This window comes from Magnetococcales bacterium (genome assembly GCA_015232395.1).
GTDB lineage: Bacteria > Pseudomonadota > Magnetococcia > Magnetococcales > JADFZT01 > JADFZT01.
The window spans coordinates 1-48,111 of the sequence record JADFZT010000033.1; the positions used below are offsets into that span (position 1 = coordinate 1).

At 56.8% G+C, this 48,111-nt stretch carries 37 protein-coding genes, 1 tRNA gene and 1 other RNA gene; 33 read left to right on the forward strand and 6 right to left on the reverse strand.

Annotated elements, in window-relative coordinates:
* Nucleotides 1–1,276 precede the first annotated feature (1,276 nt).
* The 19 genes from HQL52_10600 to ftsZ all read left to right on the forward strand — a co-directional run bounded on the left by HQL52_10600 (nucleotide 1,277) and on the right by ftsZ (nucleotide 28,387).
* Nucleotides 1,277–4,822, forward strand: a complete 3,546-nt coding sequence (locus tag HQL52_10600) for a PAS domain S-box protein (GenBank protein ID MBF0369896.1) — start codon at nucleotides 1,277–1,279, stop codon at nucleotides 4,820–4,822.
* Nucleotides 4,819–7,668 carry a CHASE domain-containing protein gene (locus tag HQL52_10605; GenBank protein ID MBF0369897.1) on the forward strand — a complete coding sequence of 950 codons (2,850 nt, stop codon included), beginning with the start codon at nucleotides 4,819–4,821 and terminating at the stop codon, nucleotides 7,666–7,668. The genes HQL52_10600 and HQL52_10605 overlap by 4 nt, the downstream gene beginning before the upstream one ends.
* A gap of 98 nt (nucleotides 7,669–7,766) precedes the next feature.
* Nucleotides 7,767–8,330 (forward strand): N-acetyltransferase, encoded by a 564-nt coding sequence (locus HQL52_10610; protein ID MBF0369898.1) that lies wholly within the window; start codon nucleotides 7,767–7,769, stop codon nucleotides 8,328–8,330.
* 117 nt (nucleotides 8,331–8,447) lie between these two features.
* Nucleotides 8,448–8,876, forward strand: an RNA gene (rnpB, locus tag HQL52_10615) — RNase P RNA component class A.
* A gap of 1,012 nt (nucleotides 8,877–9,888) precedes the next feature.
* Complete coding sequence (gene rsmH / locus HQL52_10620; GenBank protein ID MBF0369899.1) at nucleotides 9,889–11,100, forward strand: 16S rRNA (cytosine(1402)-N(4))-methyltransferase RsmH; 1,212 nt, start codon at nucleotides 9,889–9,891, stop codon at nucleotides 11,098–11,100.
* Nucleotides 11,097–11,366 carry a cell division protein FtsL gene (locus tag HQL52_10625; GenBank protein ID MBF0369900.1) on the forward strand — a complete coding sequence of 90 codons (270 nt, stop codon included), beginning with the start codon at nucleotides 11,097–11,099 and terminating at the stop codon, nucleotides 11,364–11,366. Before rsmH ends, HQL52_10625 begins: the two co-directional genes overlap by 4 nt.
* Nucleotides 11,363–13,456: a penicillin-binding protein 2 gene (locus HQL52_10630; GenBank protein MBF0369901.1), complete on the forward strand. Its 2,094-nt coding sequence runs from the start codon at nucleotides 11,363–11,365 to the stop codon at nucleotides 13,454–13,456. The genes HQL52_10625 and HQL52_10630 overlap by 4 nt, the downstream gene beginning before the upstream one ends.
* On the forward strand, nucleotides 13,453–15,030 hold the full coding sequence (locus tag HQL52_10635) for a UDP-N-acetylmuramoyl-L-alanyl-D-glutamate--2,6-diaminopimelate ligase (protein MBF0369902.1): 1,578 nt from the start codon (nucleotides 13,453–13,455) through the stop codon (nucleotides 15,028–15,030). The genes HQL52_10630 and HQL52_10635 overlap by 4 nt, the downstream gene beginning before the upstream one ends.
* A complete protein-coding gene (locus tag HQL52_10640) occupies nucleotides 15,027–16,457 on the forward strand; it encodes a UDP-N-acetylmuramoyl-tripeptide--D-alanyl-D-alanine ligase (GenBank protein MBF0369903.1) in 1,431 nt (476 codons plus the stop codon). The genes HQL52_10635 and HQL52_10640 overlap by 4 nt, the downstream gene beginning before the upstream one ends.
* Before the next feature lie 136 nt (nucleotides 16,458–16,593).
* Nucleotides 16,594–17,676 (forward strand): phospho-N-acetylmuramoyl-pentapeptide-transferase, encoded by a 1,083-nt coding sequence (locus HQL52_10645; protein MBF0369904.1) that lies wholly within the window; start codon nucleotides 16,594–16,596, stop codon nucleotides 17,674–17,676.
* A 40-nt stretch (nucleotides 17,677–17,716) separates the two neighbouring features.
* A complete protein-coding gene (gene murD / locus HQL52_10650) occupies nucleotides 17,717–19,093 on the forward strand; it encodes a UDP-N-acetylmuramoyl-L-alanine--D-glutamate ligase (GenBank protein MBF0369905.1) in 1,377 nt (458 codons plus the stop codon).
* Nucleotides 19,083–20,225 carry a putative lipid II flippase FtsW gene (gene ftsW / locus HQL52_10655; GenBank protein ID MBF0369906.1) on the forward strand — a complete coding sequence of 381 codons (1,143 nt, stop codon included), beginning with the start codon at nucleotides 19,083–19,085 and terminating at the stop codon, nucleotides 20,223–20,225. Before murD ends, ftsW begins: the two co-directional genes overlap by 11 nt.
* Before the next feature lie 22 nt (nucleotides 20,226–20,247).
* Nucleotides 20,248–21,402 (forward strand): undecaprenyldiphospho-muramoylpentapeptide beta-N-acetylglucosaminyltransferase, encoded by a 1,155-nt coding sequence (gene murG / locus HQL52_10660; GenBank protein MBF0369907.1) that lies wholly within the window; start codon nucleotides 20,248–20,250, stop codon nucleotides 21,400–21,402.
* A 222-nt stretch (nucleotides 21,403–21,624) separates the two neighbouring features.
* A complete protein-coding gene (locus HQL52_10665) occupies nucleotides 21,625–23,034 on the forward strand; it encodes a UDP-N-acetylmuramate--L-alanine ligase (GenBank protein MBF0369908.1) in 1,410 nt (469 codons plus the stop codon).
* A 70-nt stretch (nucleotides 23,035–23,104) separates the two neighbouring features.
* Nucleotides 23,105–24,055 carry a UDP-N-acetylmuramate dehydrogenase gene (murB, locus tag HQL52_10670; protein ID MBF0369909.1) on the forward strand — a complete coding sequence of 317 codons (951 nt, stop codon included), beginning with the start codon at nucleotides 23,105–23,107 and terminating at the stop codon, nucleotides 24,053–24,055.
* A 92-nt stretch (nucleotides 24,056–24,147) separates the two neighbouring features.
* Nucleotides 24,148–25,125, forward strand: a complete 978-nt coding sequence (locus HQL52_10675; protein ID MBF0369910.1) for a D-alanine--D-alanine ligase — start codon at nucleotides 24,148–24,150, stop codon at nucleotides 25,123–25,125.
* Complete coding sequence (locus tag HQL52_10680; protein ID MBF0369911.1) at nucleotides 25,107–25,799, forward strand: FtsQ-type POTRA domain-containing protein; 693 nt, start codon at nucleotides 25,107–25,109, stop codon at nucleotides 25,797–25,799. Before HQL52_10675 ends, HQL52_10680 begins: the two co-directional genes overlap by 19 nt.
* Before the next feature lie 67 nt (nucleotides 25,800–25,866).
* Nucleotides 25,867–27,105, forward strand: a complete 1,239-nt coding sequence (gene ftsA / locus HQL52_10685) for a cell division protein FtsA (protein MBF0369912.1) — start codon at nucleotides 25,867–25,869, stop codon at nucleotides 27,103–27,105.
* A 64-nt stretch (nucleotides 27,106–27,169) separates the two neighbouring features.
* Nucleotides 27,170–28,387: a cell division protein FtsZ gene (ftsZ, locus tag HQL52_10690; GenBank protein ID MBF0369913.1), complete on the forward strand. Its 1,218-nt coding sequence runs from the start codon at nucleotides 27,170–27,172 to the stop codon at nucleotides 28,385–28,387.
* Nucleotides 28,388–28,403: 16 nt separating this feature from the next.
* On the opposite strand, the gene HQL52_10695 is transcribed toward ftsZ, so the two are convergent.
* The gene (locus tag HQL52_10695; GenBank protein ID MBF0369914.1) at nucleotides 28,404–28,832 is read right to left on the reverse strand and encodes a hypothetical protein; all 429 of its coding nucleotides are present in this window, start codon (nucleotides 28,830–28,832) and stop codon (nucleotides 28,404–28,406) included.
* Here HQL52_10695 and HQL52_10700 point away from each other — a divergent pair, their 5' ends adjacent.
* The 4 genes from HQL52_10700 to HQL52_10715 all read left to right on the forward strand — a co-directional run bounded on the left by HQL52_10700 (nucleotide 28,833) and on the right by HQL52_10715 (nucleotide 34,164).
* Nucleotides 28,833–29,762 (forward strand): UDP-3-O-acyl-N-acetylglucosamine deacetylase, encoded by a 930-nt coding sequence (locus HQL52_10700; protein ID MBF0369915.1) that lies wholly within the window; start codon nucleotides 28,833–28,835, stop codon nucleotides 29,760–29,762.
* Between the two features lie 199 nt (nucleotides 29,763–29,961).
* A complete protein-coding gene (locus tag HQL52_10705) occupies nucleotides 29,962–30,405 on the forward strand; it encodes a DUF4390 domain-containing protein (GenBank protein MBF0369916.1) in 444 nt (147 codons plus the stop codon).
* Nucleotides 30,406–30,556: 151 nt separating this feature from the next.
* Entirely contained in the window at nucleotides 30,557–32,794 is a 2,238-nt protein-coding gene (locus HQL52_10710) for a HAMP domain-containing protein (GenBank protein ID MBF0369917.1), read from the forward strand.
* Nucleotides 32,791–34,164: a sigma-54-dependent Fis family transcriptional regulator gene (locus tag HQL52_10715; GenBank protein MBF0369918.1), complete on the forward strand. Its 1,374-nt coding sequence runs from the start codon at nucleotides 32,791–32,793 to the stop codon at nucleotides 34,162–34,164. The genes HQL52_10710 and HQL52_10715 overlap by 4 nt, the downstream gene beginning before the upstream one ends.
* Here the strand turns inward: HQL52_10715 and HQL52_10720 are convergent.
* On the reverse strand, nucleotides 34,161–34,349 hold the full coding sequence (locus HQL52_10720) for a DUF2892 domain-containing protein (GenBank protein ID MBF0369919.1): 189 nt from the start codon (nucleotides 34,347–34,349) through the stop codon (nucleotides 34,161–34,163). The genes HQL52_10715 and HQL52_10720 overlap by 4 nt on opposite strands.
* A 1,007-nt stretch (nucleotides 34,350–35,356) precedes the next feature.
* Here HQL52_10720 and HQL52_10725 point away from each other — a divergent pair.
* Entirely contained in the window at nucleotides 35,357–36,811 is a 1,455-nt protein-coding gene (locus tag HQL52_10725) for a sigma 54-interacting transcriptional regulator (protein ID MBF0369920.1), read from the forward strand.
* 66 nt (nucleotides 36,812–36,877) lie between these two features.
* On the opposite strand, the gene HQL52_10730 is transcribed toward HQL52_10725, so the two are convergent.
* Nucleotides 36,878–37,198 (reverse strand): hypothetical protein, encoded by a 321-nt coding sequence (locus tag HQL52_10730; protein MBF0369921.1) that lies wholly within the window; start codon nucleotides 37,196–37,198, stop codon nucleotides 36,878–36,880.
* Nucleotides 37,199–37,322: 124 nt separating this feature from the next.
* On the reverse strand, nucleotides 37,323–37,832 hold the full coding sequence (locus HQL52_10735; protein ID MBF0369922.1) for a hypothetical protein: 510 nt from the start codon (nucleotides 37,830–37,832) through the stop codon (nucleotides 37,323–37,325).
* On the opposite strand from HQL52_10735, the gene HQL52_10740 reads away from it, so the two are divergent.
* Nucleotides 37,746–38,408: a response regulator gene (locus HQL52_10740; GenBank protein MBF0369923.1), complete on the forward strand. Its 663-nt coding sequence runs from the start codon at nucleotides 37,746–37,748 to the stop codon at nucleotides 38,406–38,408. The two genes, HQL52_10735 and HQL52_10740, sit on opposite strands and share 87 nt — an antisense overlap.
* Before the next feature lie 468 nt (nucleotides 38,409–38,876).
* Here the strand turns inward: HQL52_10740 and HQL52_10745 are convergent, their stop codons facing one another.
* Entirely contained in the window at nucleotides 38,877–39,419 is a 543-nt protein-coding gene (locus HQL52_10745; GenBank protein ID MBF0369924.1) for an HPP family protein, read from the reverse strand.
* Between the two features lie 390 nt (nucleotides 39,420–39,809).
* Between HQL52_10745 and HQL52_10750 the strand changes: the two genes are divergently transcribed.
* The 7 genes from HQL52_10750 to HQL52_10780 all read left to right on the forward strand — a co-directional run bounded on the left by HQL52_10750 (nucleotide 39,810) and on the right by HQL52_10780 (nucleotide 47,310).
* A complete protein-coding gene (locus HQL52_10750) occupies nucleotides 39,810–40,457 on the forward strand; it encodes a YggS family pyridoxal phosphate-dependent enzyme (protein ID MBF0369925.1) in 648 nt (215 codons plus the stop codon).
* A 115-nt stretch (nucleotides 40,458–40,572) separates the two neighbouring features.
* Nucleotides 40,573–42,261 (forward strand): tetratricopeptide repeat protein, encoded by a 1,689-nt coding sequence (locus HQL52_10755; protein MBF0369926.1) that lies wholly within the window; start codon nucleotides 40,573–40,575, stop codon nucleotides 42,259–42,261.
* Nucleotides 42,262–42,266: 5 nt separating this feature from the next.
* Nucleotides 42,267–43,535 carry a chromate efflux transporter gene (gene chrA, locus HQL52_10760; protein MBF0369927.1) on the forward strand — a complete coding sequence of 423 codons (1,269 nt, stop codon included), beginning with the start codon at nucleotides 42,267–42,269 and terminating at the stop codon, nucleotides 43,533–43,535.
* A 210-nt stretch (nucleotides 43,536–43,745) separates the two neighbouring features.
* A complete protein-coding gene (locus HQL52_10765) occupies nucleotides 43,746–45,443 on the forward strand; it encodes a hypothetical protein (GenBank protein MBF0369928.1) in 1,698 nt (565 codons plus the stop codon).
* A gap of 103 nt (nucleotides 45,444–45,546) precedes the next feature.
* The gene (locus HQL52_10770) at nucleotides 45,547–46,383 is read left to right on the forward strand and encodes a pyrroline-5-carboxylate reductase (GenBank protein MBF0369929.1); all 837 of its coding nucleotides are present in this window, start codon (nucleotides 45,547–45,549) and stop codon (nucleotides 46,381–46,383) included.
* A complete protein-coding gene (locus HQL52_10775) occupies nucleotides 46,380–46,988 on the forward strand; it encodes a YggT family protein (GenBank protein MBF0369930.1) in 609 nt (202 codons plus the stop codon). The genes HQL52_10770 and HQL52_10775 overlap by 4 nt, the downstream gene beginning before the upstream one ends.
* A 4-nt stretch (nucleotides 46,989–46,992) precedes the next feature.
* Nucleotides 46,993–47,310 carry a YggU family protein gene (locus HQL52_10780; GenBank protein MBF0369931.1) on the forward strand — a complete coding sequence of 106 codons (318 nt, stop codon included), beginning with the start codon at nucleotides 46,993–46,995 and terminating at the stop codon, nucleotides 47,308–47,310.
* Nucleotides 47,311–47,440: 130 nt separating this feature from the next.
* Here the strand turns inward: HQL52_10780 and trxA are convergent, their stop codons facing one another.
* Nucleotides 47,441–47,770 carry a thioredoxin TrxA gene (gene trxA / locus HQL52_10785; GenBank protein ID MBF0369932.1) on the reverse strand — a complete coding sequence of 110 codons (330 nt, stop codon included), beginning with the start codon at nucleotides 47,768–47,770 and terminating at the stop codon, nucleotides 47,441–47,443.
* 232 nt (nucleotides 47,771–48,002) lie between these two features.
* On the opposite strand from trxA, the gene HQL52_10790 reads away from it, so the two are divergent.
* Nucleotides 48,003–48,079, forward strand: a tRNA-Arg gene (locus tag HQL52_10790).
* Nucleotides 48,080–48,111: the final 32 nt, after the last annotated feature.

Sequence of the window (48,111 nt, forward strand, 5' to 3'; positions counted from 1 at the left end):
CGGTTTTTTTTTAAAAAGGGGGGGGGGGGGCGGGGGGGTTTTTAGGGGGGGGGGGGGGGGGGGGGGGGGGGGGGGGGGGCGGGGGGGGGGGGGGGGGGGGAGAATGGATAGGCTCATCCAAAATGAGTTCCGCAGGATTTATGCCGCTTTGGAAGATGGTTTTCCGGGAGGGGTGAGTCAAGGAGGGGGGTTGAGGGAAAATACAATAGTTTACTGATCGTTACGAAGCGTCATAAAAAAGAGGTCGCAGCATTTAACAGGGTGGGGTGGGAGCAGTGCTTGACTGAGTAGTGGATAAAAAGTGTGTCATATCACACAATGTTTTTTAAAAAGTGAGCTGAATGACTCATTGCAGCTTGGACGAGAGGAAAAGTAACCCCGATTTGGCTGGGAGTGGGGTCTGTTGTTCCAGGAGGGTGTGGGGATTTTCACCTGTTTGGGTGAGGTGTGGAGTGTTTTTTGTGGACAGTAAACTGGACAGTAAACAAAGCATAAAACACAACACAAAACAAGCTCATCTGGCAGGCGTATGATCCGATTTAATGGTTCAATGATCAAAAAATCAATGAGTTAACAATTATGGCCCGACCATTGCAGTGTGTTTTGGCAAGCAGCAAACAGAATGGACGAACCATTCAATAGCCAATCACAATCATGGAGACAGATCATGACCGAGTCCTACACTTTCAGCTCCCCCATCCTCACTTCCCTGTTGGCCATTCTTTCAGCAGCCGCTGTTTTTTCCACCCCGAGCCTTATCTGGAGCACCCTGAATTTGGCTGGATTGATTTGAAGTGGTTGACCGGCAGGCAAGCTCAATCCTGGATGGGCGTTTGGAATCAGGAATCCGTTGGACCATCCGAAAAAAAACCGGGCGCAACGATCTCGTCCCCTCTCCAACCAGAAACCTTCGGGTGACCGGTTTGGGAGCGGGATGGGGCAGCTTGGGTGGCGGGATGTGTTTATTCCAAGTCGGTTGAGGGAATGGATTTTTTTGGATCTTCAGTCTGTTTGTTCCAGTTGCCCAGCCAGTGAAGGGGGCGTTTTTTTCAAGCCGGTTTTTTTCTCTGGCAGCAGGGTATGGCAGCGTCTTATGATTTAAAAATATAATAGACCATTCCGGGGGTTCAATGGGATTTTGCTGGGGATCCCGGGGAATCATTCAAAAACCCTGTTTTATCCTGTCGATTGTTTAAAATATTGAGGTATCATCAACGCCGATGCTGTTTTGCAAGCCTGGGGGCAGTCAAACCGTGATCCACTGGGAGAGGCGTTGTTGAAGCTTAAGGTGAAATCCCCACTGCTCCTTCTGCTCTCTCTTTTGACGCTTCTGGCTGCCTACCCCCTGGAAGCCTCACCCCCTCCCGCCAAGCGTCATATCCTTCTGCTCAACTCCTACCACGCCACCATGCCCTGGGTACGCAATGTGGTCCAGGCGGTGGAGGATGCCATCGAGCCCCGGCAAGGTCAGCTCAACCTCCATACCGAATATATGGATACCAAGCAGGTTCCCTATGATGAAACATATCAGGGCCTGCTCTATGCGCTTCTGGAACAAAAATATCGACAGACACCCGTTGAATTGGTGATGGTTTCGGACAATAACGCCTTTGAATTCATGCGGGCGTATGGAGAGCGGCTTTTTCCGGGTGTTCCGGTGGTTTTTTGTGGGGTGAACAATTTTCAGGCTGCCTGGATCGAGGAATTTCCCCATTTTACCGGTATTGCCGAGGTGTTTGACGCCAAAGCGACCCTTGCAGCCGCTTTGGAAATGCATCCCCACACCCAGCGGGTTTTTATCATCAACGACCACCTGCCCACCGGTCAGGCCTGGGCGGCCTCCATTCGTCAGCAGTTGGCCGGGTTTGAAAAACGGGTGGAGCTGATTTTTTCCCGGGAGTGGCCCTTCACTGTTTTGGAAGAGCGGGTGGCGGGGCTGGACGCGGATACGCTGGTGCTCTTCGGGGTCTATTTTCGGGATGCCACAGGGCAATATTACGACTTCTGGGAGAGTATGGGGCGGCTTTCCCGGGTGAGCCCGGTGCCTATTTATGGGCTGCTTGATCTCTATCTGGGGTATGGTCTCGCAGGGGGTAACCTCATCAGTGGTTATCATCAAGGGGAGGAAGCGGCCCGTTTTGCCTTGGCCATTCTGGATGGCCAGAGTCCCAATCAGTTGCCCGTCTCCTGGAGCGGAACCAACCGGTTTATGTTTGATTATAAGCAGATGCAACGCTTCGGCATCTCAGCCGCACAACTCCCCCCAGCCAGCACCATTGTCAATCAGCCCCCTTCCCTGTTGCGGGAGTATGCCCTCTTTTTCTGGTCAGCGGTGGGGGTGATCCTCCTGCTGACCGTGCTGGTCTTGCTGTTGGCCGCCAACGTCATTCGCCGAAAAAAGGCCGAAAGCGCCCTTCAGGAGTCCAAGGACCATCTGGAAGTTCGGGTGGAAGAGAGAACCCGGGCGCTTTTCGAGAGTGAACAGCGATTTCGGGGTTTGGTGGAAACCCTCAACGACTGGATTTGGGAGATCGACCGGGAGGGGTGCTACACCTATGTGAGCCCCAAAGTGGAGGCGTTGCTGGGTTATCCCCCTGAAGAGTTGATCGGCACCCGGCCCCAGGCTTTATGGGAGCCTTCCAGTATTCCTGGGATTGAGGCGTTGTTGCGGAGGCACTACCAGGAGCAGACCCCTTTTGCCGACCTGGAGGTGCCCACTCTGAAGAGAGACGGTACCCTGATTTTTGTTGAGGTGAATGGTCAGCCGATCATTGATTCGGAGGGGGAATTTTTCGGCTTTCGCGGCGTGGTGCGGGATATCACCTCTCGGCGGGCGGCGGAAGAGGCGTTGCGGGATAGCGAGGAGCGATTTCATCAATTCATGTTACATACCCCTCTGGTTGCCTTTATCAAGGATGACCGGGGGCGGATGGTTTATGCCAATGCCGCCTGGGAAAAATTGACCGGCAGACAAAGGTCTGGCTGGGAAGGTCGGACCAGCTACGACTTTTATCCCGGGGAGATCGCCGATTCTTTGGCTGCGGATGATCGGGAAGTTCTCTTGAGTGGCCAGCATCGGGTGTTTCAGGAAAGCGTGCCCCGTGGGGATAAAATCAGCCATTGGCTTTCCCACAAGTTTGGTTTTCGAAATTCCCGGGGAGAACATTTTTTGGGGGGGGTGGCCTTTGATATTACCGAGCGCACCCGTATGGAAGCGGAGTTGCGGGAAAATGAGGCCACCTTCCGGGCGATTTTCGATCAGGGGGGGATGGGCATCGCCATGGGGGATCTCAACGGACGGCTCCTCCAGGTCAATGCCGCTTTTGCCCGAATATTGGGCTATACACCACAAGAGTTGGATGGTTATTGCTGGCAGCATATTTCCCACCCCGACGGCCTGAAGGATAATATCCGATTTTATCAGGAAGTGTTGGCGGGAGAGCGCGCTTCCTTCGAACTGGAAAAACGTTATTTCCGCAAGGGAGGTGGGACCGTTTGGGCGCACCTGACCGTCACGCCGGTGCTCTCCACCAACGGCCAGGTCGCCTTTGTCATCGGTATGATACAGGATATCACCCAGCGCAAACGCATGGAGACGGATCTGGAGCAGGCCAAATCCCGGGCGGAGTCGGCCAATCGGGCCAAGAGTGAATTTTTGGCCGCCATGAGCCACGACCTGCGCACCCCTCTCAACGCCATCATCGGTCTGGGGGATGTGCTCAGGGAGTCCCATCTGGACAAAGTACAGCGCAGCTATTTGGATATCGTCATCAATGCCGGGGATACCTTGCTGGTCTTGATCAACGATATTTTGGATCTATCCAAAATTGAAGCGGGTCAGATGCAGCTCGAAGAGCAGCCCTTTGATCTGGGAGCGTTGCTTGAAGAGGTGGTGTCGGTGCTTCGAGTGAATGCTGATTCCAAGGAGATTGCCCTTCACTGTCAGTCGGAAGGAGAGAAGCCCATTTGGGTGAAAGGGGATTCCCAGCGGCTTCGGCAGATTCTATACAATCTGTTGGGTAACGCGATCAAGTTTACCCAAAAGGGGAGTGTGGAGCTGAAGGCCGTGCCTCTGGATAGCCAAAAAATGCATTTTGAGGTGAGGGATACCGGAATCGGTATTGCACCAGAGCGCCTGGAAAAGGTTTTCGAGCCTTTTCAACAAGCGGAGGGGAGCCGAACCACCTCCCGTTTTGGGGGGACGGGGCTGGGGCTTTCCATCTGTCGCAAGCTGGTCACTCTGATGGGGGGGGAGATCGGGGTGCAAAGTGTGGTGGATGAGGGGAGTGTTTTTTCTTTTACAGTTGAGCTGCCATCGGTGTTGATGGAGGCCGGGGATGGGTTTGATCCAGGGAGAGAGAGGGGTTCGAGTCAGGCTCAGGGGGTGGCCCTGGACAGGGGGCTTGAGATTCTCGCAGTGGATGATGCGATGGATAATTTGCTGCTTCTCAAGGCCTATCTGAAGAAAACCCCCCATACCTTGACCCTGGCTAATAACGGTCAGGAAGCGGTGGAGCGTTTTCAAGCCGGTCGGTTTGATGTGGTGCTGATGGATATTCAGATGCCGGTCATGGATGGTTATGCCGCTACCCGGGCGATACGGGCGTGGGAGCGGGAAACAGGCTGCCTGCCCACTCGGATTATTGCGCTGACCGCCCACGTCATGAAAGAGGTCGCCCAAAAGGTGGCAGCGGCGGGGTGTGATGGCCACCTGGCCAAACCGATTCGCAAGGAGACTCTTCTCAAAGCTTTGGCCCAACCCCTGAGCGGGGTCCGTGAGGGTCATCTGGTGGGGCATGAAAGCCAGGGGAGCGGTGGATGATTGCCCGTCGGGTGCGCTCGGAAAGTGATGCCCACAACCTCAATATTTTTAAGATGGTGCTGGCCTGCTTTTTGGCAGGTTTTCCCAGTCTGCTCTTTTCCCTGCCCCCCACCCACAGTACGGTCATCCATCCAGCCTCCGGGGTGGCTTTGGCGGGGCTTCTGCTCTGGGGGTGGCGGTTGTGGCCAGGGGTGTTTTTAGGGATCTTTTTTCTGGGATTGTGGGCCTTTCTGGAAGAAGGGGGGCCGTTTACCATTCACGGTTATGCCTTGGCCGTGGGCATGGCTGTGGCGGGCACTCTCCAGGCGGTGCTGGGCTATCTTCTGGCAAGACGCCTTTTTCGAATCTCCCTGCGTCTCGACGATGCCATGGGTGTGGCCCGCCTGTTTCTTATTGTGGGGCCGGGCGCCTGTCTGCTGGGCGCTTCGGTGGTGGTGTGGGTGCTCTGGACTTTGGAGTTTGTCCAGACCGTCGATCTGCGTTTTACCTGGTGGACCTGGTGGGTGGGGGAGAGCCTCGGCATTTTTTTTGTTTTGCCATTGATGCTGATCGCTTTTGGAACGCCCCGCTCTCTCTGGCGGGGAAGGGGCGTTGCCGTTGGGTGGCCATTGGTGATCGCAGCAGTTGTGCTGACTCAAATGTTTGCCTATTCGAGCCGCTATGAAGCGGATCGTTTGAGAAATGCCTTTCGAGAGGAGGCGCGGGTGTTGGCCCACACCCTGGAGAGTCAGTTTGATCGCTACCTGGAAGTGATCTGGTCTCTGGAAGGTTATTTTGCCGGCTCTCAACATGTCTCCCGGGAGGAGTTCAAGGCCTTTGTTCGGGGCGTGTTGCCCCGCCATCCAGGGATTCAGGCCATCTCCTGGAATCCACGCATTTTGAACCAGGAGCGTGCGGAGTTCGAAGCCCGGGTACGGTGGGATTTTTTGGAGAATTTTGAGATTACTGAAAAATCCCCTGAGGGGCTGTTGGTTCCGGCGGGTGTCCGGGATGAATATATCGTTGTCAACTATATCGAACCTCTGGAAACCAATCGCAGTGCCGTTGGTTTTGACGTGGCCTCCACGCCGGAGCGCAAGGTGGCTCTCGATATGGCCCGGGACAGTGGCCAACCTGTTGCCACGGCCCCCATCAATCTGGTTCAAAATATCCGCAAGTCTTTGGGAGTGCTTGTTTTTTTGCCAATTTATCGGTGGCCCCTGGAGGTTGAATCCGTAGCAGATCGGCGCAATAATCTGCTTGGGTTTGGGGTGGGGGTGTTTCGCCTGGGAGATGTGATTCGCCACGCTTTTGGCAAGGATTATCTGAAACATCTGGAGCATGTGGTCGGGCGGGTCTACGATGTCACACCGGGTTTGGCTGAGGAAAAGCAGCTCATAACCATCTTTTTGCGCAAGGATGGTGCGGTCTTCGAGTTTCCCGATGAGATCATCCCTCTGGTGGATCCCAAGGGGTTCCGTTGGAACCAAACCTATGACATGCGGGGGCGGGTGTGGCGTTTCACCTTCGACACCACTTATCGCTACCGGTCGGAATTCAGGGATTGGGGGGAGTGGATGCTGCCTTTGGGGGGGCTGCTTTTTTCCGGGCTTCTGGCGGCGTCGCTTTTGGTGATCACCGGGCGCACCCATCGCAACCACGAATTGGCCCGCCAGCTGGAAGGGCGCAAGGCGGCGTTGGAGCGATCCAATATCGAGTTGGAACAGGAGATCCATCAGAGGCAGGAGGCGGAAGACAGGCTCAGGCAGAGTGAGGAGCGCTTTCGAGGGGCCTTCGAGGGGGCAGCCCACGGCATGGCTCTGGTCTCTCCCAGTGGTCACTTGCTGCTGGTCAATCAGGCCCTCTGCCGCATGACCGGTTATGGTGAAGCGGAACTGCTGAAAATGGATTTTCAAAGCTTCACCCACCCGGAGGATTTGCCGGAGGATCTGGACTCCCAGGCGCGTATCCAGCAAGGGGAGATCGACAAGTATGAGCGGGATAAACGCTGTTTTAACAAGGAGGGACAAGCCTTTTTGGCGCACCTGGCCGTATCGGTGATTCGGGGGAGTGATGGGGCACCTCTCTACAGCGTTTTTCAGATGCGGGATATCACCCAGGAGCGGGAGTTGGAGGCCCGGATCCAATCCGCTGAGCGGCTGGCTTCGGTAGGGCGACTGGCGGCGGGGCTTGCCCATGAGGTGAACAATCCCCTGGCGAGTGCCTCCATCAACCTCCAGGGACTGAAAATGGAACTGGAAGAGGTCTTGGCTTCCAGCAGTGATGCGCGTCACCAGATGGCAATCATTGAACGCAGTTTGGATCGCTCCTCCCAGATTGCCAAGGAGGTGCTGGCCTTTTCCAGCCAAGGTGACCAAGGGTTTTCCCCGCTGGATCTCAACGATGTTTTGGAATCCGCCCTACAGTTGGTGGAGCATCGGCTGGAAGGGATCGTCTTGCACCGGGATTTGGCGGATCTGCCGGATGTGGCAGGGCTTTACGGTAAATTGGAGCAGGTGTGCATCAATCTATTGAACAATGCTCTGGATGCCTGTCCCGAGGAGGGTGGGGTGCTCCATCTGACCTCTTTTTTGGAAGAGGGGTGTGGGGTGCTCACCATTCGGGATAATGGCTGTGGTATTCCGGAAAAAATCATGGGCCGGGTGATGGTGCCTTTTTTTACCACCAAGCGGGTGGGGGATGGCACGGGCTTGGGGTTGGCAGTCTGCTATGGGATTGTGACCCAACACCGGGGAGAGCTGGAACTGGTCAATCATCCGGAAGGGGGGGTGACCGCTACCGTGCGGATCCCTCTGCCGGAAAAAGGGGGTGGCAAAAGGGTCTATCCGATCCTGCCCCTTGGTTGAGTGGTTTGGGCTGGTCGGGGGGGATGGAACTGAGGTGGGGATTGGATGCAATGGGGGGGTGACTGTCTGGGGGTGGGAAGAGATAAGGGGAGGGGGCTTTGGCTGACGCTGTTTTTATCCACGAAACCGCTGTGGTTGATTCCGGGGTGGAGATTGGGGAGGGGAGCCGAGTCTGGCATTTTTCCCATCTTTTGTCAGGAACCCGGATTGGGGCGGGGTGCACCATCGGTCAAAATGTCGCAATCGGTCCCAACGTGCGCCTGGGTGACGGCTGTAAGATTCAAAACAATGTGTCGATCTATGAGGGGGTGGAGCTGGAGGCGGAGGTGTTTTGTGGTCCGAGTATGGTTTTTACCAATGTTGTCACCCCCCGGGCCTTTATCTCCAGAAAACACGCGTTTCGTCCGACACACGTAGGGCGGGGGTGTACCATCGGTGCCAACGCCACCATTCTTTGCGGGGTGCGATTGGGGCGCTACAGCTTTGTGGGGGCGGGGAGTGTGGTGACCCGGGATCTGCCCGATCATGCCTTGATGGTGGGCAATCCCGGGCGGCAGGCGGGTTGGGTGTGTCGATGTGGCCTGGTGCTGGATTCTGATTTGGCCTGTTCGGAGTGTGGCAAGGGATATCAGGTAGGGGATAGGGGTTTGATCGAAGCTTGAATTGCGGTTTGACCAGAGTGTGTTTCCGTTATTTCACTCCTTCCCTGTACCGGTTGAATCGTGCAATCGGGCGGGTTCTGCTATATAAGGTTTTCAGTTTAAGAGGTTTTACCAACCGGAGCGGGTCGGGCGGCCGCTGGCTGGGGGTTGAAAAGGGTGGTGGAGGTTTCGGTCTCTATCCCGTTTTTGATCCCTGGCTGGAGGAAAGTCCGGGCTCCAGAGGGCAGGATGCCGGATAACTTCCGGCGGGGGCGACCCCAGGGACAGTGCCACAGAGAGCAGACCGCCGAACGGGGTTTTTATAACCCGACGGTAAGGGTGAAAGGGTGCGGTAAGAGCGCACCGCGTTTTCCGGTAACGGAAGCGGCATGGTAAACCCCATCCGGAGCAAGACCAAATAGGGGGACGTTAAAGGCTGCCCGTCCAGTCCCCGGGTAGGTTGCATGAGGTGATCGGTAACGGTCATCCCAGATGAATGGTCGCCTCCTTGCCGCTGTTGGGGAAAGCGGTGGGAGACAGAACCCGGCTTACAGGCCCGCTCCGGCCCCACTTTCTCCCCTCTTCCCCACTTTCTCCCCTCTTCCCCACTTTCTCCCCTCTTCCCCACTTTCTCCCCTCTTCCCCACTTTCTCCCCCATTTTTGGTATTCCCCACTTTTCCCTCTCTTCCCCACTTTCTCCCCCATTTTTGGCTGTCGACAGTTGGCAGTAGCGCAGATATTCATGGAATATATTGTGTATGTGTTTGTATTTTAAGTTTTTTATGAAGGTTGTGTCGTGCAATGTTTTCCATTGATCCTGCCACTTCAAAGCGCTGTTTGCTCTTTCAGCCACTTTTGGTGATGGGGGGGTGGGGAGGTGATGAGTGGAAGTGGGCTAAAAATCTCCCCACATCATCCCACTTGACGGATATGGTTGCTTTGGAAACCGATTTCACCCAGTAAATTCAAGGTAATATCAGCTGTCAGCCGCTCTAGGTTTTTCTCTTTTCAGACCCTTCAAAGCTAAATGGAAGGGTGAAATCAGGGGCTTGGCTATGGGGTGTGTGGCGTGTTTGTTCTTGTATATAAGTTATTGTTTTTGTATAATTTTTCACAGAATCCCATTTTTTTTGGCAATCCTGTTTTTAAATCTTGCAGGCCCTATGAGTGGCACCTATACTCAGTTGTGGGATGAAGTGGGGAGTTGTGGGGAGTAAGGGTGCAGTGAGGGAAGCTTCCAACCTGGGGCGCGGCGAAGAAAAGTGTTTCTCGGACAGCACAGCCATAACCTGGACGACAAGTACCGGATCAGTCTGCCGGTGCCGTTTCGTAAGGTGGTGCGCGATCTGGGCGGTGACCGGGTAATTCTCACCAGGGGGATCGAAACCTGTCTCCTGGGGTTTACAGTATCGGCTTGGCAGGATGTCATCGATAAAATCAGCCGGGAGCCCATGATGGATCGGGAAGTAGAGGCCTTTGAACGGATTTTTGCCGGTCACGCCTGTGAACTCACCATCGATAGACAGGGTCGGATTCTCATACCCCCGGTTTTGCGGGCTTATGCGGGGATCGAAAAGGATGCCGTTTTTGCCGGCCGCATTAAAAAATTTGAAGTCTGGAAGCCGGACAGTTGGCAACAGGCAGTGCACAACAGCACCGAAACCCTGGTTGCTGGCAAAAGGCTCAGTTCCATCATCTGAGCCGGTGGGGACTCCTATCCATACGGAATTGGGGAGTGCCCATCAAAGTGTTCTTTCACATGAAGCAGTAACGGGGCTGGCCCCCGGTCCGGAGGGTATCTATCTGGATGCCACTTTCGGTGCCGGGGGGCACAGCCAACGGATTCTCGAAGCCACTTCACCAGGGGGGCGGGTGGTGGCATTGGATCGGGATCCGGAAGCCATCCGAGGCGGAGCCCGGGTGGTGGCGCACCATCCGGATCGATTCACATTGATCCAGAGCCCTTTCAGTCGCCTCTCCCGGGTGCTTGGGGAGCTCCAAATAGAGGAGATCAACGGCGTTCTGTTTGATCTGGGGGTCTCCTCCATGCAGCTGGATTCCCCTGAACGGGGGTTCTCCTTTCAGAGCGACGGACCCCTTGATATGCGGATGAGCGCGGACCCACAGATGGAGCAGGTGTCCGAGGTGATGGAAAATTCATCCGGAGAAGGTCGCAAAGGTCAGGGAAAGTCGCAGTCAGTCGGCAAGGGGCAGCCCTCAGCTGCTGATCTGGTCAATACCCTCAAGGCCGATGAATTGGCCGACATTATTTTTCGTTTTGGCGATGAGCGTCACTCCCGACGCATTGCCCGGGCCATCGTCACCGACCGCCAGGAAAAGCCCTTCACCCGGACCCGGGAGCTGGCGGGGCTGCTGGAGCGGATTTTGCCCCGAAGCAAGGATCGCATTCATCCGGCCACCCGCACCTTTCAGGCCTTGCGTATTGCGGTCAATCAGGAGCTGGCGGAGCTGGAAACAGGGCTGGCAGCCGCCATGGAGGCCGTGGCCGTGGGGGGGCGGATCGTGGTGATCAGCTTTCACTCCCTGGAGGATCGGCTGGTCAAACAGACCTTTCGCAAAGCCTCTTCCCCCATTGAGCCTTTGATTCCGGGGCAGCATCGGGCCGGGCGCTGGATTCCGGCCAAAGCCATCCCACCAAAATTTCGCCTGCTGACCCGCAAGCCGGTGATGCCAACCTCTGAAGAGATCGCCCAAAACCCCCGCTCCCGGAGCGCTCGGATGCGCATTCTTGAGCGTCTGCCCAAAGAGACGGCAGGGGAGAGCCCATGAAGCCCGATTGGCTTTTGCCCGCCTTGTTGGCACTTTTGTTGGTCATCACCTCAGCGGTCACCGTGACTTCACGGATGTGGATGTTGGAGGTACATCGGGATCTGCGTAGAGAAGAGAAAAAATTTGCCCATTTGCAGGACAAGGAGCAGGAGTTGCGGGTAGAGCTGGTCTCCCGAACGGATATGAACACCATCGAGCGGCGGGCACGCAAGGAGCTGGGCATGCGCCCACCCCGGCCCGATCAGTGGTTGGTGGTGAAGCCATGACCTCTCAGCGTCGCACTCCGGGCGGAAAAAAAAGTACCGCCAGCAGTCGTAAGCCTGCCCGTTCGACCAAGCAGCAGCCCAAGGCCCGAGGCCAATCCCAGCGCTCCACCTATCAGGGGGGGCGATCCTCCGCCAAAGGATCGACACGCAAGCCCACCACTTCCCGCAAATTGGGCACGGTGGCCAAGCCTGGCAAGGGGTATGAACTGCCCCGGGGGCGTCTTGAATTTATCACCGGCCTGTTCGTGCTGGCCTTTGTGATTTTGGCTGTTCGGGCGGTGGATCTTACGGTGCTTCAGGGCTCCATGCTGCACGACAAGGCTTCGACCCAGCACCGCAAGAAGGTGATTCTGCCCGCTTTTCGGGGGCAATTTTTGGATCGTAACGGTCGCACCCTCGCGGTCAGCCTGCCGGTCAAAACCCTCTCGGTTGATCGAGACATGGTGGAAGACCCCTACGACCTGGCCGATCAATTGGCGCCCCTGATCGGCGTCTCCAAAAAACGACTCGGCAAGCGCCTGGCCAGAGCGCGACCCGGCACTTTTCCCCTGTTAAAGCGCAAGGTGAGTCCCGAAACCGCCCGGCGTATCCAGGAGCTGGACCATCCAGCGCTGTTTTTCATCCCCGCAGCCCAGCGTTTTTACACCATGGGTGAGATTACTTCCCATGTGTTGGGGTTCGTCAATATCGACGGCAAGGGGGTGGAGGGGTTGGAACGGGTTTTTGACGGTGATCTCCAGGGTACCCAGGGGTTGCAGGTGATTACCCGGGACCGTTTGGGGCGTCCCATGCCCGGTGGCCGCACCATTACGCCGGCCAAGCCCGGAACCGATATTGTTCTCTCCATCGACACCACCATTCAGTATATCGCCTATCGTGCGCTGCTGAAGGCAGTACGCAAAAGCCAGGCCAAGGGTGGGATGGTGGTGATTCTCGATCCCACCGACGGCAACATCCTGGCTCTGGTCAATCAACCCGGGTTCAATCCCAACAATCTTTCCGCCTCTACCGCCAAGGATCGACGCAACCGGGCCGTGACCGACGCCTTTGAACCGGGCTCCACTTTTAAAATTTTTACCGTGGCCGCCGCCCTCGACATGGGCAAGGTCACCCCCGACAAGATCATCGATGTGGAAAATGGGCGGTTTCGGGTTGGAGATCGCATCATTCGTGATTTTCACCGGGAAAAACGCTGGCTGACGGTGGGGCAGGTGCTGCAAAAAAGCTCCAATGTGGGCGCTGCCAAAATCGGCCTCATGGTGGGCAACCAGGAGCTGGAAGACTATATCTTTAAATTTGGCTTTGGTCGGGAAACCGGTGTGGAGCTGGGTGCCGAGGCCAGGGGGCGTATTCCGGACATCCGCCACTATTGGCAGGTGGGGCTGGCCAACCGTTCCTACGGTTATGGCATTACCGCCACCCCCTTGCAGTTGGTGCGGGCGGCCACCGCAGCGGTTAACGGTGGGCTGTTGCACGCCCCGCGACTGGTGGTGGGCAAGGTGGATGGCGAAGAGATCATCCCCACCCCCTTTGCCCCTTCGGAGCGGGTGATCAGCGCCAAAACCTCCCGACAGCTGCGTAAAATTCTCACCACAGTGGTGGGGACGGAAGGAACGGCCCCCCAAGCTGCGGTAGAGGGATATTCGGTCGCAGGCAAAACCGGTACCGCCCGCAAAGCCTCTTCCAAGGGCGGGTATGCCGAGGGGCTCTATTTTTCGTCATTTTTGGGATTCGTCCCCAACGAAAAGCCCCGTATCGTCATCTTTATCGGCATCGATGAGCCGGAAGGTAAGTATTATGGTGGCCAGGTCGCCGCACCGGTCTTCAGGGAGATCGCCCAAGAGGTGATGCCGCTGCTGGCGGTGATGCCGGAAAAAACCAAAAAACCCATGCTTCCCCCGGAGTTTCCCAAGGGAGGCCGTCAAAAAGAGACCGGTAGTGAGGAGGCCGGGCCCCTCTATCAAGCCACCCTCGGAGAGGCTTTGGAAAAGCTTTACGCCCAGGGAGAGGTGCCTCTGGTCAAAGGGTCCGGATTGGTCGTTCGCCAGGAGCGGACCGAAGATAACCAACTCCGATTGGTGCTGAAATGATGCATGGCACCCACCAGGCCACACTGATTCCTTTGGATCCGGAGGATCTGCCCACAGATATCAGCACCCTGGCAGCGCACTGCCCTGGAATGACCTTGCTGGGCCCCAACCGGGAAATTCAGGGTCTGACGGCTGACTCCAGAAAAGTACGTGAGGGCTATCTTTTCGCCGCTTTGCCTGGCTGTCAGGTGGATGGCAATCGATTTATTCCCCAGGCGTTGGCCCAGGGAGCGGTGGCTGTTCTCCACGATGGTCGGGGTCGGCTTCCCTTGGGGACGCGTTGCCAAACCGTCGCCCAGCTGGTTCACCCGGAGCCGCGTCAGGCGCTGGCTCTCCTGGCAGCAGATTATTACGGCCATCCAGCCAAACATCTGAAATTGATGGCGGTAACCGGCACCAACGGTAAAACTTCGGTGGCCGCCATGATCGAAGCGATTCTCACCGAGGCCGGGGAGCGGGTGGGGGTGATGGGGACCACCGGTGTGCGTTATCCCGGATATGTGGGGCGTTCACCGCTGACAACCCCCGAGCCGGTTTTTCTCCAGGCCCGATTGCAGGAGATGGCGGAAAATCAATGCACCACAGCGGTCCTGGAGGTCTCCTCCCACGCTTTGACCCAGCATCGCATTGCCGGCATGCCGATCCATACCGCGATCTATACCAACCTTTCCCGGGATCATCTGGACTACCATCGGGATGAAGGGGACTATTTTCAGGCCAAGGCCCGGCTCTTTACCGATTTTGCGCCGGAAGTGGCCATCATCAATCTGGATGACGCCAGAGGTGTGGCGTTGGTGGAAAAATGTCTCCCCGGCACCCGGGTGGTGGGATACAGCGCTGAAGGTCGAAGGGCAGGCAACAGCACACCGGTTTTTGCCGCCCGTGGGATGAAGCTCTCCTGGCAAGGGGTGCGGTTTGATCTGGATACCCCGGGGGGGGGTGTTCCGGTCACGATGGGGACGGTGGGGCGGTTTAATGTCGCCAATGCCTTGGCAGCGGCTGCGGCCTGCTGGGAAAGGGGTGTTTCGGCGGAGGTGATCGCCCGGGGCTTGGCCCGATTTCAACCCGTGCGGGGGCGGATGGAAACCATCGCCCAAGGCCAGCCTTTTGGTGTGGTGGTGGATTATGCCCACACCCCCGAAGCGTTGGAGCGGCTGCTGGCAACGACCCGAGAGGTGATTGGTGAGGGTCGGATCTATCCGGTGTTTGGCTGCGGCGGTGAGCGGGATGTGGGTAAGAGAGCCTTGATGGGTGGGATTGCGGCGCGTTTTGGGGAGGTTGCCTTTATCACCGACGACAACCCCCGCTCCGAGGATCCAGCCGCCATTCGTGAGGCGATCCTTATTGGATGTGCCAAGGCAGGAGGTAACGCCCGGGAAGTGGCGGATCGCGAGAGCGCCATTGGGATGGCGTTGTCCCAGGCCAGTGCAGGGGATGCGGTGGTGATAGCCGGGAAGGGGCACGAAACAGTTCAGATCACGGCCTCCGGAGCGCACCCCTTTGATGATGTTGCTGTGGCCTGCGAGCATCTGCAAAAGCTGGGTTTTACCCTGAAACCGGAGGGGCAGAGATGATCCCCTCCAACGATGTGATCAGCAAAGTTTCATCAACGGGAATGACGCTGAATTTTATCAGTTCGACCCTGGGAGCAGCCTGGCAGCTTCCCGAGGGCGTGGACTCCCAACAAACCATTGCGGGTGTCTCCATCGACAGCCGCACTCTGGAACCCGGTGCGCTATTTGCCGCGATCACCGGTCCCCGATTCGATGGCCATGACTATATCGACAAGGCCTTGGAAAAGGGGTGTGCCGCCTTGCTGGTCAACCGTGAGATCAACCCCGCCCCGCCGGTTCCGGTGTTGTCGGTTCCGGATACACTCACGGCTCTGACCCGGTTGGCGGCAGCATGGCGAAAGCGGGTCAACCCCAAAGTGATCGCCATCACGGGATCCTCTGGCAAGACCACGGTCAAGGAGATGACCACCGGCTGCCTGAAAAATCAATTCCGGGTTCACGCCACCCGGGGCAACTTTAACAACCATATCGGCCTGCCCCTGACGATTCTGGCCATGCCGGAAAAATGTCAGGTGCTGGTGGTGGAGATGGGGATGAGTGCCGGGGGTGAAATTGCCCACCTGGCAGCCATCGCCAAGCCGGATATCGGTGTGATCACCAATATTCAAGCCGCTCACCTGGCGCAATTCAATCATCTGGGTGAGATTGCCGCCGCCAAAGGCGAACTAATGGAAGCCCTCCCCCCCGTCGGGGTGGGCATCTTGCCCAGGGATGGGCTATTTACCCCACTGCTCAGGAAATTGGCTTCCCCGGCAGAGGTGATCACTTTTGGGGGAAGCCGCGCCCAGGGGGCGAGGGATCTGGAGTATGGGTCATTCCGATATACTCCCAACGGAATCCATTTCCGGATCCCCGACTCCGGGGATGAGAGGAATGTTGAAATCAAGCACACCGGTGAGCACACCGCGTTGAATGCCCTGGCAGCCCTGGCAGCCGCTCGGGAAGTTGGGGCTGAGGTGGGAGATATCGTCGCTGGATTGGCGGATTTTCAACCACCGGCAGGCCGAGGCAATCTGCAAACCACCTCTCAAGGCGTCACCTTGATTGATGACACCTACAACGCCAATCCCGGATCGGTTGCGGCGGCTCTTGAGAGCCTGGGGAAAATGGACGGGGCTGGGCGTCGGGTGGCGATATTGGGGGATATGCTGGAGTTGGGCTCTGAAGAGCGTGCGCTTCACGCCGGGCTGATTGAGGCGGTGATTGGCGGGCGGGTGGATCTGCTGTTGAGCGCAGGCCCTTTGATGAAAGCCCTGCATGAGGCTGTGGCTGGGGAGATGCGCCTGGAAAGTCAACATCGGGATAAAGCCGAAGGGTGGCTGGGGGAGGTGGCTCCCTTGTTGAAGCCTGGTGATGTGGTGTTGGTCAAAGGCTCCCGGGGGATGGCTATGGAACGGATTGTTCAGGATTTATTGGGACAGGATTGAAAGAAGGGCCGGGGCAGGTTTGAGGAAAGACCGGAGCAGGTTTAATCATCGGGTGGGGCAGGTTAAACGGAACCGGTGGTTCAAAGGGGACGGGTAATGGGACAGGTCACAGGGATTCAACCAATCGGAAGTACTTATGCTATATAATATTCTGTATCCCCTTTCTGATCATTGGTCGGCGCTTAACCTGTTTAAATATATCACTTTCCGTACGATTGGTGCGATTTTGACCGCCCTGATTCTCTCCTTTGTGGTGGGGCCGTTGGTGATCCGCACCCTGCAAAAGATGCAAAAAAAAGGGCAGCCCATCCGGGATGACGGCCCGGAACGCCATCTTCTGGAAAAGGCCGGTACCCCCACCATGGGGGGCACCCTGATTATCCTGGCCATTGCGGTGCCTACCCTGCTGTGGGCCGACCTGACCAATCGTTTCATCTGGGTGGTTTTGTTGACCACCCTGGGATTTGGAGCCATCGGTTTTTGGGACGACTCCCTGAAGCTTTTGAAAAACAATCCCAAGGGGGTGCCCGGGCGGGTGCGGATATTCCTCCAAAGCGCCATCGCTTTAGGGGCCGCAGGGGTGTTGATGGGGATGGATGGTGGGTTTGGCCAACTGTCGTTTCCGTTTGTGAAGGATTATTTTTACGATTTAGGCTGGCTCTTTTTTCCTTTCGCCATTTTGGTCATTGCGGGCAGTGCCAACGCCATCAATCTGACCGACGGTCTGGATGGCTTGGCCATTGGTCCTACGCTGCTGACCGCCATGAGTTTTTTGCTGATCGCCTATGTCACCGGTCACGTTCACTTTGCCGGATATCTGGGTATTCCCTATGTCTCCGGGGCAGGGGAGTTGTCGGTTTTTTGCGGGGCGATGGTGGGGGCGGCTTTGGGGTTTTTATGGTTCAACACCTATCCGGCCCAGGTGTTTATGGGGGATGTAGGTTCGTTGGCCCTGGGAGCGGCTCTGGGCAGTGTCGCCATGGTGACCCGTCATGAGATCGTTCTTTCCATTATCGGCGGGGTGTTTGTGATGGAAACCCTGTCGGTGATTGTCCAGGTGGCCTCGTTCAAGCTGATCGGCAAGCGGGTGTTTCGCATGGCTCCGATCCACCATCACTTTGAGCTGAAGGGGTGGGCGGAGCCGAAAATCATCGTCCGGTTTTGGATCATTTCGGTGATCCTTTCCCTGGTCGGGCTCGCCACCTTGAAGATTCGTTGATCATGACTGTTTGCACTCACACACGTCAGAGGTGTCACCCATGAGCCGACTCCACCATGGATCAGGCTCCGGTCCGGTGGCCGTGGCTGGCTTGGGTCTGACGGGAGCTGCTTCGGTGCGGTTTTTGGCAGCCCTGGGGGTGCGGGTGCTGGCCTGTGATGAACATCCCCATCCTGCAGCCGCCAAGGGTTTGGGTCAGCTGCCGGGAGTGACTCTGAACTTGGGTCAGCTGCCAGCCGCTGCCATGGCCGATTGTGAAAGCGTGCTGTTGAGCCCGGGGATTCCCCGTCGTCATCCCGCCCTGGCGGAGGCCCTCTCCCGGGGGGTGCCGGTGATTAACGACATCGAATGGCTCTACACCTGGGTTAACGAACAGGTAGGGGAACGTCCCTTTATCGGCATTACCGGAACCAACGGTAAATCCACCGTGACCACCCTGGTGGGACAGATGTTGAACGAGGCCGGGAAAAATTTTCAGGTAGGGGGCAACCTGGGAGAGGCGGCCCTCTCCCTGTGGGATCTCAAGGCCAAGGGGTATGTGCTGGAGCTTTCTTCGTTTCAGCTGGAGTCCATCGACCAGTTTCGAGCCCAGGTGGGGGTGTTGCTCAATCTGACGCCGGACCATATGGATCGTTATGACAATCTGGCTGCCTATCTGGAGGCTAAAAAACGGATTTTTGAAAACCGGCAGGCTGGGGATTGGGGGGTTGTGAGTGGCGATGATCCGGTGCTGCTGGGGCCACTGCTCAGGGAGTTGGAAAATGGTCCTGGAAGGTTGATGCCCTTTTCGATTCAACGGCCCATGCCGGGGGGAATCTCTGCCTTGGGGGAGCATCTCATCGATTTTCGCAACGGCAGGCCGGCCCCGCTCATGGATCTGACCCGCCTGCGTATGGTGGGGCGGCACAACAAGGCCAATGCGGCGGCAGCGACAGCGGTGGCTTTGACCCAAGGTGTCGCGCCCGAGGTGATCTCCCAGGTGTTGGAAACCTTTCCCGGGCTTCCCCACCGTATGGAATGGATCCGGACCCTGGACGGGGTGCCCTGGTACAACGACTCCAAGGGGACCAACGCCGGAGCCGTGGCCCAATCCCTGAGTTCTCTGACGGGGCGGGTGATTCTCATCGCCGGGGGGCGGGACAAAAAAGGCGATTTTGCCATGCTGGCCCCCCTGGTGCGCCAACATGCCGAGGCGGTCATCCTGATGGGTGAGGCTGCTGGAGCCATGGAAAAGGCCTTTGCGGGGCTGGCTCGAATCGAAAAAGTCGGGGGGATGGCCGAGGCGGTGGAGATGGCCCGGGATCTGGCTGAGCCGGGGTGTGCGGTGTTGCTCTCTCCGGCTTGTGCCTCGTTTGACCAGTTTGACAGTTTTGAGCATCGGGGGGATGTTTTTCGGGAGGCGGTCCATGCACTCTAAAAAGGGGCGGGGGAAAAAAGACGAGAGCCAGGCGCCGGGCATCGACATGTGGTTGGCGGGGACCGCTTTTGCCCTTTTGATCATCGGCTTGGTGATGGTCTATTCCGCCTCTTCACCGGTGGCCCAGAAAAATTTTGGCAATCCGACCCACTATGCTCTGCGCAATGGGGTGTTTGCCCTCTTGGGAATGGTCGTGCTGGCGGTGGCGAGTCGCCTGCCGATGCACCTCATTCGCACTTTGGGCCGTTACGGATTCGCGATTACCCTGTTTCTTTTGCTTCTGGTGTTGGTGCCGGGGCTGGGGATGGAAGGTGGTGGGGCCAGGCGGTGGCTGAATCTGGGATTTTTTACCATGCAGCCTTCAGAGCCCTTCAAGGTGATGCTGGTGCTCTACATGGCCCATCAGTTGAGTGATGATCTGGGGCGGGTTCACCGAATTCGCCAGGGGTTGTTTCCCATTATGCTGGTCTATGGCCTGTCGGTGACGCTGCTTCTGGCGGAGCCGGACTTTGGCAGCGTGTTGATCAGCGGCATGGTGCTCTTTGGTATGATCTTCATCGCCGGGATACCCTTTGCCTGGATTACCGGGCTGATTTTGGTCGCCATTCCTCTGGCCGCCGCCGGGATCATGATGGCCCCTTATCGGTTTCGTCGGGTGACGTCGTTTTTGGATCCATGGGACGATCCTTCCAACAGCGACTTTCAGCTGGTCCAGTCCCTGCTCTCCTTTGGTAACGGTGGACTGCACGGCACCGGCCTGGGGCAGGGACAGCAGAAGCAGTTTTATCTGCCGGAGTCCCATACCGACTTTATCTTTGCGGTGATTGGTGAAGAGTTGGGGCTTTTTTGGGTATTGACGATCATTCTGCTGTTTGCGGTGCTTATCTGGCGCGCCTTCAATATTGCCCGCAAGGCCACCGACCCCTTCGTGCGGTTGGGAGCGGGGGGGCTCACCATGCTGATCGGCTCCCAGGCCTTGGCCAATATGGGGGTGGTGATGGGGCTGCTGCCACCCAAGGGATTGACTTTACCCTTGGTGAGCTATGGGGGTAGCTCCCTGATTATCACCATGGGTGCGGTTGGGCTCCTGCTGGCCTTTTCCCGGACAGTGGCGGAGGAAGAAAAATGGTAAAGCTGATCAGGGAGTCAGACGCGTGACCACGGAATCCGGGGAGTTGGCCTTGAAAGGGAAGGGGCCGCGGCTGTTGATTGCCGGGGGTGGCACTGGCGGCCATCTTTTTCCTGCACTGGCCGTGGCCGAGGCGTGGGAGGCGGATGGCGGCGAGGTGCTTTTTGTGGGCACCCGGGAGGGGCTTGAATATCGCCTTTTGCCGCGATTGAACAAACATCTGGAAACCCTCAAAGTGGGGCGAATCAAGGGGGCGGGGCTTAAGGGGCGTCTGCTGACTTTGCTGGGGTTGCCGTTGGCCTTGTGGAGCGCGATCACCATTGTGCGGCGGTTTAAACCGGTAGCGGTGTTGGGGATGGGTGGTTTTGCTTCTGCACCAGCGGTGGCAGCGGCGTGGCTTTTGAGAATCCCCACCGCACTGCACGAGCAAAATGCCTGGCCGGGACTTACCAACCGTTGGTTGGGGCGATTTGTAAAGCGGGTTTTTATCAGTTTTCCCGATGCGGCTTTGGCCTTCATAGGGTGTGATACCCAGGTTTCCGGCAACCCGGTACGGGCTCAGTTTCGCCAATCCCGGGAGGAGGGGCGCTCACTGACGGCAGAGGGAGGGGATGACGCCTTCAAGCTGTTGGTGTTTGGAGGGAGTCAGGGGGCGTCGATCTTTGGCCAGGTGGTGCCGGAGGCGTTGGCCGCCCTGAAAAAAACGGGGGAGATTCCCTTAAAAATAAAGCACCAGGCCCGCAAAGAGGATGTAGAGGCGCTCAAAGGGTTTTATCAACGGGAGGAAATTGAGGCGGAGGTGTTGCCTTTTATCGAAGATATGGCGGGCAGCTATCGGCAGGCGGATCTGGTGATCTGTCGAGCTGGTGCCACCACCATTGCCGAACTGGCAGCCATGGGTCAGGCCGCATTGCTGATTCCCTATCCTTGGGCGGCTGACGATCATCAGACTGCCAACGCCTTGGCTTTGGCTTCCCCGGGGGGTGCCTGGGTCTGCCCCCAGGATGATTTTAGCCCTGGATGGTTGCGGGATTTTTTGCTGGAACGCCATAACGATCCCAAAGGGCTTGAGCTAACTGGGGCGATGGCGCGCAAACTCGATAATCCCCATGCGGCCCGGGAGATCGTTCAAGAACTTCGAGGGCTTGCCGGGGAAAGTTTTGTCACGCCGGTGGCATGAGTTGGCGGATCGGGTGGTATGAGCTGACGGATTTGCCGGGTTGGGATTGGGCTTGTTGGATCGGGTGTGTTGGACCTGTCGGAGAGCTGCTTTGGATTGGGCGAGGCTCAATCGAAGGTGTGGCAGAGTAGACGGGATTTTTCAGCGGTGTGGTGCCGTGGAGTTCCATGAAAAGCCGGTTGGGAAAGAGTATGATGAAACTTTCCTGACTATTGAGGGGATATGTATAAAAAAATTCAAAAGCTGCACTTCGTCGGTATCGGCGGCATCGGCATGAGCGGTATCGCCGAGGTGCTCCTCAATATGGGCTATCTCATTTCCGGCTCGGACTTGGGGCTCAACGCCACCATCGAACGGCTCAAGGTGCTGGGGGCTGAGATCCATCAGGGTCACGATCCGGAGCGGGTCGAGGGGGTGGATGCCGTGGTCTACTCCGCCGCTATCGCCCGGGACAACCCCGAAATTCAGGCGGCTCGCCGCTTGCGCATTCCGGTGGTGCCCAGAGCGGAAATGTTGGCGGAGCTGATGCGGCTCAAATATTCCATCGCCATTGCGGGCACCCACGGTAAAACCACCACCACCTCCATCATTGCCACCCTTTTGGAGCAGGCCCGGATGGATCCGACGGTGGTCAACGGCGGCATTGTCAAAGCCTTGGGCTCCAATGCCCGGCTGGGACGGGGAGATTTTTTGGTCACCGAGGCGGATGAGAGCGACGGTTCTTTTTTGAAGCTTTCGCCCACCATTGCCGTCATCACCAACATCGATCCGGAGCACATGGAGCACTACGGCAACTTTGCGGCGGTGCGCCGGGCGTTTCGGGGGTTTGCGGAAAAAGTCCCTTTTTACGGCGCAGCCGTCCTCTGCCGGGATCATCCGGAAGTGGCAGCTCTGGGGCGTCTTCTCGGGGATAAACGGGTCATCACCTATGGCCTGCAACCGGGAGCGGACTACCAGGCGGTGGATGTGCGCCAGGATGGCCTGCGGGTCTGCTTCAATGTGCTCCATACCGATCCGGGGGGAGAGGAGATTCGGGATTTGGGCGAGGTTTCCATCACGCTGCCCGGTCACCACAACGTCGCCAACACCCTGGCCGCCATCGCGGTCGCCCGGGAGTTGGAAATCGCTTGGGAGGAGATCGGCACGGCCCTTTCCGGCTTTGAGGGGGTGCAGCGCCGCTTTGATCTGCTGTTGGATACCCGGGAGCGGGTGGTGATCGATGACTATGCCCATCATCCCACCGAAATTCGGGCGACCCTGGCCGCTACCCGTGGCGGTTTTGGTCGGGAGAGACGCCTGGTGGCGGTCTTTCAGCCCCACCGCTATAGCCGGGTGAGTGATCTGCTGGATGATTTTTGCGCCTCTTTCGGGGAGGCGGATCTGGTGTTGGTAGACAAGATCTATCCGGCGGGAGAGCAGCCCACCGCTGAACTGATGGGTAGTCGGGGACAGGCCAGGCTGGTGGAAGGCATTCAAGAGCAGAGCCGCACCCAGGCCATGGCTCTGCCCAACGGTCCCAAGTGGCAGCAAAAATTGGACGCATTGGCCGAGCCTGGAGATGTGATGGCTTTTCTCGGTGCTGGAGACATTACCCATCGGGCCAGAGCCTTTGGTGCGGCGTCGAAGTCGTGAGGATGAGGTTTGGGAGGAGTGGGGCCGTGGGGTGGTCAGATCACTGGGGGGGAGGGGCTGCTGAAAGATCATGAGTGGTTCATTTCCCATCAGCGGGCTTTTGGGGCGGGTGGAGGAGCAGGTTCCCCTCGCTTCGCGCACCACCTGGCGCATTGGTGGGCCTGCCCGGTGGTTGATTTTTCCGGCAGGGGTGGCGGATCTGGCCCGGCTTTTGGCTGGGTGGCCCCGGGAAGTGCCTCTTTTGGTTTTGGGCGGCGGCTCCAATCTCTTGTTGGATGATCGGGGCTTTGGCGGCGGGGTGGTCGCACTCACCCAGGGGTTATGTAAAATTCAGGTGGTGGCAGAGGCTGAATCCACAGTCACCTTGGAGGCTCAAGCTGGGCTTTCCACCCGCGCATTGGCCCATTATGCCCGACGCCAGGGGTTGGCGGGGGTCGAATTTTTGGGCGGCATTCCAGGCACTCTTGGCGGGGCTTTGCGAATGAATGCCGGGGCTTATGGACAACAGATGCGGGATGTCCTGGTGGAGGCCTTGCTGCTGACTGCCCAGGGAGAGCGGATAGCCATGACCTCGGAAGAGCTGGCGTTGGGGTATCGGCAGAGCCGGATTCCGGAGGGGGCCATTTTTGTTTCCGCCCGCTTGCGTCTCACTCGGGATCATCCCGGGGAGATATTGCAGCGGATGCGCCGGATCAACCAGTTGCGCACAAAGAGTCAGCCTTTGGAACATCCCTCGGCGGGAAGCACCTTTAAAAACCCGCCACAAGGAGCCAAAACGTGGCAGTTGATTGATGCCGCCGGGATGCGGGGTGTGGCGATTGGTGGGGCGCAAGTATCAGAAAAGCATAGTAATTTTTTAATCAATCGACACAAGGCCACCTCCCGGGAGATGGTTGGACTGATCGAACAGGTCCAGGAGCGGGTGGCCAAGACCAGCGGGGTCACGCTTCAGCTGGAGGTGGGTGTGCTGGATGATCGGGGGCGACTGATTTCAGGTGATCGGCCTCTGGTGGCCGCCTGAGGAGAAGAATAAAAAAAACAGGTGGGTGACAGGGATACCAAACAACCCGGTTGGCTGGTAGCGGACCGGGTTTGAGTAAAGGGGAGCGGGATATGAGCTCGACATACGGCAAAATCGGCCTTCTGATGGGAGGGCCTTCAGCAGAACGGCAGGTCAGTCTGAAAAGTGGCCGGGCGATGGCTGGGGCCTTGAAGCGTCGTGGTCATGAAGTTGTCGAGATGGATGTCACCTCGGGCCGGGGGCTGTGTGAGGAGTTGATCCGTTCCGGAATCGAGCGGGCGGTGTTGGCACTCCATGGTCCGTTTGGGGAAGATGGGGGGATTCAGGGGCTGTTGGAGTGGCTGCGGGTGCCCTATACCGGCTCCGGTATCGCCTCTTCGGCGCTGTGCATGAATAAAGCCCTGAGCAAGCGGGTATTTCGGGATGGCGGGCTCAATACCCCCGATTGGTGGGAGCTGAATGGCCCGGCCAACGGCGACCGGGATCCAGCCATGATCGAAAAGCTGGATCGTGGGGATGTTTTTTTCGTCAAACCCCTCTGCTCCGGCTCCAGTGTGGGGATTGCCCGGATTACCAGTCGTGGCGAGTTGGAAAGGGGGCTGCGTGAGGCTGCCCTGGATCCGGACGGTGTACCTATGGAAGCGGCGCCGATTCTGGTGGAGCGGGAAATTCGGGGGGTGGAAGTGACTCTGACGATTCTTGATGGCGAGCCCCTGCCCCTGATCGAAATCCGCCCGGAGCATGGCTTTTACGACTATGTCAATAAATATACCAGCGGCAAAACCCAATATCTCACCCCCCCTCCCAGCCTTTCGCCGGAAGCGGTGAAGCGGGCTGAAAAGGCGGGTCTGCGGGCGGGGGAGCTGTTGGGATGTCGGGGGTTTTTTCGGGTGGATATGATTCTCGACTCCAGTGATGTTCCCTGGATTTTGGAGGTCAACACCATTCCGGGGATGACCGAGTTGAGCTTGGGGCCCCAGGCTGCGAAGGCGGCGGGGATCTCTTTCGAAGAGTTGGTGGAGCGTATTTTGGAGGGGGCCTCTCTGGAGTTATGTGGCGCAACCTCTTAAAAAAATCGATCCTCCTGGCGCTGGTCGGCATCTGCCTGCTCATCGGCTATGAGGCGCGCAAACCGGGGCGGCTGCCTTTTCAGGAGTTGCGTCTTTTGGGGGCGGACAACAGCCCCATTGAGCAAGTGGTCACCACCATGGAGATCCGCAAGGGCACCAACATGCTGCGGATCGAGCCTCAGACGGTCAGAGAGCGTCTCATTGAGCTGCCTTGGGTGCGGGATGCCCGGGTAAGCCGGCAGTTTCCGGATATTTTGGAGGTGGAACTGCTTGAAAAAGTAGCGGTAGCCACTTCTCGTGAGGGAGAGAAGTTGTTTTTGGTCGACGAATATGGCCTATTCATCAAGCCCCTGGAATCCCACGAGCGACCGATACTGCCGGTAGTGACCACCCTGGTGGATGAAAAAAAGCGTTCTGAACGGATTGTGGAGCTGATGAATCTGTTGGGAGAACACGAATGGTTGAAGGTTCGACTTTCAGAAGCGGTGGGGCTTCCGGGGCATCGATGGGCGCTCTATACCCGTCAGGGAATCAAGCTACTTTTGTCACAAATGCCCCAACAGGAACTTCACCTGTTGAGGCTGCTGCAGAAACGCTTCAAAATACTGGATAGACAGGTCCGACAAGTGGACCTGCGCATCGCGGGTGTGGCGGTGGTGCGACCCTTGAGCTAAAAGGTGCCGCCAAGATCACGCCTGACGCGAGATTTTTCGCTCATTTAGCAAACAGCTTGGATCAGACATGGCCAAACAGGACCAAAACCTGATTGTAGGACTCGACATCGGAACCACCAAGATCTGCTGCATCGTTGCAGATCTGCAACCGGACGGACGCCTGGATGTAATCGGTGTGGGCACCCACCCTTCCCGGGGCTTGCGCAAGGGGGTGGTGATCGATATCGACTCCACCGTCGAAAGCATGCGCATGGCGGTGGAAGAGGCGGAGATGATGGCCGGGGTGGAGATCAACATGGTCTACGCCGGTATCGCCGGCGCCCACATCAAGAGTGGCAACTCCACCGGCGTGGTGGCCACCAAGGAGGGGGAAGTGGCTGCCGGGGACATCCAGCGGGTTTTGGATGCTGCCCGGGCACACCCCATCTCCATGGATCGGGAGATTCTCCACGTCATTGCCCAGGAGTACACCCTGGACGGCCAGGAGGGCATCAAGGAGCCCCTGGGGATGTCGGGGGTTCGTCTGGAGGCCCGGGTGCACATCGTCACCGGTGCCGTGGCCTCGGCGCAAAATATCATCAAATGCATCAACCGCTGTGGCCTGGATGCCGGAGATATCATCCTGGAGCAGCTGGCTTCGGCGGAGTCGGTTTTGTCGGCGGATGAACGGGAATTGGGGGTGTGTCTGCTGGATATTGGCGGCGGCACCACTGATATCGCCATCTTTGCCGACGGCCACATCAAACACACGGCAGTGCTCGCCATCGGTGGCGACCACATCACCAACGATATTGCCGTGGGGCTGCGCACGCCCACTCGGGAGGCGGAACAGCTGAAGCGCAAATATGGCTGTGCACTCTCCTCCATCGTCGATCCCGACGAAACCATCGAGGTGCCCAGCATTGGAGATCGCAAGGCCCGCTCATTGGCCCGCCATATTCTGGCGGAAATCATCGAACCAAGGGTGGAAGAGCTTTACACCTTGATCAACCGGGAGATCGCCCGCTCCGGCTTTGAAGAGCAAATTGCCGCAGGCATCGTTCTCACTGGTGGATCATCTATCACCGAAGGTATGGCAGAATTGGCCGAGGAAGTTTTCAACAAGCCGGTCAGGCGTGGTCCCCCCCAGGGTGTGGGTGGACTCACCGACGTGGTTTCCTCGCCGATTTTTGCCACAGCCGTCGGCCTGGTTCAGTTTGCCAGCCGTTTTGACAGGGAAACACCGCATCGTTTCACACCAGAGGAGGACAACGTTTTCAAAAAAGTGATGCAAAGGATGCGGGAGTGGTTAGGGGAATTTTTTTAATGTCTCATCCGTGGGATCATTAATGTCTCATCCGTGGGGTCATTGGTAAGGGGAAGGGTTAGGTATGTCTACACTAGAGTTTGACAATTCAGACGAAAACAGCGCCCGCATCAAGGTTGTCGGCGTGGGCGGCGGCGGCGGAAACGCCATCAACAACATGATTCAATCCCAGCTTGAGGGTGTGGAATTCATCGTAGCCAATACCGATTCTCAGGCATTGGCGCGGAGTCTCGCCCCCACGCGGATTCAGATTGGACAAGGTGTCACCCGGGGTCTGGGAGCGGGTGCCAAGCCTGAAGTGGGTGGTCGGGCTGCCGAAGAGAGTCAGGAACAGATTGCTGAGGCCATCAAAGACTCCGACATGGTCTTCATCACCGCCGGTATGGGGGGGGGGACCGGGACCGGTGCGGCTCCGGTAATTGCCAAAGTTGCCCGTGAGTTGGAAATTCTCACCGTGGCGGTGGTGACCAAACCCTTCAGCTTCGAAGGCAAAAAGCGCCTGCGTTTTGCCGAAGAGGGGCTGGATGAGCTGCGCAATCATGTCGATACCGTCATCACCATTCCCAACCAAAAACTGCTTTCGGTGGTGGGTAAAAATACCACCATCCTGGAAGCCTTCCGTAAAGCGGATGATGTGTTGCATCAAGCGGTGCGCGGCATTACCGATCTGATCACGGTACCCGGTCTGATCAACGTTGACTTTGCCGACGTGCGCACGGTGATGGACGAGATGGGGCAAGCGATGATGGGTGCTGCCGAGGCCGTTGGGGATACCCGGGCTCTTGATGCTGCCACCAACGCCATTTCCAGCCCGCTGCTGGATGATGTCTCCATTCATGGCGCCCGGGGCGTGCTGATCAATATCACCGGCGGCTACAATCTGGCCCTGCAAGAGGTGGACGAAGCGGCGACTGTGGTACGGGATATGGCCCACGACGACGCCATTATCGTTTTCGGTGCCGTGCTGGACGAGAGCATGGAAGATTCCGTGCGGGTGACCGTGGTGGCTACGGGTATCGGTGCGGCGGACAAGGTCGCCTTCCCCGGCAAGGAGAAGGTTGCAGCCCCCACCAGTCCCATTGTCCGGCCCCGCCGGCAAGCTCCAGCGGCCTCCAACGACGCCCCCGCCATGGAAGAAGAGGAGCATGTAGCTCCCGCGACCAATGCGGCCCGTTTTAAAAAGCGTGCCCGCAACATGGAAAATTTTAACCGGAGCCTCGATCAGGTCAACGAAGAGGAATCCTTTGACGTGCCCACTTTCCTGCGGCGTCAAATGGACTGATTGCTTTTGCGTACCCTTACCATTCCGGAGGGCCTCCCCTGGCCCTCCGGAACCCCTCTCTTGTGGATTCTAAATAGCAATCTTTCTTTTTTCCTTTAATAATTTTCAAAAATGCCTTAGATTTCCCACGATGACGGGTAAATAACGTTATCTTGCCCGGCTTTTTTGTGTGGTTTGTCGGGGTTTGTCGTTGTTTTTGTTCTGTTTTTTCTTGTTTTTCGCCGTTTTTCGAATGTTGGTGGTCAATCTCATCTGTTGTATCTGTTTTTACCGACCGTTTTTTTCTGCCAGCGTGGTATGAATATTGCACAACTTGGGGGTAAATGGTTCTTTTTATGGCTCGGGACATTTTTTTGGGAACAAAAGAGTCAATGATCAGACCAACTACCAGCCAATTGATTGACAGCCCAAGGGCCGGACGACGTAAATCGACCGGAAAATGCACATGTTTTTCCAGCGTACCTTAAAAAACACCATTCGTTGCACAGGTATCGGCCTTCATGGTGGCGAGAAGACCTATCTCTCCTTGCGCCCGGCTCCTGAGAATACCGGGATCGTTTTTCATCGCACCGATCTGGGGGGAGCCCTGATCCCGGCCAAGGTGGAAAATGTCGTGGATACCCGGCTCTGCTCCACCATTGCCAACGAAAATGGTGATCGCGTTTCGACGATCGAGCATCTGCTGGCCTCCTTTGCCGGATTGGGTGTGGACAACGCCTATGTGGACCTGGACGGCCCGGAAGTGCCCATCATGGATGGCTCGGCTGCCCCATTTGTTTTTTTGATTCAATGTGCTGGCATCGTCGATCAAAAAGTGCCGCGCCGCTGGATTCGCATTAAAAAGTCGGTCTCTGTGGGTCATGAAGATAAATGGGCCTTTTTTGAGCCCAGTGACGGGTTTCGGGTGAGCTTTTTAATCGATTTTGATCATCCGGTTCTGGCCCAGCAGGGGGTGGAGCTGGATATGAACGAAACCACCTTCATCAAAGATGTCTGCCGCGCCCGGACCTTCGGCTTTCTCAAGGAGGTCGAAACCCTGCAATCCAACGGTCTTGCCCGTGGGGGCTCTCTGGATAACGCCATTGTGATTGGTGATTTCCGGATTTTGAACGAAGGGGGTTTGCGGTACGAGAACGAATTTGTCCGCCACAAGATTATCGATGCCATTGGTGATCTCTATCTTTTGGGGCATCCCATCATCGGTCACTTCAAGGGGGTGCGTTCCGGCCACGCCCTGAACAACCAGCTTCTGCGGCAGTTGATGGCCCAGCGGGATGCCTGGGAGTTTGTTGAAGGAGAGGTCGAAGACGCAGCTACCGAGGAGGCTCCCGGCAGTCATGGCGCAGCCCAACCCATCGCCGCTCTTTCCACCTAGGGCACGGCTTATTCTGTCCGCTATACGCGCTTTTTTATCAGCCCATCGGGATCCGCCCGGGTCTCGGTGGGTTGATTTCAGTTTTCCCCTTCTGACCGCTCTTTTCCTGCTTTTGTCTGTTACCGCCTGCACCCCGTTTTCCGGGGACTCTTCCCGCTATACGCTGCAAAAAACCCAGATTGTGGTTCAAGGAGACCGTTTGTATGCCCAGGCCTCTCTGGATCCGGCCTTTTTGGTGGATGCCTCAGCCTTGCTCAAGCGAGGTGAGCCGCTGCTGGCGACCTATGAGTTTCATTTTTACCAGCGACATGATTGGCTACCGGATAGAAAGGTCGTCGACATTACGATCAAGCGTCGCCTGCGACCCCATCTCATTACCGAGCACTTTGAGATGCGTGATTCCCAAAGTGGCGTATATCACTATACCAGTGACCCGGAAGAGGCGTTGCATTTTTTGGGGAAACCCCGTTTTATCGCTCTGACTCAGGTTTCAGAGCTGAAATCGGGGGGGCGCTATCTTCTGGAAACCCGTATTTTGGTCACCCACGAGGGGGTGTCGGGGCTGCTTCGATTGTTGGATCGGTGGCTGGCTCTCTGGCGACCCATCGATCAAACCTTGCAGATTGACTATACCCATCCATGAGCGGACCGGGCCAATATCCCTTGGGCCGGTCAGGGATGTGATTAAACCTATCCACGTTGGTCCAGGGATCGTCAGTACCTGACGGGAGGGATCTCTTTCCCTTGGGTCGTAAGTGTGAGTCCATGTTTTCCTCCATGACGGCGCTCTTTCCATGAAGCTTTCCAAAACTTCCAAACGATGGCTGCTCTTTTTTCTGCTGGTAGCGGTCGTGGTCATCACCTTTATCACCGCCCGGGTGCTTCACGGCGTTTCCGGCGTGGGTGGCGGGGATTACAGCGTTATCTTTTTGCTGCTGATCTACGTCAATCTGCTGTTGGTGCTGGTGTTTGCATTTTTGGTGATTCGCCACCTTTCCCGGCTGTGGCTTGATCGCCGACGGGGTTTGACAGGTTCGAAGCTGCGCACCCGGATGGTGTTGCTGTTTGTGGGTTTGTCGTTGCTACCGACCCTGATCGTGGCGATTTTATCGGTTAATTTTTTGAATCGGGGGGTGGACTCCTGGTTTTCCGATCAGATTGCCCAGGCTCTGGACGACTCCATGGAAGTGGCCAGGGCCTACTATCGGGAAAATCAGCGCACGGTGCGTCATGACGCTGAGGCGATTGTGCGCAATCGGCGTGTGACGGCCGCACTCACCCTGGAAGGGGTACAGGCGGCGACGGAAGTTTTGGAGGTGGAGCGCAAGGCCAGGGGGTTGGATGAGATTGTCGTTATCAGCAAGGATGGCACCCGCATGGCACGGGCCGGGGAGTTGCCCTTCGACCCCATTCCGGATTTAAGCAGTTTGGCGGAAGGCTCCACCAAGGCGCTTTTGATCACCAGTGATACGGGAGACCGGGTGCGGGCCTTTGTGCGTTTGGGGAGTGATATCTATCTTTCCACCGGGCGCTGGATCGATCATCAGATTTTGGGGCAGATGGAGGCCATTGAGTCGGCCTATGTGGATTATCATCAGCTGCGCTCTGCCCATGGGTTGTTGAAGGTAAACCACACCGTTATTTTGGCCTTGGTGACGTTGTTGTTGCTGCTGGCGGCTTTTTGGTCGGGTTTTCGGATTGCCGATGGCATCACCGACCCCATAGCGGAGTTGGTGATTGGGACGCATAAGGTGGCGGTGGGGGATCTGTCGGTGTCGTTGTCGGTGACCGGCGAGGATGAGCTGGCCACCCTCATGGCGGCTTTTAATGCCATGACCCAAAAGCTGAAGGAAAATCGAACGGAGCTGGAGGCGACCAACGCTCTTTTGGAGGAGCGGCGGCGTTTTATGGCGGCGATTGTGCGTCACATCTCTTCCGGGGTGATCAGCGTCAATCGCAGTGATGAAATCACGCTGATCAATCCGGCGGCGGGAGAGTTTTTGGGGATGGATACCATGGGGGCGATTGGCCGCAACTATCAGCAGGCCATTCCCGAGCCCGTGCTCAAGCCTTTGGCAGCTCTTCTGAAACACCGTTCCCGGGTCACATCGGTCTCCATGGAAGGGTACAACTATCCGGAGATCAAGGGGGGTGGGATGGATCTGGCTACCCAGATTCAGATTCAGGGGCCGGAAAAACCCCTCACTCTTTTGCTGCGGGTGACTTTGCTGGAGGATGTTTTGGGGGACAACCGGGGCTTTATCGCCACCTTCGACGATGTGACCCAGGTGTTGGCCGGGCAGCGTACCCAGGCCTGGAGCGATGTGGCCCGGCGTATTGCCCACGAAATCAAAAATCCCCTGACCCCCATTCAGCTATGGGCCCAGCGTTTGCGGCGAAAATATCTCCGCCAGGAGCCGCCTTTACCTCTGGAGTGGAAGGTGTTGGATGAGGGGACCAACACCATCATTCAGCAGGTGGAGGAGTTGCGGGTGTTGGTGAATGAATTTTCCACCTTTGCCCGTCTGCCGCGACCGGACCTGAAAAAGAATGACCTCAAGGGGACCATCCGCAAGGTGATGAGTCTGTATGATTCGGGTCTGAAAAAGGTCAATCTGACGACCCATTTTGATGAAAAAATGCCGCGCTTTCCCTATGATCAGGGGCAGATCAAACAGGTGCTATCCAATCTGGTGGCCAATGGCTTGGCCGCTATTCGGGAGAAGGATGGTAAGCGTAGCCTTGCCATATCCACGGCGGTCTCCGAGAATGGCCGCTGGGCGGTTGTGGAGTTGTCCGACAGCGGGGTTGGGATTCCGCCCGCCGACCGGGATCGGGTGTTCGAGCCCTATTTTACCACCAAGAAAAAGGGGACGGGTTTGGGGCTTGCCATCGTCAAGAAGATTATCGAGGACCATGGGGGAACCATTCGCATTCGGACCTCTCATTGGCAGGGGGTGCTGGTTGAGATTCGACTCCCTTTGAGTGGTCCCATCACCCCTGCAACCACGGACGTTCAGGAAATCTCATGACCCATACCGTGCTCATTGTTGATGATGAAGAATCGATCCGGACCAGTCTCCGGGGGATTTTGGAGGATGAGGAATATGGGGTGGCTGAGGCCCCTTCCGGGGAAGCTGCTCTGGAGATTTTGTCGAGCCAGGATATTTCCGCTGTGCTTTTGGATATCTGGATGGATGGTATCGACGGGATTGAAACCTTGCGACGGATTAAGTCCAGCAAGGAGAGCACCATCCGCAACCGGGAGTTGCCGGTGGTGATGATGTCGGGTCACGGCACCATCGAAACCGCTGTTTCCGCCACCAAGATCGGCGCTTACGACTATCTGGAAAAGCCTCTGTCCCTGGATCGGGTATTGTTGCTGTTGGAGCGGGGGATTCGGGAGTGGAGTTTGGTGCAGGAAAACCGGGAGTTGAAGGCTCGGGTTCGGGAGACGCCTCCCATGGTGGGGGCGAGTCCGGTGATGAATGCTTTGGGGGAGCAGCTTCGTCGGGTGGCGCCTACGGATGGTTGGGTGTTGATTTCCGGAGAAAATGGAACGGGCAAGGAGGTGGCGGCGCGGCAGATTCATCAGCTATCCAGTCGCACGGATGGCCCCTTCGTTGCGGTCAACTCTGCGGCCATTCCTGAAGAGTTGATTGAGGTGGAGTTGTTTGGTCAGGAGGGTGGGGGTGGGTCGGATTCGGAAGCGCCTCAGGCGGGGCGTTTTGAGCGCAGTCATCGGGGGACTCTGTTTCTGGATGCGATTGGTGACATGTCGCTGAAAACCCAGGCGAAGATTTTGCGGGCTTTGCAGGAGCAGCGTTTTGAGCGGGTAGGGGGGCGCACGCCGATTCAGGTGGATGTTCGGGTGATTGCGGCGGCCAACCGTAATTTGGAGGAGGAGATTGAGGCGGGCAACTTTCGCAAGGATCTCTATTATCGTTTGAATGTCATTCCGTTGCGTATTCCGCCGTTGCGGGAGCGTTTGGAGGATATTCCGTTATTGGTGGACTTTTTCACCAAGCTTCATCATGCGGCATTGCCCAAGCGTCGGGGTTTTTCCAAGGGTGCATTGAATCAGCTGATGGATTATCACTGGCCGGGGAATGTGCGGGAGTTGAAAAATTTGGTGGAGCGGCTTTTGATCATGACCCCTGGATTGGTGATTGAAGAGGAGGATCTTCCACCTTTCGTGACCAAAAAGGCTCCAGGTTCGGCGACTGCTTGGGATAATTTATTGGATACTCAAAATTTGCGAGAGGCGCGGGTGGCTTTTGAGCGGGCTTATTTGAAGTCTCATTTGGGTCGGAATCAGGGCAATATTTCTCGTACGGCGGAAGCGATTGGCATGGAGCGTTCGGCGTTGCATCGCAAGTTGAAGCAGTTGGGGTTGGGTTAAAAAGGTTTGCAACTGTTCAGGCCCAGCAGGATGTAGAAGGGGCAAAAGCGGAAGAGCCCGGTGACGAGGGGGATGATTCCGGCCCAGCCCCAGGGGATTTTTGGTCCCACAAAGACCATGGCAATGAGTCCCAGCCCCACGACAATCCGCATCATCCGATCCATCCCGCCGACATTTGCTTTCATGGTGTTCTCTCCTGTTTGTTTGTGTTGGTTCCAGTTGATTTTTATCAATTGATGTCCAGTGTTGCATTTCGCTTGGTGGCGAAAATAAAGTTCAGGTTTTCAGGTAGAGTCGTCCAAATTAAAATGGCACGTCACTCTTGATTGATGCGGTTCGCGTTGCTCACCACATCCTACACGTGAGTCCCTTGGCAAGGGCCTATCAGGGGAAAGTGTGTGTCCCTCTGAATTGGAATGACCATATTTCCTGTTACCCCCGCTTTGTTACATCCACCCTGTTACACCCGCTGGTATCTGTCTTAGCTCTTCTCCAGAGGCAGGAAGGCTCTATCATGCTGAAAATTTGAAGAATTTTCCGCTGTCCTGATCCTGTCTGGCAGGGGGTGGGTGTTGATCACACCACGTTGATCAGGTCAAGGGTGGCCCAGAGCAGGGAAGGGGTGGCGAAGATGGTGACCACCGCCAGGATGGAAAGGGTTGAGGTCAGGGCGATGGAAGAGAAGGTGATATTGTCGGACTGGTTCATGGCATTTCTCCTGAATGTGGTCATCAAATACCCGTCTTGGGTTTGATTTGATCTGTTTATGAAGTCTATTAGGGGATGGCTGTCTGCTTTCCGGACTGCTTGGATGCATTGAGCCTTCGACCCTTTGGCGCGGTGGTATTGAACGTGGGGTTTAAACTGCGGCCACCAGGTTCAGTGCGGTCCAGAGCAGGGACGGGGTGGCAAAAACGGTCACCGCCGCCACAATGGACACAACCGAGGTCAGAACGATCGAAGAGAAGGTGCTGTTGTCGGATTGGTTCATGGCGTTTCTCCTTGGTTTGGCTGTTCATTTTTCTTAAGCGTTTGTTTCACTTCTTGTCAGTGTATATAGCAGGGTGCGTGCCATGTTTGTAAGTAAATGAAAGCATTGGAAAAAATTAAAATTTGCTTGCAAATGCCTGTGGAATAACGTAAACAAGACAGTGAAGTTAACTGTTAATAGTGGACAATGTGGGGAGCGCCCATGAATACCCTGAACCCCATGAACGCCCTGCGACCTTTTTTGGATGGATTGGAGGAGGGGGTGCTGTTTTTGGATCGCAAGCGCCGGGTGGTGGCGATCAATCAGGCGGCGTCCAAAATGATCGGACAAGCCCATGAAAGGGTGGTGGGGCAGCTCTGTCCCAGCCTGTTTACAGGGACGGATTGTGCCAAGGCCTGTGCAGCCCGCAACGACTGCGCGCTCATCCCCACCCGGGAGCACAATACCCGCACCTTGGATCTCACCCTGGACCGGGATAACGGCTCAGTGATTTTTTTGCGTATGTGGGCCGTCCTGCTGCCGGATGTGGCGGACATGACCCTCTATGCCGTGATTTTGCGGGATTGCACCCGGGAAATGATGCTGGAGGAGGAGGCCCGGGAGCGGATGCGCCTGGGGGGGATGGTGGGCCATGGACCCGCCATGCGGGAGCTGTTTCAGAATATTTTGCGGGCAGCGATGAGTCATGCCACCGTCTTGATCCAGGGCGAGAGCGGTACCGGTAAGGAGTTGGTGGCCCGGGCCTTACATGACAACTCCCCCAGGAGTGAAGGCCCCTACATCCGGGTTCACTGCGCTTCCTTCCCGGAAAATTTGCTGGAAAGCGAACTGTTCGGTTATGCCAAAGGGGCTTTTACCGGGGCGGAGAGCCCACGTATCGGTCGTTTCGAAGCTGCTGACGGGGGAACGATTCTGCTGGATGAAATCGGTGAAATTTCCACGGTGACCCAGGTCAAACTCCTGCGGGTACTTCAGGAGCGGGAGGTGGAGCGGTTGGGGGAAAACAAGGTGCGCAAGGTGGATGTCCGGGTGATCGCCGCCACCAATCGGGATCTGGGAGCGATGGTGAGGGAGGGGACATTTCGGGAAGATCTTTACTACCGGCTGAAGGTGCTCCCCATCACCACCCCACCGCTGAGAGAGCGGCCTGAAGATATTTCCCTGCTGGTGCAGGCCCTGCTGGGAGAGATGATGGAACGCTATCAGCGGGAGGAGGTTCGGCTGACCACCGAGGCGATTACCTTGCTGGAGTGTCACAGCTGGCCGGGCAATGTGCGGGAGTTGAGTAACGCCTTGGAATATGCCCTGGTGCAGACCCCCGGCAATACCATCCATCCCCATCAGTTTCCCCCGGAGCTTTTGGCCCAGGCTCCCCCCTTGCAGCCCTTCGATTCACCCCTTCAAGCGCTCGCCCCACCCGCTTACGCCCCGCAAGCTTCTTCTTTCCAACCCCAAGCCACCCACCCTTTGGCATCCTCCCCTGAACGCAAGACCGTTGGCTACTATCGCGGGGGAGATGCCGCGTCGGAAAAAAAACGCATCCTCCAGGTGCTTGCCCAGACCCGGGGCAATAAGGTGGAAGCGGCCAAGCAGTTGGGGATGTCCCGGACGACCCTGTGGAAGCGAATCAAAGCTTACGGTTTGGATAAGGGATAGTGTCTGGAGAGAGGAGGAGGGGAGAGAAGGGGAGAAAGTGGGGCAGTGGGTCTGCCGGGAAGAAAATCAGGTCATTCCCCGATATTTTTTAAAGCGGAGATTGCCCTGACTGCCAAAGATGGAGTCTTCCCCGGAGGCGTGGGAGGATTTTTTTTCTGAAGGAGGGGGGAGTTCCAGCCAGTGGGTGGGATAGATCGGCTTGGCTGACTCCAGGGGCAAGTGCAGGGGAAAACCCACCGGTTGATCCCGGCGATTGATCCAGCCGCCCCATATGTCAGAGCCGTTGGTAAAAAAGCAGATTTTCCGCTTGGGGGGGGGTAAATCATCAAAGCTTTTCCAGGGGAGCTTCCTGAGAGCTGAGGCGATTTCCCGAATATTGCTGGTCATGGTCCGCACCTGTTGTTGACCTTGAGAAGAATATCCAGAAGATATTATCGGTGAAAAACAGGTCACTTTCAATTGGCCACCATAAAAAGAGCCCCTATCTTCAGGAAAATATAAGTTTTATTTTTCAGTCCAACTCTATCCGGGAAGAGGTGCCTCGATTTGGTCTGGGCAAAAGGGAGGCTGGCAGAGGTTGTTTTTTTGGTGAGGGCGTGTTGCCTGAATTGTTTGAGAAAATGAAAATCACCCTTGATGGCCGTGCCATGACAGTTGCATCCCATGGGAGAGGCTTCGGTGGATTTTTCCGGCAGGCTGGTGTTGATTGGATGGGGTCCATGGAGTCCAGGGGGGATTTTGATTTTTCATTCCGCCTGAATGGTTTTTTGCTGGAACTGCCGTGACCCGGAAGGGGGTTGTTTGAAAAATGGGGGGTATTAATTAAAATTCGGATATCATTGTCAAACGGTTTAGGTGGAACTACCATGGCAGTGTTGTTCGGGAAGCCGCCACCGGAACCCGAAACTTCTTTCCTCTTTCCACGAAAAAACAGATGCGAACCGTCCTGATTATTGATGATGATAACGATTTTCGCCTGAGCCTTGCCAAAATGCTGGCCAAGTCCGGCTTTGCTGTCCAAGATGCCGCCAACGGAGAGGCGGCTCTGGCCTTGGTGGCGAAGAACCACTTCGATATCATCCTGCTGGATCTTTTAATGCCGGACCAGGATGGCCTGGAGCTGCTTGTGCGTCTGCGCAAGGTGGATCCGGTCAGCAAAATCATGATGGTCACCGCCTTTGCCACCGTCGAAAATGCCGTTACCGCCATCAAGAAAGGGGCCAGCGACTATATCGCCAAACCCTTTCGCATCGAAAATTTGGTCACGGCCCTCCACCGCATCATGGAAGAGGCCAAGTTTGAAGCCGAAATCAAAATTCGCGACCTGGATCACGCCCTCCAGGCGGTGGCCAACCCCATCCGTCGTGAGATCGTCCAGCTGCTGGGAGCCGGTACCCCCAAGCGTGTGACGGAAATGACCCGGGCCTTCAATCTTCGGGATCATACCAAGCTGATGTTTCATCTGAAATTTTTAAAAGATGCCGGGATCGTCCAGCAATCTTCCAACAAGGCCTATTTTCTCACCGACGCCGGTACCGAACTACTCAAAGGCCTGGGAGATCTGCGGGATCGCCTCCAGACCATGCCAGGGGGCTGAGATAGAAGATCCTCCTGTTAACCGGATATCCTGACTGAAAAGTTTTCGGTTGTTATTGATAAGGAGGCCTTTGAGTGCCAAGCTCTTTTTAGAGTGAGTATGGTGAACAGGGGATCATTGGCCAACCTTTCCTCAGTCACTGGTAAGGGGGAGGGGCATCTCTCCTGTAGAAAACCCGTCACCGTTCGGATTTGAGAGAGATCCTGTTTTTTATCCCCTCTTCAGGCCTGCTATCTCCAGCCTGCTGTTTTTTGAACACCCCCCAATCGAATACTCCCCCTCCCGCATTATCCTAAATCCGGCAGTTGGGCGTACGCACATGCCCCAGCCTCTTGATCCACCAAGCAAATCGGGAGAAAGTCTTGTGACCAATCAGGTGACGGCGATTTCTCCCAATTCACTATGCGAACCAATATCCTGCACCAGCCACACACGCCCAACTGCCGGATTTAGGATTATCCAGCCCGATCAAAACCAAAATTCCGGATAACGACGGCTTTTGGGAATGTTATTGATCAGAAGCGCCACCACCAGCATGATCAAAGCCCCCAGACCCGCCGGAATAAGGACGTAGAGAAAGCCCAGATCATGGATTTTAGGGCTGCCAATCACCGCGATCAGTGCCGTGGCTCCCCCCGGAGGGTGGAGGGTTTTGGTCAGATGCATCGCAGCAATGGCGGTGGCTACGGCAAAGGCTGCGGCAAACCACAGCCACTCCCCAAAAAGCATATGGCTTGAGACCCCGATGAATGCGGAAATCAAGTGTCCCCCCATCAGATTGCGCGGCTGGGCCAGAGGCGCCCGTATCGCCCCATAGATCAATACCGCTGACGCACCGAAAGAGCCGATCACCATCACCAGATCGCTCTGGGAGAGAAATTGGTAGTGAATCAGCGCCACCGCCGAGATGCCCAGAAAGGCACCGATCCACGACCAGGCGGTCTCCTCCAGAGAGACCCGGGGCGGGCTTTGGGTGACTCCGCGCATTTTGTTGAAATAGGCTTTCAGCATCCTCTTGTTCCTTCCCGCATCATCGAAATGGCAGTGTTTCCAGGAGGCCTTGTGGCTCTGGTATGGACTGTTTTGATTTCGACTCTGCTCTTGTTTATTGAATATCCCATTGAATCCGACCTCAGGGTTGTTCTCAAGGGGTGGCGCACCAACAGCATGGATTTGACGTTTATCCCGGAAAACAGACGCTTTTTGCCTTTTTCAGCCTGGACCGGGATTTTTCGATCCTCCATACTGAATGGTTAAGAATGATAGGGTCTTCCATTGTCGGGGGATTCCTGGCATGGAGGGGGCCGGAAGCCAACCGGATCAATCAAAATCGACAATAAAATCAATTCTTTGTCACGTTCCCAGGAGATCGCCAACCACCTCGAAACCATACGGGGGCGGATGGTCGCTGCCTGTGAGCGCTCAGGACGCAATCCCCGTGAGGTGCAATTGGTAGCGGTTTCCAAGGTGCGTCCGGCACGGGATGTGAATGCAGTCGTGGAAGCCGGGCAACTGCTCTTTGGGGAAAATCGGGTGCAGGAGGCCCGGGAAAAGATTCCCCAGGTGGCGGGCTCTGGCCTAAAGTGGCACCTGATTGGGCCTTTGCAGCGCAACAAAGTCAAATATGCCGTGGCCCTTTTTGACCTGATTCAGAGTGTTGACTCCCTGGAGCTGGCTCGGGAAATCCATCAAAAAACCCAGCGGCCCATGCCGGTGCTGATACAGGTCAATATCGGTCGAGAGCCACAAAAACACGGGCTTTTGCCGGAAGAGGTGGAAGGGCTCGCCCGGGAGATGGCACAACTTTCAGGTCTCCAGGTACGAGGGCTCATGGCCATTCCCCCCTACGCGCCGGACCCAGAGGCGGTGCGGCCCTATTTTCAGGCGATCACTCAGCTTGCCGACCATCTGGCGGGTTTGGGAATTCCTGAAATATCCATGGCGGAGCGCTCCATGGGGATGAGCCACGACTATGAAGTGGCCATCGAAGAAGGAGCCACCCTGGTCCGGGTGGGAAGCGCCCTGTTTGGACCAAGACCTCCTCGTTAGCGGATTTTTTGAGAGAATATCGTGTGAGCGGTAAGCCAAAACACGTTGAGAGCGATGGGGCCGGTAAACAGCCTGGGATCGTTGGCCGGATGGGCAGATTTTCGGGTGTTAACGCATGGATGAATCACCAATGGCTATGACCGGCATCTCCCGTTGGTTGCTCTTTTTGGCACTGGTATTATCGCCGCTGGCCGTAGAGGCGGGACCGGCCCAGGAGCTGAAAGCGGGGGCCGCTGCCCTCAAGCGCCATCAAACCAATGAAGCGGTCACCATTTTTACCCGTTTGATCAATAAACGGGGTGCCACCCCTGCCCAGAAGGCGGCGGCTTATGGCGGACGCTGCCTGGCTCGGCAAAAGATCGGCCTCACCAAGAACGACCGCAAGGTGCTGCGCAAAGCGGTGATCGACTGCACCCAGGCCATTGAGCTGAAAGCGAGCCACTATCAACCCCACCGGACCCGGGGTAATGCCCGTCTGGCCCTCGGGGAGATGAAAAGCGCCATTCGGGACTTTACCAGCGCCGTTCAGGTGGACCCCAACGACTATCTTTCCTATCAGGGAAGAGGTATGGCCTATGCCCGCCAGGGAGAGGAGGCCAAGGCCCGCAAGGATTACGATACCGCCATCCGCCTGAAGCCTGAAAACCCCTGGAGCTATTTCAATCGGGGCAAGCTGCACTCCGAATATCGCCGCTATCAAAAAGCAGTCGATGATTTTAGCGAATTTATCCGCTTCAAGCCCGACTATGAGCCGGTTTTTCTGGAACGGGGCAAGGCGCGCATGCTCCGGGGCCACTACCAGCAAGCCATCGCCGATTTTTATGAATCCCTGCGGCTGAAACCCGTCAACAACGCCATGGCCTACGGTTTTAGAGGTATGGCGCTCTTTCTCTTGAGTCGCTACCAGGAGGCGGAGGAGGATTTTCGTACGGTTCTGGCCTCCCACCCGGGGGATCTGGAAATTCGTCTGTGGCTTTTCATGTCCATGGAGCGGCGGGGCAAGTCAGGCAAAAGCGCCTTCACCAAAACCGCTCTGGATAACCCCTCCCAGGGGTGGCCGGATGTGCTGATCAGCCATCTGATGGGGCGGGTGGGGACCGATCAGGTGGTCAAAACCGCCAAGCGTACCCTGGACATTCGTCAGCGGCGACTGCGTGAGGTGCAAGCCAGTTTTTTCCTGGGGCAAAAAGCGATCATCGATGGCAGCCAACCCCAGGCGGAAAAATGGTTTAACAGAGGGGTCGCTACCAAAAAAACCGATGCCATCTATTTTTTCGCCTCCAAACAGGGGCTTAAATTTTTGGGTAGCGGCGAGCCCAAGCCTTCCCTGAAAAAGCCTCCGACGCAATCCGATGCCGAGTTGGCCCAAGCCAGGCAGAGTCGAAAATCCGCTTCCAAGCCAGCCCCGGCAGCGACCAAAGAAACAACAGCAGCCACCGGGGAATCCAGAGTTTCCAGCCACAAGAGCGTATCATCCACCAAGAGCACCAAGGCCGCCACCAGGCAGCCGACTGCTGCGGCTAAAAAGTCCAAATCGGCTGCCAAAAGCGCTACTCTCAAGGCTGGTTTTGCCTTTAAGGTGGCCTCCTTCCGGGAAGCGGATAACGCTCAAAATGCCATCCAGCAGGTCACCCGCCTGGGCTTTCCCGGTTTTATCGAAAAGGTCAAAGTGCGGGGACATCTCTACCAGCGTGTCTGGGTGGGCCCCTTTAAAAGGGAGCAGGATGCCTGGAAGGCCCGAGAGCGGATTCGCAGGCTTCCCGGACGCTATCCCGGTCGTGTTCTCTACCGCCAGGCTCCCTGATCATTATGACCAACCAGCCGGAAAAAGCCCCTTCCACCAACCAACCTTCGGGTGGTGCGTGGCAGGTGTTTCAAGCCTTTTTGCAGCTGGGTTTGACCTCTTTTGGCGGGCCGGTTGCCCATATCGGCTATTTTCAGGAAGCCTTTGTGGTGCGGCGGCGTTGGCTCAGTGCCACCGCTTTTGCGGATCTGGTCGCCTTGAGCCAGTTTTTGCCGGGGCCTGCCAGCTCCCAGGTGGGGATCGGTCTTGGTGCCGCCCGAGCCGGGGTGCCGGGGGCCATCGCTGCCTGGCTGGGGTTTACCCTCCCTTCCGCACTCCTGATGATCCTCTTTGGTTATGGGGTCTTTCTGCTGGACGCCAACCATCGCATTGACTGGCTCCATGGCTTGAAACTGGCCTCAGTGGCGGTGGTGGCCCAGGCGGTGTGGGCCATGGCCAAATCCCTCTGTCCGGATCGAAACCGGGCGACCCTGGCGCTGGTTTCGGCCATGGTGGTTTTGGTGCTGCCCCCCATCTGGGGTCAGATGGCAGCGATTCTTGGTGGCGCGCTGATGGGGTGGTTTCTTTTGCGGCGTGTGTCCGCAGGGAGTGAAGGGAGCGATCAAACGGGAGCGCAGAGCGCTGAGGGAGAAGAGGGCTCTTCGGGGATTGCTCCGGTGGGGATACTGGCCCGGCCTCGGAATGGTGCGTGGTTGTTGGGGATTTTCTTTTTTTTATTGTTTGGTGCGCCGCTGATCAATCAATGGCTGGATTGGGAGTGGCTGCATGTGGGAGAGGCCTTTTTTCGGTCGGGCTCGTTGATCTTTGGGGGCGGGCATGTGGTGCTGCCCCTGTTGCAGGCTGAATTGGCCCCCCACGGTTGGATCACGGGAGACCTTTTCCTGGCTGGTTATGGTGCTGCCCAGGCAGTGCCGGGTCCGCTGCTCACTTTTTCCGCTTATCTGGGGGTGGTGCTCCAAGCGGGGCCCGGGGGGATGTTGGGGGGGCTGTTGGCGTTGATGGGGATCTTTTTGCCCTCCTTTTTACTGGTGCTGGGAACCCTGCCCTTTTGGGAGGCGTTGCGGACCAAAAAGGGGGTGCGTTCGGTCTTTGACGGCATCAACAGTGCGGTGGTGGGGCTGCTGCTGGCAGCTCTTTACGATCCGGTTTTTACCGGGGCGATTCTTTCAGGACTGGATCTGGCCATTGCCTTGGGGGCGTTCATCCTGCTCGTTCTCTGGAAACAACCCGTTTTGCTGGTGGTGGCACTCACCGGTTTTGTGGGTGCCTGGTAGACTCTTTTTCTGTTTCCAGACAGGGCTTGATCAGATCAGGGCTCTCCTCTCTTTCTTTGTGGTCTCATGAGCCGGATATCAACCCTCCCGGCCCCGCTCGGCATGCCTGTCCGGGCGATACCCCATTCCCTCCGTATGGAACTTGACTGACTGTAGAGCTTGACCGAAAATTTTGTTGGCCTTTTGGTAACCTTCTGAAGAGGATGTCAGATGAATCCCACCCCACGCCTTGCCCTGGCCCTACTCACCCTGCTGGTCGGCTTGTTAATCGCTCCCCCCCTTTGGGCCAAGGAAGAACCAACGCTCCTGGATGAGCCACCCATCCTCACTCAAGAGGAGCTGGAACAGGCTACCTCAGAAAAGTTGGCTGATATTCTCAAGGATCTGAACAGACGTAAGATGGATCTGGCAGAAAAATCCAAGGAACTCAAAAGTGCCACCATTGATGCGGACAAGAGCCGCCTGAAGGGGGAGATCGATAAGCTCAATCAATCCATCAAAGAGCAGGAGCACGCCTTTGAGATGATCGTTACCGGCGGGGTGGCTCTGGCCAAGGTGGAAGGGGCGGAGGAAAAAAAGTTTGATTGGCAGAAGGATCTCCTGGAAATCCTCCAGCCCATCATGAGCGAAATGCGGGAGCTGACGAAAGACAAGCGACGCCTCGAAAATTTAAAAAACCGGATTTTGTTTCATACCAACCAAATCAAGACCATCAACGAATCCATCGCCCATATCGACACCATCGACCCGGAAAATCTGGGGGAAGCGGCCCGGGAGCGTTATTTCCTGATCCAGAAGAAATGGCACGAAAACCTTCAGGAAAACCAGCATCTGATGGAGGTGGCCCAGCTACAGATGGATGGTTTGATCAAGGCGCAGGAGGCCCAGGTGCGTTCGGCTTCCGAAAGTTTGAAGCTGTTCATCCATGGCCGGGGGACCACCTTGGGGCTGGCGCTGCTGGCTTCTCTCTCCATCTTTTTACTGATGCGGGGGCTCTCCCGACTGCTGGGTAGACTCTTCAGCGGGCGCAAACGCAGCTATCTCCAGCGGCTTTTTTCCCTGATCTACCAGATCGCCACCGGGCTTTTTGCCATCGCCGCCATCTTTGCGGTATTTCACCATCGGAGTGATCGGGCTTTGCAGGCGATTACCATTTTGCTGCTGGTGGGGGTGTTGTGGGTGTTAAAAAACTCCATTCCCAAATATATCAGCGAATTGCGCCTGCTGTTGAATGTGGGGCTTGTTCGGGAGGGGGAGCGTATTCTCTATCAGGGGTTGCCTTGGCGGGTGGAAAATGTTCACTTTTTTGCCACCCTGGTCAATCCGGCGGTGACCGGTGGTGAGGTGCGGGTGCCCTTGGCGGTATTGACCGATATGCACTCCCGTAAGCCCCACCCGGATGAACCGTGGTTTCCCTGTGGGTTGGGGGATGTGGTGGAGCTTTCCGATGGCACTTTTGGCCGGGTGGAGGTGGTCTCCCTGGAGGGGGTGGTGTTGCTGGGCAAAGGGGATACCCGGATCAGTTACAGTTTGGCTGATTTTTTGGCGACGACACCCAAAAATCTCTCTTCGGGTTTCAGGGTGTCGACCATTTTTGGCATTGGCTACGACCATCAACAGCGGGCTTGTGAAGAGTTGCCGGCGCTTTTTGAAAAAGAGATCGGTCTGCGCTTGCAAAAGAGTCCCTACGGCCCCCATCTCAAGCAGCTCCTCTGTCAGCTTAACGAGGCGGCGGCTTCTTCCATCAATTTTCGGATCAACGCCGATTTTGATGGGGAGTTTGCCTGGCGTCGTGGCCGCATCTATCGGGCGATTCAGCGCTATTGTGTGGAAATCTGCAACGAACATCAGCTGGAGATCCCCTTCAACCAGCTGACGGTGCACTATGAGTCCAGTCAGGGGGATTGAGCCTTGGCGCAATTCTTCTTCCAGGTGTGCAGGTGTGATTGAGTATATGGGGGGGATGGGCTAATCTTTGGTGTTTTGGTTTTGACTTTTTTCAGGAGCATACATGCCCAGTACCACAACGATTGCCTTTCTCGGTGGCGGCAACATGGCCACCGCCTTGATCAAGGGTCTGCTCAACGCCGGGGTTCCCGAAAGCACCCTGCGGGTGGCGGAACCCAACCCCGAACGGCGGGAGCTGCTCGCCCGGGACTATTCGGTATCGGTCTTTGGTGACAGCAGCAGCGCCGTGGTTGGCGCAGAAGTAGTCGTGATTGCGGTCAAGCCGGGTGTGGTGCCAGGGGTGTTGGACGAAATCCGTACCGCCATGAGCCCCCAAACCTTGGTGATTTCCATCGCGGCGGGGGTTTCCATGGGGAGCCTGGTGGCTGGATTGCTCCACACCCAGCCCATCATTCGGGTGATGCCCAACACCCCGGCCTTGATAGGTGCGGGGGTTTCGGTCTTTTTTTCCGGGCCGGGGGTTTCAGCTGAAAAAGAGGCCCAGGCCCGGTGGCTGCTGGAAGCTGTCGGCGAGGTGGCCCGGATCGATGATGAAAAATTGATGGATGGGGTGACGGCTCTTTCGGGTTCGGGACCGGCTTATGTTTATCTATTGGCTGAGGCGCTTTCCGATGGGGGCGTAGCGTGCGGTTTGCCTCGGGATTTGGCGGATCGCTTGGCGGTGGGTACCCTGATGGGCTCAGCCAAGCTGATTGCTGAAACCGGACGCCATCCGGGTGAGCTGAAAAACCAGGTCACCTCCCCGGGGGGCACCACCATTGCCGGATTGGCCAAACTGGAGCAGGCCGGGGTGCGGGGGGCGATGATTGGGGCGGTGATGGCTGCCTGGGAGCGGTCCAGGGCGTTGAAGTTGGAAGCAGAGGAGAAGAAAAACCCATGATTCTAGGCTCTGTGGGAACCCTTATCAATTTTGTGCTATCGATCTACTACTGGTTGATTATCGCCCGGGTGCTGCTCTCCTGGGTCAATCCCGACCCCTATAATCCCATGGTGCAGTTTCTTCGCCAGGCGACGGATCCGGTATTGGTTCCCTTGCGGCGCATGGTGCCTTCGGTGGGAGGGCTTGATTTTTCACCGATTGTGGCGCTTTTCGGGGTGATGTTTTTGCAAAAGCTGTTTGGCGCTCTTTTCAGCCCCATGGGGGTGGCGGGTGGCAGCTTGGCGATGTTGGTTTCCGAGCTGTTTTCCGTGATGCACCTGTTGGCGACACTCTACATGATGCTTTTGGTGGGTCGAGGCGGAGTGCACGTCCACTCCTGGCTTTCTTTTCGTCGGGGTCAGGCGAGTCGGATTAATTTTCAGGGGGGAGTGATCCGCTTTTTGTTTCAGGTGACTGAGCCTGTGGTGCGCCCTTTGCGTCGTTGGGTGCCCACCTATTCGGGGTTGGATGTCTCCCCTTTTGTGGCGGCTTTGGGGATGGTTTTTGTGATCTCCATCATCGAAAAGGTGATCGGTGCCATCATTATGGGCGGTGGCATGGGTTAGCGGGATGGGGGTGGTTGTTTGGCGCCAGGGGGGGCTGGAAATCCGGGTGAAGGTGGTTCCCAGAGCTTCCCGGGAAAAAATAGTGGGCTTGCATGGGGAAAGCCTCAAGATTGCTCTCACCGCTCCTCCGGTGGAGGGGGCTGCCAATCAAGCTCTCTGTCAATTTTTGGCGGGAGAGTTCAAGGTGGCCAAGGGGCGGGTGTCGATTCTCCGGGGGGAGCGTTCCCGGGAGAAGGTCGTGCGCATCGAAGCCCCTGATCCCAAGCGCTTGGCGGCCTTTTTGGATCAATGGCAACTTCCGAAGCTGAATCCCTCCAGCTGATCAGCGGAAAAAATCCTGAGCTTTGTTTTTCTAGGGACCAAACGCAAACTCCCTGGACCGGACGGCCCAGGGAGGGGATTTTGCTCATTTGGTGACAGATCCAGCCCGGGGGGGGAATCTTCAGACCAGCTTAGCCGAGGCTCTCTTCCACCCAGGTGAAGAGCTTGGATTTGGGCATGGCACCGATTTTGGTGGCTTCGATCTGGCCGTTTTTAAACAGCATCAGGGTGGGGATCCCCCGAACGCCGTAGCGGCCTGGTGTGTTGGGGTTGTGGTCGATGTTGAGTTTGGCGACCAGCAGTTTACCTTTGTACTCCTCGGCCAGCTGTTCGAGGAAGGGGGCTACCTGCTTGCAGGGTCCACACCATTCGGCCCAAAAATCGATCAGGACCGGCACTTCGGCTTGCAGGACGTCCGCATCGAACTGGGCGTCGGATGTTTGGATGATGTTTTCGCTCATGGGGGGTGCTGCTCCTGGCTGATGGGGAGTACTGCTCCTTGCTTAAACTTGCTCCTTGGGTGAAGGCCCGTGACGACTGCTCAACTTATGCGCCACGACTCCCGACAGCCTAAAATTAGCCCGGGAGTTTGTCAAGCTCCCCCAACGCACCCCGCAGCCTGTAATACCCAACGCACCCTTTGACACACGCCCGGGAATGGCTATAATTACGGGCTCTCACCTGCACGATCAAGCGCGGTTAGCTCAGCTGGATAGAGCGTTGGCCTCCGGAGCCAAAGGTCAGAGGTTCGAATCCTCTACCGCGCGCCAGTTTTTCCTCTGCAGTTTCAAGACGTTGCTCC

What these genes read in the sequence shown, in the direction of transcription:
- HQL52_10605 (MBF0369897.1), top strand. Translation starts at nt 4,819, where the DNA reads ATGATTGCCCGTCGGGTGCGCTCGGAAAGTGATGCCCACAACCTCAAT.
- rsmH (MBF0369899.1), top strand. Translation starts at nt 9,889, where the DNA reads ATGCCGTTTTTGCCGGCCGCATTAAAAAATTTGAAGTCTGGAAGCCGG.
- HQL52_10625 (MBF0369900.1), top strand. Translation starts at nt 11,097, where the DNA reads ATGAAGCCCGATTGGCTTTTGCCCGCCTTGTTGGCACTTTTGTTGGTC.
- HQL52_10630 (MBF0369901.1), top strand. Translation starts at nt 11,363, where the DNA reads ATGACCTCTCAGCGTCGCACTCCGGGCGGAAAAAAAAGTACCGCCAGC.
- HQL52_10635 (MBF0369902.1), top strand. Translation starts at nt 13,453, where the DNA reads ATGATGCATGGCACCCACCAGGCCACACTGATTCCTTTGGATCCGGAG.
- HQL52_10640 (MBF0369903.1), top strand. Translation starts at nt 15,027, where the DNA reads ATGATCCCCTCCAACGATGTGATCAGCAAAGTTTCATCAACGGGAATG.
- HQL52_10645 (MBF0369904.1), top strand. Translation starts at nt 16,594, where the DNA reads ATGCTATATAATATTCTGTATCCCCTTTCTGATCATTGGTCGGCGCTT.
- murD (MBF0369905.1), top strand. Translation starts at nt 17,717, where the DNA reads ATGAGCCGACTCCACCATGGATCAGGCTCCGGTCCGGTGGCCGTGGCT.
- ftsW (MBF0369906.1), top strand. Translation starts at nt 19,083, where the DNA reads ATGCACTCTAAAAAGGGGCGGGGGAAAAAAGACGAGAGCCAGGCGCCG.
- HQL52_10665 (MBF0369908.1), top strand. Translation starts at nt 21,625, where the DNA reads ATGTATAAAAAAATTCAAAAGCTGCACTTCGTCGGTATCGGCGGCATC.
- murB (MBF0369909.1), top strand. Translation starts at nt 23,105, where the DNA reads ATGAGTGGTTCATTTCCCATCAGCGGGCTTTTGGGGCGGGTGGAGGAG.
- HQL52_10675 (MBF0369910.1), top strand. Translation starts at nt 24,148, where the DNA reads ATGAGCTCGACATACGGCAAAATCGGCCTTCTGATGGGAGGGCCTTCA.
- HQL52_10680 (MBF0369911.1), top strand. Translation starts at nt 25,107, where the DNA reads ATGTGGCGCAACCTCTTAAAAAAATCGATCCTCCTGGCGCTGGTCGGC.
- ftsA (MBF0369912.1), top strand. Translation starts at nt 25,867, where the DNA reads ATGGCCAAACAGGACCAAAACCTGATTGTAGGACTCGACATCGGAACC.
- ftsZ (MBF0369913.1), top strand. Translation starts at nt 27,170, where the DNA reads ATGTCTACACTAGAGTTTGACAATTCAGACGAAAACAGCGCCCGCATC.
- HQL52_10700 (MBF0369915.1), top strand. Translation starts at nt 28,833, where the DNA reads ATGTTTTTCCAGCGTACCTTAAAAAACACCATTCGTTGCACAGGTATC.
- HQL52_10710 (MBF0369917.1), top strand. Translation starts at nt 30,557, where the DNA reads ATGAAGCTTTCCAAAACTTCCAAACGATGGCTGCTCTTTTTTCTGCTG.
- HQL52_10715 (MBF0369918.1), top strand. Translation starts at nt 32,791, where the DNA reads ATGACCCATACCGTGCTCATTGTTGATGATGAAGAATCGATCCGGACC.
- HQL52_10720 (MBF0369919.1), bottom strand. Translation starts at nt 34,349, where the DNA reads ATGAAAGCAAATGTCGGCGGGATGGATCGGATGATGCGGATTGTCGTG.
- HQL52_10725 (MBF0369920.1), top strand. Translation starts at nt 35,357, where the DNA reads ATGAATACCCTGAACCCCATGAACGCCCTGCGACCTTTTTTGGATGGA.
- HQL52_10730 (MBF0369921.1), bottom strand. Translation starts at nt 37,198, where the DNA reads ATGACCAGCAATATTCGGGAAATCGCCTCAGCTCTCAGGAAGCTCCCC.
- HQL52_10740 (MBF0369923.1), top strand. Translation starts at nt 37,746, where the DNA reads ATGCGAACCGTCCTGATTATTGATGATGATAACGATTTTCGCCTGAGC.
- HQL52_10745 (MBF0369924.1), bottom strand. Translation starts at nt 39,419, where the DNA reads ATGCTGAAAGCCTATTTCAACAAAATGCGCGGAGTCACCCAAAGCCCG.
- HQL52_10750 (MBF0369925.1), top strand. Translation starts at nt 39,810, where the DNA reads ATGGTCGCTGCCTGTGAGCGCTCAGGACGCAATCCCCGTGAGGTGCAA.
- HQL52_10755 (MBF0369926.1), top strand. Translation starts at nt 40,573, where the DNA reads ATGGATGAATCACCAATGGCTATGACCGGCATCTCCCGTTGGTTGCTC.
- chrA (MBF0369927.1), top strand. Translation starts at nt 42,267, where the DNA reads ATGACCAACCAGCCGGAAAAAGCCCCTTCCACCAACCAACCTTCGGGT.
- HQL52_10765 (MBF0369928.1), top strand. Translation starts at nt 43,746, where the DNA reads ATGAATCCCACCCCACGCCTTGCCCTGGCCCTACTCACCCTGCTGGTC.
- HQL52_10770 (MBF0369929.1), top strand. Translation starts at nt 45,547, where the DNA reads ATGCCCAGTACCACAACGATTGCCTTTCTCGGTGGCGGCAACATGGCC.
- HQL52_10775 (MBF0369930.1), top strand. Translation starts at nt 46,380, where the DNA reads ATGATTCTAGGCTCTGTGGGAACCCTTATCAATTTTGTGCTATCGATC.
- HQL52_10780 (MBF0369931.1), top strand. Translation starts at nt 46,993, where the DNA reads ATGGGGGTGGTTGTTTGGCGCCAGGGGGGGCTGGAAATCCGGGTGAAG.
- trxA (MBF0369932.1), bottom strand. Translation starts at nt 47,770, where the DNA reads ATGAGCGAAAACATCATCCAAACATCCGACGCCCAGTTCGATGCGGAC.